We start from the raw sequence: 54313 nt of genomic DNA, 5'->3' as shown, positions 1-54313 counted from the left end.
CGCTGCGCCATGATCGCGTTCAGCCGTTCGCCGGTTGTGTCGGTCGAGCCGTCATTGACGTAGACGATCTCGTAAGCCCAGCGCCCGTCGAGCGCGGCCGCGATCTCGGCGATCAGCGGCGCGATATTGTCGGCCTCGTTGCGCACAGGCACGACGATGGAAACGGCGACCGGCGTCTGGTCGGAAGCAGGCAAATCGGCACTCGTGGTTGGTGTTGGCAGGGGCTGGAACCCGCCCGATCCGGCCATCGGGCGACCGCTTTTATGGGGCGAAGGCGTTCGCCGCAACCCTTTTGAGGTGCCCTTCCGACGGTCCTGACAGCGCCAGCACGGTACCATCGCGATCAATGGCGAAACCAAGGCGGCGGGCCGCGAACCAGTAGCGCACGGCCATAGCGCCGATCACGCCGACCAGCGCGCCGGCCACCACGTCGCTCGGATGATGGGCCAGCAGCACGAGCCGCGTCGCGATGATGATCAGCGCATAGACCAGCATCGCGACCCGTGCACGTGGCCATACTGCTGACACGGCGAAGGCCAGCGCGAATGCCGTGATCGAATGTCCCGACGGAAAGCTCGAATAGGCCTCGGAGCCGGCGAAATGCTGGAAGTTGAAAGCATTGGCCTTGCCGCCGACGAACGGCCGCCCGCGGCCGACGATCCACTTGAGCACTTCCCCCATCGCCACCGACAGCATGACCGACAGGAACAGGTATTGCAGCCTCGTACCTAAGCCGAGCAGAGTCGCGCGCGGCACACCGCGCAGCGCGGGCGACGCCAACGCGACCGCAACCAGCAGCAGGCCGAGCGCGCTCAGCACATACTCGTCCTTGCCGAAATCGGTGAGTATCTTCACCCACCAGAGACCCGGCGTGCCGCGTGGCGGCATCAGACTGATCTCGGCGACATCGACCGCATACATCAGCGTGATGATCACGGCGCCAACGACGACGACGAGCAAAAGTGCGTGGCGCGCGGAGCGTCGTGCCGCCTCGGCCCGGCGCGAATGCGACGGGGCACGCACGAGCTGGGCGAAGGATAGCCAGACCAGCGTCAGCAATCGTCCGAAATAATTGGCGGATTCCGCGGTGGCTGGCGGCGCCGGCATGTCACTCCGTCCCTTCGGAACGGAAGATCGCGATTGAAACGGCCTTGCCCTGCGAGATGTTGTAGCCGTCGATCCGCACCGGCGCGTTGTAGCGCAGGCCGATCGCCTCGGCGCGTTGCACGAAGGCGCGCTCGGAGCGTTGTTCGACCAGAGCGAAGCGGCAGGAGCCCTGCCCCAGGAAATCCGCAGCGCCCGATCCGTCGGTAAGCAGCGTCGAGGTATCGGTCATGAACACGAGGCTCGGCTCATGGAAGCCGGCGGCCGCCGCCTTCGGGCCGACGCAGGTCACGTTGCGCAACGCGCGCGCGACCTCCTGGCTCGGAAACACGGTGGTGAGCCGCGGCAGCACCACGCCATAGGTGGCGCCTGCCATCAGCGCCGCGGCGATCACCGCATTGAGCAGCGAGCGCTCCGCGCGGCTGTCCTCGAACATCCACCACGCGATCAGGCCGAACACCATCGCCACGGCGAACAACGGCCAGGCCGGAAACACCGGCTGATGGATTGCCTTGATGGCGCCGACGATCACGAGCACCGCGCCGAACGCGGGGATGGCGAACCACCAGGCGGCACCACGCAATAGCCAGGGGGAACGCGACAGCACACGCCGCTCCAGCGCGCCAACGGTCAGGATCGCGATCGCCGGATAGAGCGGCAGGACGTAATGCGGCAGCTTGGTCAGCACCGCCTCGAACACGATCCAGGACGGGATCAGCCAGGCCAGCAGGAACTGCGCGCCCGGCTCGCGCCGCGCGCGCCAGACCGCCGGCGCCGCCAGGCCCGCGAGCGGCGCGCCGGGCCAGAACGTGATCCAGAACAGCAGCAGATAGAGCCCGGGCGGCGCGCCGTGCGACTCCTGTGCGCCGAGCTTGCTCAGCATGTCGCCGCCGACCGAGTCGGCAAAGAAGGTTTCGCCGGCGCGCAGGAAGATCAGCACGAACCATGGCAGCACCAGCACCAGGGTCCACATCAGGCCCCAGACCGGGCGCATGCGCCAGAACCAGGCCGCCGAGCGATCGAGGATCGCAAGCCCAGCCATGGCAAGGCCGACGAACATCAGGATCAGAGGGCCCTTGATCAGGATGCCGACCGCCAGCGCCGTCCAAAAGATCGCAGGCGGGGCCCATGATGGATGCGCCGGATCCTCGCCGCGTTGCCAGGACAGATACACCCGCGCCATCGCGCCCATCGCCGCGGTGACTGTCAGAAGCAGCATGGCGTCGGTCTTGGCGAGCCGCGCTTCGACGCCAAGCAGCACACAGCTCGCCATCATCAAGGCAGCCAGCACCGCCCCCTGTCGAGTCACGAAGGCGAGTGCCGTCCAATAGGTCAGTAAAACGGCGCCGATGGCGCCGATCAGGGACGGCAGGCGGTAGACCCAGATGCGGACCTGGGCGCGCGGCACCCCGAGCGAGGAGATCGTCTTCAGCGCCGCCGCCTGCATCCAGTAGATGCCGACCGGTTTCTTGTAGCGGACGTCGTCCTGGAAGCGGATGTCGACGAAGTCGCCGCTCTCGACCATCTGCTTGGTCGCCTGGGCAAAGCGAACCTCATCGCGGTCGATCGGCGGGATGGTGAAGAAGCCCGGCAGGAACAGCACCAAGCAGGTCAGCGTCAGAAACAGGATCGAACGCCATTGGCTGGCCGTCGCGAACTCAAACGCCATGAACAGCCTGCGGCTCGAATGCGCAGGTTTTACAGACTGTTGCCCTGCTCCGAAGCGCCGGGGTTGGAGGCTATCCACCATGGGTTTCGCATACGATGAAACCGCAGCGCAAACAACCGTGCTGTTCCGCTTTCCAACCCTGCCGCTCCGCTTTCCCGCGCGATCATTGCACGCGGATCACAACGGTATCCGCTGCCCCCGTGGCGTCGATCACGGTGAGCCGCGCGAAGCCCGGCCCGGGCGGGTCGATCAGGCGCTGGCGCCGGCTGTCGATGTCCCCGGCTGAGACACCGTTCACGAGTACGGTCAGCGGAAGCACCCCGCCGGCGACCTTGACCGGCATGGCCGCATGACCGCCCTCGGATTGATCGACGTCGATCCGTGAGCCGTTCAGCGGAAACTGGATGTGTGGCGCCTGGTCGTTGCCGCTGCGGACCAGTTCGCCGAGCGGCCGGAACCGGCGCAGCGGCGGCGGCAGTTTTGCGTTGGAGGCGACCAGCACGCCGCGCGGCGGCTTCGGCAACACCGCCGGCATCTTGCCGGTGCGCGCAAAGGCGTCGAACAGGATGGGCGCCGCCGCCGTGCGCCCAACCAGCCCCGGCACTGGCGCGCCATCCGGGCGGCCGACCCAGACGCCGATGGTGATGCGGCCGTCGAAGCCGACCGACCAAGCATCGCGATAGCCATAGCTGGTGCCGGTCTTGAACGCGATCCGGTTATGCACGCCGTTCTCCGGCGGCGGCGTGCCGAGCAGGACGTTGCCGACCTGCCAGGCCGCCGCCTGGTCCATCAGCCGCATCGTGTCGCGGCTGTCATTCGCCTGCATGATCTCGCGCAGCGGCTTGGTCGCACCGAGCCGCGCCAAACCGGAATAGAGCTGGGCGAGATCCTGCAGCGTGATGCCGACGCCGCCGAGGCCCATCGCAAGGCCCGGTGCCTCGTCCTTCGGCAGCACGAGGTTGGTGCCGGCCTGCTTCAGCCGCGACGACAGCCGGCTCGCGCCGACCCGGTCGAGCAGCGCGATCGCCGGCACGTTCAGCGACAATTGCAGCGCCCTGCGGATCGGCACGGTGCCCTGGAACGTCATGTCGAAATTTTCCGGCGCGTAAGTGCCGAACCGGATCGGCCGATCCTCGATCAAACTGTCGGGATGAACAAAGCCGTCCTCGAAGGCGAGGCCGTAGATGAACGGCTTCAGCGTCGAGCCCGGCGAGCGCACCGCGCGCGTCATGTCGACCTGCCCGGCGCGCCGCTCGTCGAAATAATCCGCCGAGCCGACGCGTGCGAGCACGTCACCCGTCTCATCGTCGACCACGACGATCGCAACCGAGACATCGGGCCCCTGCGCGATGGCGCGGTCGCGCGCCAGCACCTCCAGGTTCCGTTGTAGCGCGGCGTCCAGTGTCAGCTTGATGACCGGCGCATCCTTCATCGTCGCGATCGCCTGATCGGATGAATGCGGCGCCAGGATCGGAATCTGCTTGCGCAGCTTCGGCACTGGCGTGGCCCGGGCCTGCGCGGAGTCGTCCTTCGACACCACGCCGTCCTCGACCATCCGTTCGAGCACGCGGTCGCGCGCGGCATGGGCCGCTTCCGGATAACGATCGAGCCGCCGCCGCTCCGGCGATTGCGGCAGCGCCACCAGCAGCGCGGCTTCGGCGAGCGAGAGCCGCTTCGGCTCCTTGCCGAAATAGGCGATCGAGGCGGCGCGCACGCCCTCGAGATTGCCGCCGAACGGCGCCAGCGCAAGGTAGAGGTCGAGGATCTGGTCCTTCGAAAGCTGCCGCTCCAGTTCAACCGCGCGCACCATCTGCCGCAGTTTTGCGTAGACCGAGCGCTGGTGCCGCGGCTCGATCAGCCGCGCGAGCTGCATCGTGATCGTCGAACCGCCGGAGACGATATGGCCGCGAGTGAGCAGCTGGAAACCGGCGCGCGACAGCGCCAGCGGATCGATGCCATGATGCGCGTAGAAGCGCTTGTCCTCATAGGCGAACAGCAGCTTCAGATAGCCGGGATCCACTGCTGTCTTCGCATCCACCGGCAGCCGCCAGCGTCCATCCGCCATCGCATAGGCGCGCAACAGTTTTCCGTTGCGGTCGATGACCGTGGTCGAGACCTGCTGCGCCTGCGCAAGTGGCAGCGGACCGAGCGACACGACCCAGGCGGCGAAGGCGCCGGCTGTAACCAGCGTCGCGACGGCACAGATCGCCAGGATTGGCCTGAGCCCTTGCCAGCGCGATCCGCGTACCGGTGCTGTCGTCAACGTTCCACTCATTTCGCCGGCTTCACCTCGACCGCACCGGTGCCGCTGCGGCCGTAGCGCGAGGGGTTGTACATGTCCTCGACATAGGCCTGCGGCAGCACGTATTTGCCCGGCGACACCGCGCGCACGACATAGGCGACGGTGAACACCGACTTGTCGTTGGCGCCCCGGTCGATCGCCGCAGTGAAGCGGTCATCGCGGAACTCGGTGTTCTTGGGCTCGACACCATCCTCGATCCACTCGAGCGTGCCGGAATCGCCCGACGACACCAGGTTCGGGTTGTCGATCTCGAGCCCTGCCGGCAGATAGTCGGCCACCATGATGTGACCGAATTCGGGTTTGGCTTCCGTCACCTTCAAGACAACCGCGAACCGGTCATTCTGTTTCGCCTTGCTGACGTCGGCCGGCTTGCCGTCGAGCGTGAAGTAGCTGCGCTCGATCTTGAAGCCGTTGGAGGCCGCGGGTTCCGGTGTCACCGGCGAGCCCGACACCGAGATCACCGCCTGCACCGGCGTATCGCCGGTATTGGTGATCTTGAGCGGCTGGCCCGTCATCTCCTCGGCCTTGTAGCTGCGATAGACCGCGGTCTTGACCGGCTGGCCGTTGATGTCGAGCGCCATTGTCTCCCTGGCGAGCGCGCGTGCCGCCAGCACCATCCACGCATTCTCCTGCGTCGAGGTGTAGGGCGACAGCCCCCGCGCCGCTTCGACCCGCAGCACGGCTTGCGTCAGCGTCGTGCGCGGCGCATTGCCCTCGCCTGCGAGCGAAACCAGCGCCGCCGCATCGCGCAGCGCCGAGCCGTAATCGACCCGGCCGAACTCGATCACCGGTTTGGGGTTCAGCGCGTCGAGCGCGGCACCATAGACCCGCTCCGCCCTCGCCTTGTCGCCGACCAGCGCCAGCGCCGCGGCAAGCTGCGCCTTCGAGATCGGCGTCGCCAGATTGTTCAGCTTGGTGTCGGCAAGGTAACGCAGGTCGCCGATCGGCGCCGCACCGTTGCGCGCGAGCACGTAGAGGCCGTAGGCCAGATCGCGGCCGCCGTCCTTCTCCGGCTCGTTGGCATTGACCACCGAGTTCCTGACGCGGTCGAGTGCGTTCTTGAACAGCACGTCCGGCACCGCAAAGCCCTTTTCGCGGGCCCGGGTCAGGAAGTCGGTGACGTAGGCGTCGAGCCAGGCGTCGTCGCCGCCCGCCGACCACAGGCCGAACGAACCGTTCGATCCCTGCCGTGCAAGGAGCCGCTCGATCGCGTCGCGGATGCGCTGGTCGACCGCGGTGTCCATCGCAAGATGAGCGCCGGCGGCGAGATCGTTGACATAGAGCAGCGGCAGCGCGCGGCTCGTGATCTGCTCGGAGCAGCCATAGGGGTAGCGGTCGAGCGCCTTCAGGATGCTCGCGGCATCGAGCGCGGTCGACAGGCTCGCCGAGACCGAGACGCTGCCGGTGCCCGGCACCAGATCGGAGAACATGTCTGAGGTCAGCGTCAGGCTCTCGCCCTTCGCCAGCGTGCGGATCGAGCGGCGCGCCAGCACCTGGGTCGCCGGCTTGACGTCGAGCGCATAATGCCGCGCCAGCGTCATCCCGTTCGGCCCTGATATGTCGACGTCGAAATCGGCACGACCCGCGCCGCCGGCTTCGAGGCCGAGCGACAGCGAGGTGCGCTGCTTGGCGGCGAGCTTCACCGTCGTGGTCGGATTGCCCGAAGCCTTGATCGGGCCGCTCGCCTTGACGCTGACGGCATAATCGCCGGCGGCGCCTTCGACATTGTCGATATCCATGCTGATGGTGCCCTTGTCACCGGTCAGCAGGAAGCGCGGCAAGGTCGCCGTCACCACCACGGGATCGCGCACGATGACATCAACATTGGCGCGGCCGAGCTTGGTGGCGCTCCACGCCACCGCCATCACCCGCGCGGTGCCGGCGAATTCGGGGATGTCGAAGCTCACCTCGGCGGTGCCGTCGGGGCCGACCGTGACGATGCCGGAATAGAGCGCCAGCGGCTTCTGCGTGGGCGGCGAGCCCTGCAGCTCGGCACCGGCGGCGTCACCGCCGCTGCGGATCTGGCCGGTTGTGCCCTGCATGCCGTCGATCAGCTGGCCATAGAGGTCACGGATCTCGGCGGTCAGGCGGCGCTGGCCGAGATAATAGTCATCCGGCGCGGGCGGCTTGTAGTTGGTCAAATTGAGGATGCCGACATCGACCGCGGCCAGCACCACCTTGGCATCTTCGCCAGGATTGAGCCCGCCGAGCTTGACCGGGATCTTCAGCGCCGTGCCCGGCCGCACCAATGCGGGCGGCGAAAGCTCGACGGCCAGTGTGCGTGTCTTCTTGTCGATGCCGAACCATTTCAGCCCGATCGCGCGACCGGGCATGCGTCCAGCGGTGGCATCGAGCGGACGGCGCAGCGTCGTCATGACATAAGCACCAGTACCCCAGTCCTTGCCGACCGGAAGCTTGACCTGCTGGGTGCCCTCCTTGACGTCGACGCTTTGGGTCGTCAGCAGGCGGTCGCCCAGCACGTAGACCGTGAGCTTGCCGGCCGTGCGGGCGTTGACCGACACCGTCATGGTGTCGCCGGATTGGTATTCCGGCTTGTCAATCGAGGTTTCGAGCAGGTCTGGCGTGTCGGCACTGCCGTCGGAATACCAGCCGACATCGAACTGCACCGAGGTCACCGGACCGTCGGCATCGGTCGATTTCACATCGAGCCGGTAGCGGCCGGGCTGCGGCTGGAAGGTCAGGCGCATCGGCTTGTCGACGGCGAGATTGACGTCGCCGTCGGAAACGCGGCGAGTCGATTTGACCGGCTCATACTGCCAGGACGAATTCTGCCGGTACCATTGGTAACGCGACTCCAGCTTCAACAGCTCGTAGCGCAGCCCGTTGCGCGGCAGCTGCTTGCCGTCGGGCGCGACGAACACGACGTCGAACTCGGCCTTGTCGCCCTCGGCCACACTCTTGTCGCCGAACAGCGGCTTGACGCCGATCAGCGAGGCCGCAGGCGCCACGGGCAGCACGATCTTGCGCTCGACCGAACGGCCTCCGGTCTCCGCCATACGGATGAAGATCTGGGCCTCCTGCGGCCGCGTCGAGGCCGGGACCTTGTCGAGCTTGACTGGGAAGCTCGCCGCGCCGTTGGCATCGGCCTCCGGCAGGTCCTCGATCGGGGTCCGCTCGTTGCTCGCGGTCTGCTCGTCGTCGACGCCGAATTGGTAGCCGGCGTAGCCGGGCCGGCCGGCCGCCGCGGGCGCAACCAGCATGTCACCTTCGAGCTGCAGGCCCGAGGCCGGCGCGCCATAGAGGAAGTGGCCGGAAACCTGAAGTTCCACTGGAACTTCAACTTTGATCACCTTCTCTTTGCTGGTTAGGTCGAATTCGATCCGCTCGGGGATATAGTCCTCGACCATGAAGGTGGTCTCGCCGACCGACGAGCCCTTGGGATCGGTAAAGACGCGCGCCCGCCAGGTGCCCCTAGGCACCGCAGAGTTGAGCGCCACCGCCAGCATGCGGCCGCCGGCGCCCTGGTCGGGCAGCACGGTGCGGCGGAATTCGACGCCGTCGGGCCGCTCGATCACCATGGTCAGCGGCGTCCCGGTCAGGGCGTTGCCCTGTCCATCGCGCAGCAGCGCGGTCAAATAGACGGTCTCGTTGGAACGGTAGACACCGCGCTCGGCGTAGACGAAGGCGTCCGCGCCGGCCGGGATTGCCCGGCCCGCGACGCCGCGGTCCGTCAGGTCGAAGGCGTTCGTCTTCAGGCTCAGGAAGGCGTAGTCGGCCTTCTCGCCCGTTACCGTCAGCAGTGCCGGTGACAATCCGCCCTCGCCGCGCGCCAGCCCCTGCTCGAACAGCACATGACCCGCTGCATCGGTCTTGCGCGTGGCCAGGATCTCGTTGTTGCGGGCGACCAGCTTTACCTCGGCATTAGCAACCGCTTCGGTGGAGGCCAGCGAGTTGACGAAGACGTGGATACCGTCGTTGCCGGAGAACGCCGACAGGCCCATGTCGGAGACGATGAACCATTGCGTCGCCAGCGTGCCGTCGTCGTCGCTGCCCGGCCCCTTGGCCGCGGCGGTCATGACGTAGACACCCGGCTGCAGGTCGCCGAGCGCCTGGTCGACCGGAAATGCGGTGACGACGTCCTGGTTCAGCGTGGTGGCGGTGGCGAGCTCGCCGGACCACACCTTCACGCCGCGCTGGTCGCCGAGATCGGAGAGCTGATAGCGGCTCAGCGTGCTCTGGAAGTCGCTGTCGATCACGGTGTTGATCAAGTTGCGGTCGCCGATCCGGAACACGTTGACCGTGACCGCCGGCGTGTTGACACTGACCACCGGGATACCGCGCTGGCCGGTCCGCGGCAGCACATAGGCGCGCCCGGTGAACCGCACGAACGGCTTGCGGTCGCGGACATAGATGTTGAACTCGGCCGATTTCGGCAGGGTCTCCTTGACGGTCGACGGCAGGCCGGCGCGCAGATTGATGTTGTAGCGTTCGCCGTGCTTCAGCCCGTCGACGCAGAGCTGCTGGCCTTCCGCCGACAGAGCCGGCTTGTCGGTGCCGGCCAATGCGAGATACGGCGCGAAGTCGACGCGCTTGGCGAGTTCCTCGGAGAACTGGAAGCAGGCCCGCGGCGAGGCCGCGTCGGAATCGACGGTATAATCGAGCAGCCGGAAGCCGTGCTCGTCGCGCATCTTCTCATATTGGCCCCGCACATCGGCGACCTCGCGCAGATCCAGCGACAGCCGCAGCGCATCGAGCGCCGGACGCCACAGCTTGCGCTCCGCGAGCGCCTTGCCGAGCACGGCCAACGAATCGGCCTCCTCGCCCGCATTGCCGGCGCGCTGATAGGCGATGTAGGCGGCGGTGGAGGCGCGCTCCATCAGGAAGGTCTGTTCGCTGGAGCTGGCCGATCGGATCTGGAAGACGGTTTTGGCAAGCCGCAGCCAGTTGGCGCCGTCCTCGGGCGCGGTTGCCGCGATCTGGCCGAGGATCGTGAGACCGCCGCGGAAATCATTGCGCTTGAAGGCAGCGTCCGCATCGGTGCGCAAGGTCGCGGCCGACTTGTTGACCGCGCCTGCCTCGCTCTTGATCTGGGCCTCCAGCTTGATCGCGGAATCGGCGAGATCGTCGCGCTTAAAGGCCTTGTCCGCAGCCTGGGCGCTCACCAGGCCGAGCGCCAGCGTGGCGCAAAGTGCGGCCGCACGAACCAATCCGATCATGATGGAGCTCCTGGACGCCCCGCGGTCGACCGCCGCGTTGGGGTTAAAAAATGCGCGAAAAGGTGACGGAGTGAAGGCGCTGACATGAATGGACGAAAACGTCGCAGATTGCATTGCCGACATTCCTTCGACCGGCCCCGGCGGCAGCATGATGCCGACTCGGCGGGCTGGTCAGGCCACTGCAGGACGGGACCCCTGCTCGCCTTTGTCGTCTGACCACAAAAATCGGTTCGGACGGACTTGGCGGAAAGGCGGATTTTTCATATTGCGGGTGCTACAAGGCGGCCACGGTCCCGTAGCTCAACTGGATAGAGTAGCGGATTTCTACTCCGCGGGTTGCAGGTTCGAATCCTGCCGGGATCGCCAGTTTTCAGCGCCCGAAATTCCTTAGATTTCAAAGGCCTTTAGCTGGCTTGCAACGCAAAGCAAATTCACGCTTTGCGTAGAACAGATGCCGATCAATGCAGCTGTTTGTCGCCGAATGCTGCACCAAATCCCCGGACCTATTCCGCACAGCGAATCGATTGTTTGATATTGAACGACCCAATGACAAAAAGGCTCATTTGCTGAGGAGCTTGAAAAAACCTTTCGAGAAGGAGTGAAGCGGGTCGGAACGGCGCTCGAGTTTGGCGCGCAGGACCGCGCCCTCCCAGCCGATCCAGAAGAATTCAGCAAGCCAATCGCAATCGTGGCTGGAAGAGATCGCCCCCATGGTTTGAGCAGACCTCAAGCACTTGGCTGTGCGCTGCTGCCAGTCGATGAACACAGCGAATAGTTGCTGACGAAAAGATTGCGGAAGTGCGCCCATCTCCTGGCCAAGATTGCCGACCAAACAGCCGCGCGTATAACGGAAGCGCTTCATGGCAAACGCAGCATCGTCGGTAAAACCCCTGAGCCTCTCCAGCGGGGGGTGTTGCTCGTTCAGGAAGAAGCTGTCGAGCTTCCGCGAAAAATAGGCAGCGTAGCTGTCGATCAGTTCCGCTCCAAATGCTTCCTTGCTCGGAAAGTAGTGGTAGAACGAACCCTTTGGCACGTCGACGCTACGCAAAACTTCCTCGATTCCCGTCGCGGAATAGCCCTTCTCCGTCAGCATGACGACGCCTGCACGGACCAGCGCGTCACGGGTCGCGCTAAAGCCGGCAAGTTCTTTCGGCGGGCGCCCACGACGGCGAAGAGGCAACGTCTTGCTCATAAAAAGTCAAATAGACCGGTCGTCTAAGAGAAGCAAGCGCCAGGCGGGAGATCCGTTTTAGCCCCGAAAACGGACATCTTCGCCCGCTCAGGTTCGAAAGTGCCGCTAACAATCGTCATACTCGTCGAGATTGCGCACGTGATCCGGGCGTCCCTCAGCGTGGCGCGTCATTCGCGGGGGCGGGCGCGAAGAGTTTGCTCGACGCGGCTTCCTGAACGATCACCGCCGCATCTTCCGGCAGCACGAAGCCTCGCCTCACAAGGTCCAGCGCGGCGATCCGGATCCGGTTCACATAATCGTCGCGGCCGTGATAGCGCTCCTCGATCGACGGGCGGGCGTCGCCGGTGCGTTCCCGCTCGGCTTTCGTCGCTGCGAACGGGGAGAAGGTCCCAATCAGCATGCAGGTGAATGTCTGCGGCGCGTTCTGTCCGCCATTGGTGCCGGTCGGCACGGCGACATCCGGCATCCGCACTCCGCCGAGCGCGTTGCCGTCCTGATCGCGCTTCGGCACCTGGATCACGGCAGCGGAAAGCGCGGTCGGTGCGCGCAGCGCGGGCGGATCGCCGCTCACGGTATCGAGCGGCATCAGTTCGCTGGCGGGCGGCTCGGCGTTGCGGCTCACCCAGTCATCGAGATGCAGCAACAAGGCCCGCGACAAGGGAGCCCAATCGAGACGGCCGGGCGATTGCGTGCACGTGGGCGCCTTTAGAACCACCACATGCGAGCCGCCGGCGACATCGTACATCCGCACATTGGCGGGGAGCGGCTGGTCCGCGGTACCGGACGCGCCGGTGCGACCGAGCGAAGCGCGCAGCGAGTAGTAATCCGTGGTCGAGTTGACCAGCATCATCTTCGGCGGCACCTCGCCGCGCGCCGCGACCTTGGCGGTGATCTCGCCGATCGTGAGCGGCCCGTCGTTCACGCCGGGAAAGTCCGGATTGGCGAAGGTGGGAGCTCCCTCGCCGCTCGACATTGGTCCAAGGCCGGTCTGCAGGATCGGAAGAAGACCAGCAGCCGAGACGAACACATGCATGCCGTCGAATACGCGCCGGTTGCCCACCATGTTGAAGCCGTTCAAGAGAAAGGTCTTCAGGAAGCGTCCGTCCTGGGATTTGCCGCTCGCGAGCACGCGGCTGATAGCGCCCTTGAGCGGGTTCGGCGTTCCTCCGGCGTCAGTGGCTGCGTGCGCGAGGAAATCCGCGGCATCGCGCACGATCGCAAAGCCTACCCCCTCGACGTAGCGCGTCTTGCCGTCGCTGTCGGCGAACGAAGGTAGCTCCGCGCCCTGTCCGAGCTCCCAATGCACCTCGGCGATCGCAAAACCGTGGTCCTGAAGAAAGCCGGTGCCCTGCTCCAGCGTGCCGGAGAGAAACGGCGCGTCGCGCGGCGAATTGTAGAGCGCCTCGGCGTAGACGCGACCGCGGTTGGGCACATCCACCAGCAATGCGCCGTTGCCGGCGCGCAGAGCCGCCGGCATCATGAGAATGATCTTTGCCGCGTAGTCGACGCGCCCGCGTTCATTGCGCGCCGCCTTCTCGAGGCCAGGAATGGCCTCTTGCGGCGCCAGGTCGCCATGGATCATGCCCTGCCAGATCACATAGTCGCCGGTGCGAAACGTGCCGTACGGCTGTTTCGACGTGAATTCGATTTTGGTGATTTCCGCAGTTGCAGATCGCGTCACAGCGATGAGGCCGAGCAGGCAGAGCAGAAACGACATGATGGGCCTGTTCAGGTGCAACATTGGAATCCTCCCGGCTTGATCGCCATGACGTTTTTGGTGTTGCGGTGCCCAGATATCGTCACTAGGAGCCATCATGGAAACGGACATAATGGACCGGCAATTTCTCACCGGTCCATCGCCTCTGGCGCAGAGCTTCTCACTCCATCCAATAGTCGATGTCGGTCTGATTGGCATTGACGCCGGCCTTCGGCTCGGACGGCCCATGGCTGCTAATGATGCCACGAATCCTGGCGAGGCTACCTGTGCCTCCCGTAATGACGCCCGATGTCATGTTTGTAAGCTTGCCGTCTCCACTGCTTTGGGCGACCAGAGATGTCCTGACAAAAAACTTGTCGCCATTCTCCAGTATCCAGACGTTGTAGATGAGGGCCGGACCATTGTTATCGATGTAGTCCGACATGCCGCGCGTCCACTGCTCTTTCAACCTCGACCCGTTGATGAGGGGGGCATCGTTCCCATAGATCCGCCGGATTTCGAAGAGCCGAGCTTGATGTCCCGGAATATCGCCAACATCGATGACATGTTGTTGGATGTATGTCGTCTGAGTTGCCGGGGTATCATAGCTGACATGGTGCTTCTGCTGGGCCACGGCCACCGGAGCGGTCAGAGCCATTGCGAGAGCGATCGTCATTCCAAGCGCGATCTTGCGAACCATACGTGACCTCTCATGTTGGAAACCAGCCAACCGCGAAGGAGTCGGCGGACGTTGTTTATTGGAGATGTCTCGATCAATCCGTCAGCGCTCGCCAGCGACCGAACTCCGCCAAAGTCGAGATCATTGCATTTAACCGAGACCCATTAAATTAGACCGGTCGTCTAATACTTGGCTGCGAGCGACTTCGCTATTCACTCTTTATTGACGACGCTTTGTCGGGACACGTTTCCTGCCGCGAAGGCAGCGTCTCGATGCCCGACGTCAACGACGAAGGCGAGCGCCACGCGCGGATCAGGTATCAGGACGTCTACGGCACCTGACCTGCGGACGCGCGAGCTGCAGCAAGAGCGACGCGCCGCGAGCGTGACCGGGCATGGGCAGCGCACCTGGCGCGGCAGCTCAATGCCGATTGCGAGGAGGAGATCGCGCGGCGGCACGGCGCCCGATCCCCGGAAAAATCACCGGGCCGCACGGACGATGCGCGCTAACGATTGGAGGTGTCGCGACAATCGCCGCGGCGCCCGGGTTACTCCGCGGGTTGCAGGTTCGAATCCCGCCGGGATCGCCACCCCACTCCCCTTCGATGAAGCCATTTTCCGGACGCCGCGAAGCCGGCCGGAAACAAACCCGGTCTAGCGTCCCGCCATTGCACCAAAAGGGGATTCGGTCATGTGGGATTTCATCAACGAATTGTATCGGGATTTCTGCCTGGCTCGCCTGCAGGAGATGCGGAAGCTGGAGCATCATATCTGAACGGGCGCCGAGCATGGACAACGATCAGCCCCTGGCCGGCGCCATCCTGACGGCGATGGTGATTGCCGCGATGGTCTGGGTCGCGATCGGACCGCCACCGGGGCACAAGAGGGTCAGCAGCCAACCCCAGACTGTCGCGCGACGCTAACGCCCGTATGAATACGGGTTACTCGAACCTCGACGCCAGTCTCGCAGACAGAACATGACTGGGATTGCGGGCCCAGATTGAAACAGGGCGCCGTCGGGACAATTCATTTCGAGCCCGGCGGCGTAGTTTCGTTGGCCGCCCCAATTCTAAGGATCCTTTAACCACGAGCGAAGGCCGCACGCGAGAGCGTGGACCGATTGCGCTTCCGTCCACGTTGTACAGCGCCATGCGTACAAAGGGTCATTGGATCATCGTTGCGGTGTGTAGCGTGGCCGTTCTCGCCACGCCCGTCGCAACCGCGGAGGCACAACAGGTGCAGGCCGGAACGCTCGCCTGTCGTGGCGGCCCCGATACCGGTTTCACCCTGGGCCCGGTGACCAATCTCGATTGCGTGCTGCAGGCCGATAGCGCACCGGACGGTCACTACGTCGCAGCCATTCCCAACCTTGGCATTTTCATCGGCGACGAGGAGGTCGCGCTGACCTGGAAGGTGATGGCGCCAGTGCCGTGGCTCGGGCTCGACCAACTCGCCGGCAGCTACACCCACGAAAGCGGCGCGCGCGACAATGTCCTCACCGGCGGCACGACTACGCCGATCACGCTGCATCCGTTGAACGAGGATGCGTTCTCGAGTCCGCCGGTCAAAATCGAGAGCCTGGAAATTCGGCCGATGGATCGCTGATCCTGATCGAAGCCGCGTACCTGCCGCCGAAACGCACAACGCCGCCCGCTTGAAATGTGTGCGGACGGCGTTGCTCTAGCCCCAGGAAGGTGATGCAAAATCCTGACAGCTCCAAGCTTGCACGTCTTGTGCCAACGATCATGGCCCATATGGGCCATTTGGCTGGAGAGAAACGAAGGTAGGTTAAGCACCGAGGCATCGGTGACGGTGCCTCACGACCAAAGTGTCAACTTGGCCTCAGTGTGTCCCACGCGCTGAGGCCTTTCTTTTTCTGATGTTCACGATCTGCTCTGAAATCGCGTCTTGTTCCTTATCAATCAGCGCACGCAACGTTTCCGTAGTTCTCCGTGCGTGAACAAAGTTCCGACGGCGCCTGAGATGCCGAACGTATTCTGTTCGTCACGTTGCAGGTTCCGATTCTCGCGATCTTGCGCGGCGTGCTTCGTGATTTGTTAATCCGGAATTGCTTCCTTGAAGAGATTGTCAGCGCTCTCATTGTACGTCGATATTTGGGGTCGATATGGAAGACTCCGTCCAGATCCGTTGCACACGCTGCAAGAACGTCTTTCGTGATCGCGCCAAGCGGCTGCAGAACGGTTACTCGCGCCAGTGCCCGAGCTGCGAGATCGTCCTCTTCTTCGACGAAGACTCGCATGATTCAAACATCAAGCGAGCGATGCGAACCGCGCGGCGCGCACGGAAGGAACTGCGTGAGAGCGAGGGCGTGAGCGCGAGAAGGGCCGCGGGCGTGCCCCGGCAATACAGCGGGCGCTCGGCATCGAACGCTCGGGGAACCGAGGACGACGGCGCCGATTGAGCTTGGCTCCGGGGAGTTGCCGCACTATCCGCCTCGGCCGGCATTTTCCGACGCGCGGTCGAGCCATTGCCGCGTCGATTCGTCACTCCAGCCGGGAACGGCGAAGCGCCCAGACGGCGGCGCATCCGCGGGCGCACGAACAGTTGCGGGTTGGCGTGCGTGGGAGTGACGCCGTGTTGCGGCGTTCGCAGACACGCACAGGATGACCAACAGGCCAAGTGCCAAGACACAACGCATCGCATTTGCTCCTGACGACCATTGCGACCGCGCCGAGAGAACGATCACCTCGCCCGTTTGCTCGGCCGGTGCGCCATTCCCATATAGACCCCGCCGGCCTTCAATTCTTCCAGCATCTGGTCGATCCGCTTGCGCCTGGTGGCAGCCCGCACGCTGCGTTCGATCCAGTGCAGATAGTCGTTGCGTTGATACGGCGGGCGCTCCTTGAACGCCTGCATCAGGCCGCTCGCGTCGAGCTCGCGACGGATCCCCGCCGGCATCGTCGCGCGCGGTCGTTTCAGCATCACGCCTTCTGCTCGTGCGGAGCTGCAACCTGGCCCCGCGGGCGCTCCGCCTCCGGTACCAACCATTCGGTGACGAAGTGGTCGGAGGCATGGATGTCGACCTGCAGGAGGCGGCCCGGCCCGGGATTGATGAAGGTGTGGGCCGCATGCGCCGGCGCCACCACGACCGAGCCGGCGGAAGCCTCGACCTCCCTGCCCTCGATCGTGAAACGTGCGCGCCCCTCGAGCACGATGAAGGTTTCGGCATAGGGATGGCGGTGCAAGGCCGGTCCCGGCCCGGGCGGCATGTCGACGACGATCACCGAGGTCTCGGATCCGGTGGTCCGTCCCTCGATCTCGCTGGCAGCGCCAAGCTGCCAGACCCTTGCTGCATCGATCACGTCGCCTCCGATGGCCGGATCAGGACCGCCGCTTTGCCTCGACGTAGCGCTTGAAATTATCCAGGATCGCCTGCCAGCCGCCGCGCTGCTGCTCGACCGAATGGGTGTCCTCGCCGTCGAAGGAGACCTCCACCTTGACGCCGTCCGCCTCAGGAGCGAACGCAACCTGCGCGGTGCGGTCGCCGAACGAATATTCGAGCAGGCGGGGCGCCTCGACCTTGGTATAGGTGCCGGCGAAATCGAACCCCATGCTGCCGTCCTTGGCTTCCATCCGCGACGAGAACGCGCCGCCGGCGCGCAGGTCCACCGCCGCAGCAGTGGTGTGCCAATCGTCGGACGCTGCATTCCACTGCTTGATGTCCTCGGGCGTGGTGTAGGCGCGCCAGACATCTGCGATCGGCGCGACAACGATCGTTTCGACGGCAATCCTCATATGCGTTCCTTCGTCGTTCCTTGAATGAAGCGGATGGGTGCATGGCGCCCGACCCATACGCCACTCTACTAGGGCTATTCGCCGTGATCCACAAATCGCTCCGCCGGAAGACAGCGCCTGCCCGGGCCGCCGCGACCATGAGGAGAGCGACGACGCGGTGCAACGAACCAGATGGTGTGTGGCCGGTACAAGAATTTCGTCAGGAATGACCGTGTATGGAAGACGGGTCCAACGGCCGGAGAGGACGACATGCGGAACCTGAATACTGTGCTGAGCAAGCTGAACGACCGCCTGCTGCGGCTGGAGGGCGAGCTGTTCGTGCTGCGATCGATCGCTCGCGCCGCCCTTACCTCCGGCGACGAGTCCGCGGTCCGCACCCGCAAACTGCTCGAGGGCGCCAAGCTCGCGCTGGCAGACGAAGCCGAACGGCCGCTGGACGCCGCGACCGGAAAATACGTTGCGGCCGCGATCGCCATGGTCGAAGAGCTGCTTGAAAACCCCCGCGAGGCAGCGCCGCTGTTCAGGGTGATCGATGGCGGCAAGCGGGACGAATAGACCGCGGTCGGGAATTCGGACCCGGCCTAGCTCGCGCCCTGCACGGCGCTGTCATACGCCTCGATCGTGACTTTCGCCCTGACCGCAACGTCCGCGGCCGACATGCCCGGCTTGTAGAGGCTGCTGCCGAGACCGAAGGCGCGAATGCCCGCCTTCACATACTCCACGAAATTCTGATCCGAGACGCCGCCGACGGCGGCGAGCATCACATCCGGCGGCAGCACGGCGCGGATCGCCGAAATGCCGGACGCGCCGAGCACGCTTGCCGGAAAGAATTTCAGGCTCGAGGCGCCCGCGCGTGCGGCGAGCAGCGCTTCCGTCGGCGAGAACACGCCGGGCATCGTGATCATCGCGTGGTGCCGGGCGCGCGCCAGCACGTCGACATCGACGTTCGGCGACACCATCAGGCGCCCGCCGACGCCATGGAGACGATCCACATCTGCTGCGGTCAGCACCGTGCCGGCGCCGATCAGGACGTCGGCCGGCGCCCGCTTCGCCGCGATCTCGATCGAACGGAAAGGCTCGGGAGAGTTCAGCGGAATCTCGATCGCGGTCATGCCGGCCTCGAGCAGCGCGCTCACAATGCCCAAAGCCTCATCCGGCTTGACACCGCGCAGGATCGCGACCAGCGGACGCTTCATCGGCGGAAACGGAATGCTCATGCGTTGATCCCTCAATGGTTCCAGATCGCCGCCGCGGCACCGGCGAGGCCGCGGCGAACCGCCTCCTCCGCATCCATTACGTGGAGCTGAATCGAAAGGCTTTCGAGCGCGATCTGATAGAGCCGTTGCAGGCGGCCCGATGCGATCAGCGTCACCGGCGTTGCTCGCTCCCGCTCCGCAAGACCGGCCGCCAGCTCGGCACCGATCAACGTGCCGGAGATCGTCTCACGGCCCGCCTGCGCGCTGCCGCCGAACAACAACTGCCGGGATCGCACCCGAAACAGCAAATTGGCGGATAGCGCCGGCGCGGCGAACGCGTCGGCGACGGCCAAGCGAAACGCATCGGCATCAACTGCCTCGTCCGCGCCGGCGACGGCGTGCGACAGGATGGTGTCGCGCGCAACCACGCTGAACAACTCGCCGGTCATGAAGGTCGCAAAGCGCGCGACCGTTCCACCGCGCAGGCGCACCCATTTGGAATGGGTTCCCGGCATGCAAACGAGGGCCTCACCCGACGCATCCAGACCGAGCGCGCCGAGCAACTGGGTTTCCTCGCCACGCATCACGTCCGGGGCCGCGGCATCGCGCTGCGCAATCCCGGGCAGGATGCGGATATCACGCGGCTGCCCGCTGACCACGACGGCACCCTTGAGTATCTCGGAGAGATGCGCCGGCGTGTCGACATAGCCGGCCTCGACCCAGGCCTGCCGCGCCCCCGCCATGCCGCAGATCACGACTGGTAGATTGGCCGCCGCGCCCAGCGCGTCGAGATGCGATTGCAGCACGGACGCGAAGCCGGCCCTCGCGGCCACCGTCATGCCCTCGTCACTGCGCCGTTCGCCGAACACCTCGCCGCCGGCGCTCATCAGCCAGAGCCGGAAGCTGCTGGTGCCCCAATCGACCGCGACATAGGAAGGCCCGCTCATCGCGCTCTGTTCCACGCTCTGGGTTTCCGGCGCTGCGATGGCGCCGCTGACCAGACGCGATAACGGCGTTCATCACGCCGCGCAAGGCGCGGCAATATCGCGAGGCTACGCGATCCACGCGAGCGAGCGTACGGCCGCTTAGCCCGGTTCGCGTCAGTGAATGCGCGATCGATTACCGCGCGCCCTTCAGCGTGCACGAGGTCGTGCAGGTCGTGACGTTGCCGTGGTCACACTTGATGCAGGCGTTGACGCACTGATCCATGACCTTGGGATTGTACTGGCTATAAAGATTGGCCGCGCAGCTGTTGGTCGATCCCGTGACCTCGGGGTCGGACCAGCAACCGGACAGTAAAAATGCTGCGGCACTCAAAATGGCGACCTTGCGCATAAGGCCTCCTGCCACGCTCTATCGATGTAAACCCTGCAAGTAACCTTGATAGGTTAGGTTAAATTCCGGTTTCAATTGCGACCTTACCTGGAAGCAGTATTGCTTATCCACCGGACATTTCCCCAAGGTCCGGGCCCACACCGGCAAGGCCGTCAGGCGTCCCCGCCTGGCGGCTTTGTTGCCCAGCAGTGCACAAGGATACCAACAAGATGGCCCGAAAGCCGCGGTGGTCGTTCAAGGAGGACCGACGACTGATGGAATTGGCGCGCTCCTCCAAGTCGCTGGAGGAGGTCGTGAAGGCGACCGGCCGTTCGCCGGAGCGAATCAAGAAGATGGCGATGCGCCTTGGCCTCTCCATCAAGCCGCGCGGCGCCACCAAGAAATAATTTGAAATGCGGCCGCGGGCGAAGCCCGGCCGGAGCGCTCTCGCGCGAAGTGGGCCGCCGTCAGCCTGAAGACGATACCTCAGAAACCAGAAATCTAGGGTTCCGGCGGACAATCGTCCTTGGCCCGCACCGGGATCGCCTTGACCTCGCCCTCGGTCTTGACCTCGCGCTCAGCCTTGGCCTCTTGCTCATCCTCGCCGGCCCGCGTGCAGGTGGTCAGCACGAAAGCCACCCGGCTGCACTGCCACGCCGGCCCGAGTGCGGCGCTGGACACCGGCTCTGGCGACGCCAGCGTCAGGGATAGATACGCTACCAAAACGGCACCCGCCGCGGCTGCGGCAGCCAGTGCCGCGCCCGTTCCGGACCACAGCTTGGACATCATGGCCTAGGTTCCCGCCGATCTCTGGGGGTCGAGGCAGCCCGCCTGTCCGCGTGTGACCGGAATCACAACCGGGACCAAACAGTTCAGCCCGAATCTTTGGGCTTGATGTGGGAGCTATATTGCACTGCCGCAAGGCAGGGTCAGCGCGCCGGCTCGATCACATTACAGTTGGTCCTGCCCGACATCAGGCAGTCCTGCATCTTGCTCGCCGCCGTGAGGTCATGCGCAAGCCAGAGACCGACCGCGAGCATGACCACCGCGACCAGCAGTCCGATCAGCGCCCCGCGGCGATTGCCTCCGTCTTCGGATTCGCTCATGGCCGCTTCGGTTCCCTGTTGCCATCGCCCGCATCATGACCTTTTGCACGGTTGCGTGCGATCAATTCTGCAACAGTCGCACAACGAAATGCGCGCCGGCAGCGATCGGCGATGCAATTCCGTTGCGGGCTCGCGCGACTCGCGAAAAACTGCTCGCTGAAGTGGAGCGCGTGTGCGGGGCGTGCCGGTGAGCGAACACGAAGCGAATTACGATTATCAGCGTTACAGGCAGCTGCTCTCGGAGGCTGTCGACGAGACCAGCAGACTGCGGCTGATCAGCCTCCTGATCACCGAAAAGGCGCGCGACAGGCTGGAAGCCCAGCGCGCCTCGGACCGCAGCGCGATGACCGCCGAGACGGTCGCCAAGGTCCTGGGCACAAAGCTCTCGGGCAACGGCTGGCGCGAGCAGTTTCAGCGCGGCTAGGCGTGTCGGCAGGTTCGGTGACCAACCACTCACCACGCCGGCCGCCAGCCGGGCGCAACCACTGCCGTCGGCCGCTTGCTCTCCGCTCATATCTCCTTTGCTCCACAGCCCCCCGTTCGCCACTGGCCTTTTCGCCGCCATTCACTTATTGAACGCCGAACCGAACCCCATCCATCAACGAACAGAAAGCAGCAGGCTTCCTCTATGAGTGGCTTCAAGGAACCGGGTTTTGCCGACCGCCAGAAAGCGGCCCTGCAGGCGCGGCAAAACCTCCTCAACAAGTTTCGTACCCAGCCGGGCGCTGACGATCCGACCGTGAAGGCACGGGCCGAGGAGCGCGCGGCGATCGCCGAACGCCGCGCCAAGGCCAGGGAATCCCGTGAGATCGAGAGGGCCGAGCGGAAGCGCCGCGAGGAAGAGGCCGCCGCAGCCGAGGCCGCCCGGATCGCGCGGGAGAAGGAAGAGGAAACCGAAAGACTGGCTGCGCTCGAGGCCGAGCAAAAGGCCAAGCGCGACGCGCGCTACGCGGCGCGCAAGGAGCGCGGCAAGAAGAAGCGCTGAGGCGCAATCAGGCCCGCCACGACGGCGGGCCTGTGAAGGATGAGCGGTGGCGGCGGTCAGTTCTTCTTCATGCCGTCGTCTTTCTTCATCATCGCGCCGCCGTCCTTCTTCATGGCGTCGTCCTTCTTCATCATGCCATCGTCCTTCTTTATGGCATCCTTGGACATCGTGCCTTCCTTCTTCATCGCGTCGTCCTTGCCCATCTTGTCCTGAGCGAAGGCGGCGGGTGCCAGCGCAAGGCTGAAGGAGAGCAGCGCGGCGGAAAGGCCGAGGCGGGTCTTGGTGGTCATGATGAGTGATCCCTTGTGTGGTCAAATGTGAGCGCGACGACTTGCCGCTCTCTCCTCGACGCACTTGCGCCGCCGGTTGTTACCTTCAATAACGATTTCTTGAAGCATGCCGCCGCGTACGCCCGTCGCTCATCACGCGAGGCCCGAACGACGACGCTGCGTCAGCGCAGTGTGCGCCGCAGCAACGGCAAGACTTGAACGGCAAGACTTGAATGACAAGAGTTGCGACCTCGTGTCGGCCCGCACTATCAGGGCGCCTCGAACTATCAGACTAGAGAAGTTTCACGCGAAGACCGGCTAAACTAAAGCTCCGCGCCGGCCTAACAGCCACCCAAGAAGCTCTTCAGGGAAAGAACCATGCTCACACGCCGCCACGTCCTCGCTTCCGCCCTCGCCGCGCCCGCCGTCCTGCGGATGGGTGTCGGGACCGCGCATGCCGCGACCACGCTGAAGATCTCGCATCAGTTCCCCGGCGGCACCATCGACAAGGGCGACTTCCGCGACAGGCTGTGCCGGATGTTCGCGGCCGAGGTCGCCAAGCGCTCGGGCGGCGACCTCACCGCCGAGATCTATCCGAACTCCTCGCTGATCAAGACCAACGCGCAGTTCTCGGCGATGCGCAAGGGCGCGCTCGATCTCAGCCTCTATCCGATGCCCTACGCCGGCGGCGAGTTGCCGGAGACCAATATCGGCCTGATGCCGGGCCTTGTCACGACCTACGACCAGGGCCTGCGCTGGAAGAAGGAGCCTGTCGGCAAGGCGCTGAGCGACTTCCTCGCCGACAAGGGCATTCTGCTGATCTCCTGGGTCTGGCAGGCCGGCGGCGTCGCGAGCCGCTCCAAGGCGATCGTGGCGCCCGAAGACGCCAAGGGCCTCAAGGTGCGCGGCGGCTCGCGCGAGATGGACATGGTGTTGCAGACCGCCGGCGCCGCCGTGCTGTCGGTGCCCTCCAACGAGATCTACGCCGCGATGCAGACCGGCGCCTGCGATGCCGGCATCACCTCCTCCACCAGCCTGATCTCGTTCCGCCTCGAGGAAGTCGCGAAGTCGCTGACCTCGGGCGCCGGCGCGTCCTACTGGTTCATGCTGGAGCCGCTGATGATGTCGAAGGCGATCTTCGACAAGCTGCCGAAGAACCAGCAGGACATCATCCTTGCCGTCGGCGCCGAGCTCGAGGCCTTCGGCCGCAAGGGTGCGCAGGACGACGACGTCGAGGTCACCAAGGTCTATGAGAAGGCCGGCGCCAAGGTCAGCGCGCTCGATGCCGCTATTGTCGGCAAGTGGCGCGACATCGCGCGCGATACCGCCTGGAAGGACTACGGCGCCAAGACAGCGACGGCCGCCAATTTGCTGAAACTCGCAAGCGACGTCGCCGCATGATCCATGGTCCGGTCCCGGATCAAGGTGAAAGCGCAAGCATAGCCGCGGGCAATACCGCCGTGGCGATGCTCGCGCGTGCGCTGTCCGTCTGCAACAATATCATCGTGGCGTTCGCCGCACTTGCCTTGATCGCGGCCTGCGTGATCCTGAGCTACAGCGTGCTCGGCCGCGCCGTGTTCCACAGCCCGAACTACTGGCAGGACGAGGCCGCCGTGTTCCTGCTGGTCGGCGCCACCTTCATGTCCTCGGCCTATGTGCAGAGCCAGCGCGGTCACGTCAGCATCGAGGCGTTCGTCGGCCTGCTCTCGGCGCGCGCCAACAGCATCAGGCTGTGGCTGGTCGATGTCGCGAGCTTCGCGTTCTGCACCTTCTTCGCCTGGAAGTCCTGGACCCTGGCGCACGAGGCCTATGTCGACGGCCAGGTGTCCAACTCGATGTGGTCGCCACCGCTCGCGATCCCCTACGGGCTGATGGCGCTCGGCATGACGCTGCTCTGCGTGCAGCTGCTCCTGCAAATCCTCATTCCGCTGACCGGTGGCGCGCGCCGATGACCGTGTTTGGTATTGGCATCTCCTATGGGCTTGCCACCCTTTTCGCGATGTTCTCCGGCATGCCGATCGCATTCGCGCTCGGTGCGGTCGCCGTCGTGTTCATGGCGATCTACATGCCGGCGGCCTCGCTCGATACGGTGACCCAGAACGTCTACGAGGAGATGGCCTCGATCACGCTGCTGTCGATCCCGCTGTTCATTCTGAAGGGTGCGGCGATCGGCAAATCGCGCGCCGGCCAGGACCTCTACTCGGCGCTGCACGCCTGGCTGCACCGCGTGCCCGGCGGCCTCGGCGTTGCCAACGTGTTCGCCTGCGCTCTGTTCGCGGCGATGGCCGGCTCCTCGCCCGCGACCTGCTCGGCGATCGGCTCGGCCGGCATCCCCGAGATGCGCAAGCGCGGCTATTCCGGCGGCTTTGCAGCGGGGATCATCGCCGCCGGCGGCACGCTCGGCATCCTGCTGCCGCCCTCGATCACGATGATCCTGTTCGCCGTTGCGGCCGAAAAATCGCTCGGACGGCTGTTTCTCGCCGGCATCGGCCCCGGACTGCTGCTGGTGTCGCTGTTCGGCGTCTACGCCGTGTTCCGCTTCCGCAAGGAATACGCCATGGCCAAGGCCGCCTATGACGCGACCGGCAAGGATGCGGCGATCCTGCAGCGCGACGAGTTCACCATGGCCGAACGCTTCAGCGCGCTGCCGCGCGTGATCCCGTTCGTGCTGCTCTTGACCGGCGTGATGATCGCGCTCTATGGCGGCTACGCCACGCCGTCGGAAACCGCCGGCCTCGGCGGCCTGCTGGCGCTCGGCCTGATTGCCGTGATCTACAGCGTGTGGAAACCGAGCGACCTGTCGCCGATCCTGAAATCGACCATCCGTGAATCCACGATGCTGATGCTGATCATCGGCATGTCGCTGCTCTATTCCTATGTGATGAGCTATTTGCACATCTCGCAGTCGGCAGCGGAGGCGATCGTCGCGATGCATCTGCCGCGCTGGGAGCTGTTGTTTGCGATCCTCGTGATGGTGATCGTGCTCGGCTTCTTCCTGCCGCCGGTCTCGATCATCCTGATGACCGCGCCGATCATCCTGCCGCCGCTGCGTGCCGCCGAGTTCGACATCATCTGGTTCGGCGTCGTCATGACCATCGTGATGGAGATGGGCCTGATCCACCCGCCGGTCGGCCTCAACATCTTCGTCATCCGCAACGTCGCACCCGACATCCCGCTGAGCGAGGTGATCTGGGGCACGCTGCCGTTCGTGCTGCTGATGATGTTCGCCGTGCTGATGCTGTGCTTCTTCCCGGAGATCTCGACCGGGCTGCCCAATCTGGTGATGGGGCCGGACGGCGGGCGCTAGAGCGGTTGCCTGAACTATCGCGTCAACAGGAGCTTCAGGCCGCCTCCTGCTCCCGTGCCGCCAGGGCCTGCTCGATCCGGCGAACCAGCAGCGCCGTCGGACGTCCCTCGCGCTGCAGACGGCGGAGCTCATTCCATAGCCTGATGATTTCGCGGTCGCGCTCGGCGTCCATGGCGGCATTCTCCGGGAGCCCCTGCATTATGAACGAAACAAGAACAAAACTCAAGTCCCAGGATGCCGTCGCTGGCGCTGGAACCCAGACGACACAACGCAACTGGCGCCGTCAGGGATAGCCGTCACCCGGTGTCTCGACCTCGACCACATCGATCCGCGATACCGATTTGCCCTTCCGCAGCTCCTCGTAGGACGTCTCCGCGCTCAGGCAGAACAGCGTCCTGCGGTCCGCGCCGCCGAGTGTACAGGCGAGCGCGCGGCGGCCGGGGACCGCGATGCGCGCACGCTCCACACCATCGCGATCGATCCGGACAAACGCGTCTTCGGTGAACGACGCGACCCAGACTGCGCCGTCGCCATCGAGGCAGATGCCGTCGGGTTCATTGACGCGACCGAACCGCCCGCGAAGGCTCAAGCCGCCGTCCGGCGCGATGTGGTAATCGGCGAGACCGGCACCATCCATCTCCGCGACGACGAGCCGGCGATGATCGGAGGAGACGGCAATGCCGTTGGGAAAGCGCAAGCCGTCGGCGACGACGCGGGCGCCGCCGTCGGGCGTCACCAGGATGATGCGGCCGACGGCGCCGCGGCCCTCCGGCGGCGGCAGATTGAAGCCGAGATCGCCGACATAGGCCCGCCCCTGCCCGTCGACGATCATGTCGTCGATCGTGCCGGTCGCAATCCCGGAGAGATCGGCATACAGCGACAGCGCTCCGCCGGAGAACCGCAGCAGCCGTTTTTTGAACATCGTCAGCACGACGATGTCGCCATCAGGCAGCACGCCGAGACCGCACGGCGTGTCGTCGGTCACCACCGCATGCTCCTGACGGTCGCCTGACGGGCTGATGCTGAGCAGCGTCCGCGCCATGCAGTCGACGAACCAGAGCCGCCCGCGACGCCAGCGCGGGCCCTCGAAATAGCGGCCGCCATCCAGGATGGTTTTGAGTTGATCTGACATCAGAGTGCCCCGCTGCCGCACGTTTCAACGAGGATATATCGCCGCTGGAACCGGTCAAACTGGACCCTCAGCTCCCACAAATGCCCGCCAAATGCTGGGTTCCCGTGGGTTCCACACGCATTATGCCTTATTTTGTCGTGTTTTCCCTGTTGAGTTGCGCCGGCATTAACACTCGAGAATCGAGGGTAGTGATAATCTGCGGCGATTGTGCTGCCGTATGACGCGTTCTGTTTGTGCCTCGTGGTTTCTCAGGGGGGACCAGGGAATGAACCGGTGCCTACGTCCGCTGGCGTGTTTCGCCACCGCCGCCGCGCTTGCGCTGCTTCCCGTTCAGGCAGCCGCAAAACCACATCACCAGCACCAGGCCAAGAGCGGCCACGGGGACAAGAAGGCGCATGGCGCCAAGGCCGGCATCAAGGCCGGCACGAAGGCTGCGCGCGAAAACGCCTCCGGCAAGCGCCGGCACGCCAGGCACGGCGCCGACAAACACAAATCCGCGAAGGCCAAATCCGCTCCGTCCAAATCGGCTGAGACCTCGAAGGCGTCCGAGCCTGAGAAGCCGGCCGGGCCGCAGCTGTCGGGCGATCTCGCCGCGGTCAGGGACGCGATCACCGCGGCGCGCCGGGGCAAGACCAACGACGCCACCGATCTCCAGGCAAAGATCTCCGATCCCGTCGGGCGCAAGCTCGTCGAGTGGTATCTGCTGCGCCACTCCGAGTCGAATGCGCCGTTCAGCCGCTATGCGGCGTTCGTCACGGCCAACCCGGACTGGCCAAGCGTCACGCTGTTGCGCAAACGGGCTGAAGCGCGGATCTGGCAGGAGCGCAGCGATCCGGCCACAGTGCACGCTTTCACGCTCGACCAGCCGATCAGCGCCAAGGGCAAGTTCGCGCTCGCACGCACGCTGCTCGCCGAAGGCGATCGCGACGGCGCCACGCGGCTGGTGCGCGAGGCCTGGCGCTCGGAAGAACTGCTGGACCGAACCGAGAGCGACGCCTACGACGCGTTCAAGGACCTGCTGACGCGCGACGACCACCGCGCGCGCATGGACAAGCGGATCGGCGCCAAGGATCTCGCCGGCGCGCGGCGCGCGGCACAGCACCTCGGCAGCGACGAGCTGGCGATCGTGAAGGCTTGCGGCGCGGTCCGCGGGCAATCCAGCAAGGCGGAGGACACGCTCAACGACGTGCCGGCGGACGCCCGTAGCGACCTTGGCTACACGCTGTGCCGCATCCAGTGGCTGCTCGCGAAGAACCGGATCGACGATGCGGCACGCGTGACGATTGCGGCGGCGCCCGAGACGATGGCGCAGCAGGACACCGACCAGTGGTGGCGCGAGCGCCGCGTCCTCGCACGCAAGCTGCTCGACCAGGGCGAGTACCAGGCGGCCTATGACGTCATCCGCGCCGCGGCGGCGCCGGACAATCCGTATTACCGCTCCGACATGCACTTTATGCGCGGCTGGATCGCGCTGCGCTATCTCGACGATGCCAGGACCGCGGCGGCGCATTTCGCACGGATCGACGAAGGCCAGACCAACCCGACCGTGCTGGCGCGCGCCGCCTATTGGCGCGGCCGCGCCGCCGAGGCGCTGGGCAACAGCGTGGCGATGCGGGCCGACTACCAGGCCGCGGCGCGCTACCCGACCGCCTATTATGGCCAGCTCGCGCTCGCCAGGCTCGGCCGTGACGGCATCGAGCTGCGCGCGCCCTCGCCGGCGGCCAGCGCCGGCAGCATGGCGGCCGACGAGCGCGTGCGTGCCGCCGACATGCTCTACGCGATCGGCGAGCCCGATATCGTGCTTTATTTCGCCGCCGACCTTGCCGAGGAAAGCGCAGATGTCGGGATGCTCGAGGCGCTCGGCGAACTCACCGGCCGCCATAACGATGCCCGCGCCATGCTGCAGATCGGCAAGATCGCGCTGGCGCGGGGCTTTGCCTTCGACCATTACGCCTTCCCGGTCATCGGCATTCCCAAGCACACCCCGATCGCTCCGGATATCGGGCGCAGCATGACCTACTCGATCGCGCGCACCGAAAGCGCGTTCGATCAGCGCGACAAGTCGGCGGCCAACGCTGTCGGCCTGATGCAGGTGACGCCCGAGGCCGGACGCGACACCGCCAAGCGCTTCGGCGTCGGCTATGACTGGAGCCGGATGGTTTCCGATCCGGTCTACAACACCCAGATGGGCGCCGCCGAACTGAGCGCGCTGCTGGCGGAATATCGCGGCTGCCACATCATGACCTTTGCCGGCTACAACGCCGGCCGCGGCCGCGTCCGCGACTGGATCAAGGCCTATGGCGACCCGCGTGATCCCAAGGTCGATCCGGTCGACTGGGTGGAGCGGATTCCGATCTCGGAGACGCGCAACTACGTCCAGCGCGTGATGGAGAATTTCGCGGTCTATCAGGCGCGGTTCGAGGACGCAGGTACGGCGTTGGCGGCAAAGAGCGGCGAGCGCGTCGTGACCCAGGAGAGCAACGCGGCGCCGGCGCAGACAATGCCGTCGCAATAATGCTGCGTCGTCCCGGCCTTCGCCGGGGCGACGTGGAGGGACCCGCCCTCACTCCACCTTCACGTTGGCGGCCTTGATCATCGGCCACCATTTTGCGATCTCCGCCTTCTGCCAGGCGCCGAGTGCGTCCGGCTTGAGCTGGTCCTTTGGCGGCATCTGCAAGCCGAGATTGTCGAGCTGCTTCTTCACGGCAGGATCGTTCATCGCCTGGATCGCCGCGACGTTGAGCTTGTCCACGATCTCCTTCGGCGTGCCCTTCGGCACCCACAGGCCGGACCACAGCGTCATGTGGAAGCCCGGCAGGCCGGCCTCATCGACCGTCGGGACCTCAGCCGCGTTCGCGACCCGCTTGGAATCGGTGACCGCATAGGCGCGGATGTTGCCGGCGCGGACCTGGTTGATCGAGTTCGACGTCTGGTCGACGATGATATCGATCTGGCCGGCGACGAGGTCGTTCAGCGCCGGCCCGGTGCCGCGATACGGCACGTATTGCAGCTTGATGCCGGAGACGTTCTCGAAATACAGCCCGGCGATGTGGCTGCCGCTGCCGGCACCCGCAGTGCCCGCGGTCGGCGGCGCCGGCCGCGTCTTCAGCCACTCCAACAGCTCCTTCAGCGACTTCGCCGGCACGGCGTTCTTGCTGACGATGATCATCGGATTGCTCGGCAGCAGCACCACCGGCTCGAGATCATCGACGAGATCGTAGCCGAGCTTGTAGATCGCGCCGTTCGCGACATGGGTGCCGAGATGGCCGAACGAGACGGTGTAGCCGTCGGGCGCCGCGCGCACCGCGCGGCCGACGCCGAGCGAGCCGCCCGCTCCGGTCACGTTCTCGATCAGAACCACCTCGCCGAGCGACTGCTTCATGCGCTCGGCGAGGATGCGCGCCATCGCATCCGACGGACCGCCGGCGGCGAACGGCACGACGATGGTGATCGGGTGCGCGGGCCAGGTTTCCGCACGCGCAAAACCCGCAAGTGCCAGCATCGCCAACACAGTCACAATTGCTCTACGCATCATTCCCACCTCTTCAAAGATTTCTGGCCGTCATTGCGAGGAGCGAAGCGACGAAGTAATCCATGCTTCAGCGCAAGTGGTGCAATGGATTGCTTCGCTACGCTCGCAATGACGACGCAGTAGCAGCGTCAGAACTGCGAAAAATCGATCGGCTTGTGCCTGTCGAGCGCGCGGGTCACCGGCGGCAGAGGGTATTTCAGGCCGCTGGCGCAATTGAACAGCATCACGCGGTCGGCCTTGGTGACGCGGCCGTCGGCAAGGCTCTGCTTGTAGGCGGCATAGGTCGCAGCCCCCTCGGGGCACAGCAACAGCCCCTCCTCGCGCGCGACCTCGTCGAGGGCGGCGGTGATCTTGTCGTCATCGACCGCGATCGCAAATCCCTTGCTCTCGCGCACCGCGCGCAAGATGAGAAAGTCGCCGACCGCCTGCGGCACGCGGATGCCGGAGGCGATGGTGTGAGCGTCCTCCCAGCGCACCGCATGCTCGGTGCCGGCCTCATAGGCGCGCACCATCGGCGCGCAGCCGGAGGCCTGCACCGCGACCATCCGTGGGCGCTTCGAACCGATGAAACCGATCTTCTCGAGCTCGTCGAACGCTTTCCACATGCCGATCAGGCCAGTGCCGCCACCGGTCGGATAGAAGATCACGTCGGGCACGTCCCAGCCGAGCTGCTCGGCGAGCTCGAGGCCCATCGTCTTCTTGCCCTCGATCCGGTACGGCTCCTTCAGGGTCGAGGTATCGAACCAGCCGACCTTGGCCTTGCCCTCGCCGACGATCTTGCCGCAATCGTCGATGTAGCCGTTGACGCGATAGACGGTGGCGCCCTGCAGCTCGATCTCGCTGACATTCACCTCCGGCGTATCCGCCGGGCAGAAGATCGTGGTCTTGATCCCGCAGGAAGTCGCGTAGGCCGCGAGCGCCGCGCCGGCATTGCCGTTGGTCGGCATCGCCATGTGCTTGATGCCGAGCGCCTTGCCCATCGACACCGCCATCACAAGGCCGCGCGCCTTGAACGAGCCGGTCGGTAGCCGCCCCTCGTCCTTGACGATGATCTCGCCGCCGCCGAGCCGTGTGGAAAGCTTCGGCAGCCGGATCAGCGGCGTCGTGACCTCGCCGAGGCTGACGATGTCCTTGCACTTGCGCACCGGCAGCAGCTCGCGGTAGCGCCACAGGTCGGCGGGGCGCTCGGCCAGCGCGTCCTTGGTCAGCGCCTTCTTCACCCCGGCGAGATCGTAGCGCACCAGCAGCGGCTTGCCGGCCTTCGAGAGGTTGTGCACCTGATCGGCCGCATAATGATCGCCCTCCATCGCGCATTCGAGATGGGTCACGAAGGTCGGACGTTCGATGGTGAGGTTGTCGTTGTCTTTCACGAGATGTGCTCTTTCTTGTTCTTGGGTTCACTCATATCAGACCCGTCGCCCTGAGGTGGCCGCTTCTAAGCGGCCCTCGAAGGGCGACGAGCCCTGCTGCTTGGTCTCGGCCGAGCACCCTTCGAGGCTCGCTGCGCGAGCACCTCAGGATGACGGGACTGCTATGGGTACGCGGCCTTCCGTGTTTCACACGTTAGATATTCAACACCCGCCCGTAGGCGTCGAGCACGGCTTCCTTCATCATTTCAGACAGGGTCGGATGCGGGAACACGGTGTGCATCAGTTCCTCTTCCGTGGTCTCCAGATTCATCGCCACGACATAGCCCTGGATCAGCTCGGTGACCTCGGCGCCGATCATGTGCGCGCCGAGCAGCTGGCCGGTCTTCTTGTCGAACACCACCTTGACGAGACCCTGGTCCTCGCCGAGCGCAATCGCCTTGCCGTTGCCGACAAACGGGAAACGGCCGACGCGGATCTCGCGGCCGCCTTCCTTGGCCTTGGCTTCGGTGAGGCCGACGGAGGCGACCTGCGGGTTGCAGTAGGTGCAGCCCGGGATCAGCAGCTTGTCCATCGGATGCGGATGCAGGCCCTTGATCGCCTCGATGCAGATCACGCCCTCATGCTCGGCCTTGTGCGCGAGCATCGGCGGTCCCGCGACGTCGCCGATCGCGTAGATGCCGGGGACGTTGGTCTTGCCGAGACCGTCGATCACGATGCAGCCGCGGTCGGTTTTGACGCCGAGCTTCTCCAGCCCGAGATTCTCGATGTTGCCGACCACGCCGACCGCCGAGATCACGCGCTCGAACTCCTTGGTCTGCTGCTGGCCCTTGCCGTCGTCGATGGTCGCGACCACGCTGTCGGCCTTCTTCTCCAGCTTCGTGACCTTTGTCGAGGACATGATCTTGATGCCCATCTTCTCGAACCGCTTCCGCGCCAGCCCCGCGATCTCGGCGTCCTCGACCGGCAGGATCTGCGGCAGCACCTCGACCACGGTGACGTCAGAGCCCATGGTGTGGAAGAACGAGGCGAACTCGATGCCGATCGCGCCCGAGCCGACCACCAGCAGCGACTTCGGCATCCGCTCCGGCACCATCGCCTCGAAGTAGGTCCAGATCAGCTTCTTGTCGGGCTCGAGCCCGGGCAGCACGCGCGGCCGCGCGCCGGTTGCGACGATGATGTGCTTGGCCTGATAGGTGCCCTCGCCGCTCGCGCCCTTCGGCGCCTCGACCGCCGATTTCTTCACCGTGATCTTGCCGGGCGCGTCGATCGTGGCATCGCCCCAGATCACCGTGACCTTGTTCTTCTTCATCAGGAAGCCGACGCCGTCATTGAGGCGCTTCGAGACCCCGCGCGAGCGCTGCACCACGGCCTTCGGATCGAACGAGACATTATCCGCCGACAGCCCGTAATCCTTGGCGTGCTGCATGTAGTGGTAGATCTCGGCGGAGCGCAGCAGCGCTTTAGTCGGGATGCAGCCCCAGTTCAGGCAGATGCCGCCGAGATAGGATTTCTCAACGATCGCGGTCTTGAAGCCGAGCTGCGCGGCGCGGATCGCGGTCACGTAGCCGCCGGGGCCGGAGCCGATGATGATGACGTCAAAGGATGTATCGGCCATGGCGGCTCCCGTTCAACTCAATGTGTGGCGCCGCGCCCGCGGCTTCTTGCGATCAACGACCTGACCAGCCATTCGAGCCCGGTCACCAGAGCCATGATGGCCAGAGCCGTCAGCACGATGGGCTGGGCGATGTTCCGCGCCAGCTGTTCGCCGGCGAAGAACGCGGAGTGCAGAAAATCCAACCCGACCGGATTGAACACCAGTGCGGCCGACAGCAGCAGCGAGATCCAGGGCCAGCGCGTGCGAGCCGTGCCGGCCATCTATCTGTACTCCTGCCATACCGCACCGAGGAACACGGTCCACGCCAGCGCCAGCACGGCGGCGCCGATCAGCATGACCCTGAACTGGATCGTCGAAATCAGGTCGCGGTTGACTGCGACGAGCAACGCGACGGCGATGGCGGCGAGCAGGACGTACGGACCGTAGATCGCGTACATGGCGGATGCCCGTCACACCATCATCATCACGGGGTTTTCAATCAGCTGCTTGAAGGCGCCGATCAGCTCGGCGCCGAGCGCGCCGTCGATCGCGCGGTGATCGCACGACAACGTCACGCTCATCATGTTGGCGATCTCGATCTTGCCGCCGCGCACCACCGGGCGTTCCTCCGAGGTGCCGACCGCGAGGATCGAGGCATGCGGCGGGTTGATCACGGCGGTGAAGTGGTTGATGCCGTACATGCCGAGGTTCGACACCGCGGTGGTGCCGCCCTGGTATTCTTCCGGCTTCAGCTTGCGGGCGCGGGCGCGCGCGGCAAAATCCTTCATCTCGTTGGAGATGGTCGAGAGCGTCTTGGTCTCGGCCTTGCGGATGATCGGCGTGATCAGGCCGCCCGGCATCGCCACCGCGACGCCGACGTCGGAATGCTTGTGCTTGAGCATGCCGCCCTCGGTCCAGCTGACGTTGCAGTTCGGGATCTTCTGCAGCGCGACCGCCATTGCCTTGATGACGAAGTCGTTGACCGAGATCTTGTAGAGCGGCTTCTTCTCCTTGTCCTTCGGCGCAGCCGCGTTGATCTCCTCGCGCGCGGCGAGCAGCTTGCCGATGTCGCAGTCGATCGTGAGGTAGAAGTGCGGAACGTTCTGCACCGAGGCGGTGAGACGCTGTGCGATGGTGCGGCGCATGCCGTCATGCGGCACGACCTCGTAGGAGCCCGGCTCGAACAGCGCGAGAATCTGCTTGTCGGACATCGACGGCGCGATGCTCGGCCCCGCGGCAGCGGGCGCAGCCGCCGGCGCCTTCAGGCCCTTGCCGGACTTGGCGTCGTCGACGTCGCGCGCGATGACGCGGCCGTGCGGACCGGTGCCGGTGATGCGTCCGAGATCGATGCCGGCTTCCTTCGCCAGACGGCGCGCCAGCGGTGAGGAGAACACGCGGGCGTGGCCATTGGCCTGCACGGCCGGTGCAGCAGCCTGCGGCGCCGCTGCGGGAGCAGCAGCCGGCTTGGGCGCGGGCGCGGCCGCCGGTGCGGGAGCCGCGGCAGGCGCGGCCTGGGCGGCAGGCTTCGGGGCCTCGGCAGGCTTGGCGGCCGGTGCGGCGCCTGCTCCGGCGCTGGCTGCCGCCTTCACATCCTCGCCGTCACCGGCCATCACGGCGATGACGTCGTTGACCGGCACGTCCTGCGTGCCTTCGGGCACCAGGATCTTCGCGATCGTGCCTTCGTCGACCGCTTCGACTTCCATCGTCGCCTTGTCGGTCTCGATCTCCGCGATCACGTCGCCGGACTTGACCTTGTCGCCCTCTTTCTTGAGCCACTTGGCGAGGTTGCCCTTTTCCATCGTCGGCGACAGCGCGGGCATAAGAATATTGATCGGCATTGTCAGTGACCTTGTTGCGACCGCGGTTTGGTTTGGCCCATGTCGGTCGGCCGGGCGATTTCGGCTTCGAACATCTCGACGATGCGCGCGAGCGCCTCGTCTTCAGTGAACTCGCTCTCGCGCGAATAGGCGCGGGCAGCGTGGCGGGCGATGTCGACGAGCATCAGCCCCCACATGTCCGGCTCCTCGAAGGCGCGCTGGAACGCGATCGACAGGCCGCCGTCGACGACAAAGGCGCGCAGCACCTCGACGGCGTCGTCGCGGCCCATCACATCAGGCGGCAGCGGCTGCTCCTTGGGACCGGCCATCGGCGTTACCGGTACGACACGGCCTTGGCGGCCGCGACCACCTCGGCGACGGACGGCAGAGCGAGCTTTTCGAGGTTCGCGGCATAGGGCATCGGCACGTCCTTGCCCGAGACGCGCGCGACCGGCGCATCGAGATAGTCGAAGGCATGCTCCATGATGCGCGAGGCGACCTCGGAGCCGACGCCGCTCTGCTGCCAGCCCTCCTCCACCGTGACCGCGCGGCCGGTCTTCTTCACCGAGTTGATGATGGTCTCGGTGTCCATCGGACGGATGGTGCGGAGATCGATCACTTCGGCCTCGATGCCTTCCTTGGCGAGTTCATCGGCCGCCTTCAGCGCGTAGGACATGCCCATCGCCCAGGAGACGATGGTGACGTCCTTGCCGGCGCGCGCAATCCGCGCCTTGCCGATCGGCACCACGAAATCGGGCAGCTTCGGCACCTCGCCGGTGTGGCCGTACAGCATCTCGTTCTCGAGGAAGACGACCGGATTGGGATCGCGGATCGCGGCCTTGAGCAGGCCCTTGTAGTCGGCGGCCGAGTACGGCGCGATCACCTTGAGGCCCGGGATCTGCGAGTACCAGGCGGCGTAGTCCTGGCTGTGCTGGGCGGCGACGCGCGCGGCGGCACCGTTCGGGCCGCGGAACACGATCGAGCATCCCATCTGGCCGCCGGACATATACAGCGTCTTGGCGGCGGAGTTGATGATCTGGTCGATCGCCTGCATCGCGAAATTCCAGGTCATGAATTCGACGATCGGCTTCAAGCCCGCCATCGCCGCGCCGACGCCGACGCCGGCGAAGCCGTGCTCGGTGATCGGCGTGTCGATCACGCGCCGGGCGCCGAATTCCTGCAACAGGCCCTGCGTCACCTTGTAGGCGCCCTGATATTCCGCGACCTCCTCGCCCATGATGAAGACGTCGCCGTCGCGCCGCATCTCCTCGGCCATCGCATCGCGCAGCGCCTCGCGAATGGTCTGGGTGACCATCTCGGTGCCCGCCGGAATTTCCGTGTCGGGCAATGCTTCGCTGACCGGCGCGGCCGGCGCCTTCGCCGCGGGCTGCGGCGCTTCCGCCTTTGCATCCCCCTTGGCTTCCGCAGCAGGAGCCTCCGCGGCCTTCGGCTGCGGCGCCGGTGCGGCAGGCGCCTTGGCGAGATCGGCGGCGCTTTCGCCGTCGGCCAGGATGGTCGCGATCGGCGTGTTCACCGCGACATCGGCGGTGCCTTCCGGAATCAGGATCTTGCCGAGCGTGCCCTCGTCGGTCGCCTCGACCTCCATCGTCGCCTTGTCGGTCTCGATCTCGGCGATGACGTCACCGGACTTGATGGTCTCGCCTTCTTTTTTCAGCCATTTGGCGAGGTTGCCCTTCTCCATGGTGGGCGACAGCGCAGGCATGAGCACTTGAATGGGCATATCAGCTCCCGAAATCGGTCTTGAGATTCTTCTGCGCGGGTGGGATCAGCGGTAGATGTCGGTGTAGAGCTCGGACGGATCGGGCTCCGGATCGTGCTGCGCGAAGTCGGCGGCTTCGTTGACGATCTCGCGCACCCCGGCGTCGATCGCCTTCAGGTCCTGCTCGCTCACGCCTGCCGCCAGCAGACGGTTGCGCACCTGCTCGATCGGGTCCTGGTCGTGGCGAACCTTCTCGACTTCCTCTCGGGTGCGGTACTTCGCCGGATCGGACATCGAATGGCCGCGGTAACGGTAGGTCTGCATCTCCAGAATGATCGGACCGTTGCCGCCGCGGCACCATGCCACGGCCTCATCGGCGGCGGCCTTGACTGCGCGCACGTCCATGCCGTCGACCTGCTTGCCGGGAATGTTGAACGAGACGCCGCGCTTGGAGAAATCCTGCTGCGCCGAGGCGCGCGACACCGCGGTGCCCATCGCATAGCGATTGTTCTCGATGACGTAGATCACCGGCAGCTTCCACAGCTCCGCCATGTTGAAGCTTTCGTAGACCTGGCCCTGGTTGGCCGCGCCGTCGCCGAAATAGGTCACGCTGACGTTATCGTTGCCGCGATAGCGGTTGGCGAACGCAAGGCCGGTGCCGAGCGACACCTGCGCGCCCACGATTCCGTGACCGCCGTAGAAATGCTTCTCCTTGCTGAACATGTGCATGGAGCCGCCCTTGCCGTGGGAATAGCCGCCGCGGCGTCCGGTCAGTTCCGCCATCACGCCCTTGGCTTCCATGTCGCAAGCCAGCATGTGCCCGTGGTCGCGGTAGCCCGTTATGACCTCGTCGCCCTGCTTCAATGCCATCTGCATGCCGACCACGACGGCTTCCTGGCCGATATAGAGATGGCAGAAGCCGCCGATCGCACCCATGCCGTAGAGCTGACCGGCCTTCTCCTCGAAGCGCCGGATCAGGAGCATGTCCCGCAGTGCCTTGAGCTCCTGCTCCCTGGAGAATTCGGGAGGAGAGCCGGCCGTCTCGTGCCCTGATTCTTTTGCGACGGTTTTCTTGGGTGCAGCCATGGCAATTCCGGGTGAGAGAAGTCGAAGAACCCTCTCTAACCCAACTCAAATCGCCTTGAAAGGATTGCGTTCGCCCGATGGAATTTTGCTATGCCGCACTGCAGCGCGGCGCGACACTTTTGTGATAGTGCGCGAACGTTTTTGAAATTTGCGAACGCGTCAGTTCGACTTGTTGACCCGAACGAGATCGCGGGGGTTGGCGTAGTCGAGTTGGAAGCGCGCACGCTCGTCCAGCATGTCGGGATCGACCCGGTCCGACCGCAGCAGTGACACCCGCTGCTCGCCCTCGGCCCGTTCCTTCTTCAAGCGCGCCAGCTCCGAGGTTAGCGCGATGATTTCCTGGTCGAGCTCCTGCCGCGCGTTCAGACCGTATTTGCCGGTGTAGGCGTTGACGCCGAAATAGCCGACCATCAACGCCGCCAGTGTGTATAGGGCGAGCCCGGTCAGAATCGATTTGAGGCGTGTGCGCGAAACCATGGCCGCGAAGATGCGGCCATGGGGTTAACGAACGCTAAACTTACTTAGCCGTTCTGCTTCGCGACGAAGGCCGCGAAGGCGTCGAGGTACTGCTGCAACACCGTCTTGAGCGACTCCTTGGTCAGTTCGCCCTTGTCGTCGAAGGCATCGCCGATGCCGTTGAGATAGGTTTCCGGCTGACCGAGGATCGGGCCGGAAATGCCCGGCAGGATGTTCTGCAGGTGCTTCGCCGCGCTGACGCCGCCGAGCGGGCCCGGCGAGTTGGAGATGATGCCGACCGGCTTGCCGATGAAGGAGCTCTTGCCATAGGGCCGCGAGGCGACGTCGATCGCGTTCTTCAGCACGCCCGGGACCGAGCGATTGTATTCGGGAGTCACAAACAGCACGCCGTTCGACTTCTGCAGCTTCTCGCGGAAGGCGAGCCAGTCGGCCGGCGGCGCCGCCTCGAGGTCCTGGTTGAAGAAGGAAATGCCCTCGAGGGTCGTCACATCGATCTTCAGCGAGGCCGGCGCGAGCTTGGCCAGCGCATTGGCGATCTTGAGCGAGAAGCTCTGCTTGCGGATGCTGCCGACGATGGCGACGATGTTATAGGCCATTGCAAATTCCCCTCGGGTTGCGCGTAAGACTGGTGCACATCACCTACCGGCACGCCCAGAAAGATGCAAGTGCATGGATCGCTCAATTCCGGAAACGCAGCGTTCGCGAATCTTGGACCAACGGCCCTGAGGCCCCGCGGCTCAAGCGCCGTCAGCTCGCCGCCGGACAATGCCATTCCGCCCGAAAGCTGCGCCGGGCGCAACCGGCGGCAAATTGTCGACACGTTCCTCGCAACATATTGTACCGGTTCCACGCAGCATCGAGCCGACCGAAGAGCAGCTGATGGCAGAGCGCAAGATCCGGGTTGCAATCCTGTTCGGCGGGCGATCGGCCGAACACGACGTTTCGCGGGCGTCAGCCGCGAACGTGCTTCGTTCGCTCGACCCGGATCGCTATGACGCCACGGCGATCGGCATCACCCGCGATGGCCGCTGGCTCGTCACCGATGCGGGAAACGGCGCCGGCACGGGAAGCGGCGCGCTGATCATTCCGGACAACGCACCGCAACTCGCTCTGCTGCCGGGCGGACAGGGCCGTGTCGTGGTGCTTCAGGGACCGGCGGCGGGGCCCGCGGAATTGCCGGCGTTCGACGTCGTCTTCCCGGTGCTGCATGGACCGAACGGCGAGGACGGCACGGTGCAGGGTGCGCTGGAATTGTCCGATGTCGCCTATGTCGGCTCGCGCGTGATGGGCTCAGCGGCCGGCATGGACAAGGACATAGCCAAGCGCTTGATGCGCGAGGCGGGATTGCCGATCGTCCCCTTTGTCGCGATGTCGAGCGCGGCGCCCATCAGCTATGACGACGCGGTCAGCGCCCTGGGGTCGCAGGAGGTCTTCGTCAAGCCGGCCAACATGGGATCATCGGTCGGCGTGTCGAAGGCGCGCACCGCAGAGGAGTTCGAGGCTGGTTGCAGACTGGCGTTTCGCTTCGACAGCAAGATCCTGATCGAGCGCGGTGTCGCACCGATCCGCGAGGTCGAGTGCTCCGTGCTCGAGGATGCCGAGGGCCGCATCCGTGCCTCCCAGCTTGGCGAGATCGTTCCGTCCGACAGACACGGCTTCTATTCTTACGACGCCAAGTATCTCGATGCGGATGGCGCGCTGCTGCAAGTGCCGGCCGACGTGCCGGCTGCCGTCGCCGAAACCATCAGGGAGCTCGCCATCAAGACATTCCGCGTGCTCGGTTGCGAAGGCATGGCGCGGATCGACTTCTTCCTGCACGGCGAGCAGGCGTTCGTGAACGAGGCGAACACCCTGCCCGGCTTCACCAACATCAGCATGTATCCACGACTGTGGGAGGCCAGCGGCCTGCCGCAATCCGAGCTGATGGATGTCCTGATCGGCCACGCCCTGGAGCGCCACAAGCGCTCCAGGAAGCTGGCATTCGAGCGCGAGTAGAGCGTTACGAGCGAAGTGGGTACCGGTTCGCGTGAAGAAAACGCGTCAAAACAAGAAGCAAGAGCGTCGGTTCTGATCCAACAGAACCGAAGCTCTTGACGAGGCTGCGTTACGCGCCCTTGTTCGGGTTGATCAGGAATTTCTCACCGGTGGCGCGCTTGCCGTAGACCGCGATGTTGTCGAGCTGCAGGGTCTCCTGCAGCGACACCACCTTGGTGTAATGGCTGGCGAAGGTCGTCTTCAGCTCGGCGACCACGCGCTGGCGCAGCTTGTTGCCGGCCTCCGGACCGATCTTCATCAGGAACGGGAACAGCAGCCAGCCGCCGATGCCCCAGGCCATGCCGAAGCCGCGCGGCAGCTCGATGTCGCGGGTATCGAGGCCGCCATAGACGTAGACCTGCTTGTGCACGTTCGAGCCGTAGCGGCTGTAGACCTTGGCGGTCTTGTTGATCGCGGTCTCCATCGCGACCAGGATCTGGCCCGCGAGCTTGCCGCCGCCGATCGCATCGAAAGCGATGGTCGCGCCGGTCTCGACCAGCGCGCCGGTGAGCTTGTCCATGAAATCGGACGCACTGGAATCGACGACATGCTTGGCGCCGATCTTGTCCAGGATGTAGGCCTGCTCCCTGTTGCGCACGATGTTGACGAGGCCGATGCCGTCCTTGAGGCAGATCTTGTTGAGCATCTGGCCGAGGTTCGACGCTGCCGCGGTGTGCACCAGCGCCTTGTGCCCCTCGCGCCGCATCGTCTCGGTCATGCCGAGCGCCGTCAGCGGATTGACGAAGCAGGACGCGCCTTCCGCCGGCGTGGTGCCGTCGGGCAGCGGCAGGCATTCGCCGACGCGGAGCGTGCGGTATTGCGCATACATCGCGCCGCCGATCATCGCGACCGTGCGGCCCATCAGCGCTTTCGCAGCGTCCGACGAGCCGGTCCTGATCACGACGCCGGCGCCTTCATTGCCGACCGGCATCGACTCGTCGAGCCGCGCGGCAAGGCCAGGCAATGCCGCTTCCGGCACGCGCGCGGTCACCACGGGCAATTCCTTGCTGCCGGTGACCTTGGCCGCCGCCATGTTGGCCGGGCCGATCAGGAGCCCGAGGTCGGACGGATTGATCGGGCTGGCCTCGACCCGGACCACGACCTCGTCGGGACCGGGCTCGGGGGTCGGGACATTGACCAGCGATATCTCCAGTTCGCCATCCTTCTTGAGCAGCGAACGCAGCTGCAGACCGCTCTTGCCGTCACTCATCCCGACCTCCCTTTTTTGCGTTTGTTCAGTCCCGATCAGTTGGGGCGTTAGGCCAGCGCCTTCAAGGCCGCCCTGCCCGCGTATTTCGCCTGGGTGCCGAGCTGCTGCTCGATGCGCAGCAGCTGGTTGTACTTGGCGGTGCGGTCGGAACGCGCCAGCGAGCCGGTCTTGATCTGCCCGCAATTGGTGGCTACCGCGAGATCGGCGATCGTGGAGTCCTCGGTCTCGCCGGAGCGATGCGACATCACGGCGGTGTAGCCGGCCTTGTAGGCCATCTCGATCGCCGCGAGCGTCTCGGTCAGCGTGCCGATCTGGTTGACCTTGACCAGGATCGAATTGCCGCGGCCGTTCTTGATGCCGTCGGCAAGCCGCGTGACGTTGGTGACGAACAAATCGTCGCCGACCAGCTGGCACTTGTTGCCGATCGCGTCCGTCAATTCCTTCCAGCCGTCCATGTCGTCTTCCGACATGCCGTCCTCGATGGTGACGATCGGATAACGGCCGACGAGGTCGGCGAGATACTTCACCTGCTCCGAACGCGAGCGGGTTTTGTTCTCGCCGCCATAAACGTAGGCGCCTTCCTTGAAGAATTCGGTGGAGGCGCAGTCGAGGCCGAGCACGACGTCGTCGCCCGCCTTGTAGCCGGCCTTGCCGATCGCGTTCATGACGAACTCAAGCGCAGCGTCGGCCGACGGCAGGTTCGGCGCAAAACCGCCCTCGTCGCCGACATTGGTGTTGTGGCCGGCTTTCTTCAGCTCGCCGCGCAACGTGTGGAAGATCTCCGAGCCGCAGCGCAGCGCTTCGGCGAACGACGTGGCGCCGACCGGCAGGATCATGAACTCCTGGAAGTCGATCGGGTTGTCGGCATGCACGCCGCCATTGATGATGTTCATCATCGGCACCGGCAGCGTCCGCGCCGAGGTGCCGCCGACATAACGATACAGCGGCATGTCGAAGGATTCGGCTGCGGCCTTGGCGCAGGCCAGCGAGACCCCGAGGATGGCGTTGGCCCCGAGCCGGCTCTTGTTCGGCGTGCCGTCGAGTTCGATCATGATCTGGTCGATCGCGACCTGCTCCTCGACCGCCTGGTCGCTGAGCGCCTCGAAGATCTCGCCATTGACGGCGGCGACCGCCTTTTCCACGCCCTTGCCGAGATAACGCGACTTGTCGCCATCGCGCAGTTCGACCGCCTCATGGGCGCCGGTGGAGGCGCCGGACGGCACCGCCGCGCGGCCGATCGACCCATCTTCCAGCACCACATCGACCTCGACCGTGGGATTGCCGCGGCTGTCCAGGATTTCGCGGCCGATGATGTCGACGATGTCAGTCATGAGAACCTCTTGTGGCAGTCAGGGGGGGACGGATGGCGGTGCTTCTAGCGCAATGCATCGAGGGGGAAAAGGCCGGGTGACGAGCCCCCCGGCATTGGCTATGAGAGCGCCACGGAGACCCCGAATGGCGAAGAAATCCAGCAAATCAACGACCTCCCCCGGCCTGCAACTCGGCCGTGCGGTGGAATGGCCCGACGCGCCGGAAAAGGCGCAACTCGACCGTGTGCCCAATCCGCAGGCTGGTACCGATTATCTGGTACGCTTCACGGTGCCGGAATTCACCTCGATCTGCCCGGTGACGGGCCAACCGGATTTCGCGCATCTGGTGATCGACTACGTTCCGGGCCGCTGGCTGTTGGAATCCAAATCGCTGAAGCTGTTCGCCGCGAGCTTCCGCAACCACGGCGCATTCCATGAGGATTGCACCGTCATGATCGGCAAGCGGATATCAGACGAGATCAAGCCGAAATGGCTGCGCATCGGCGGCTACTGGTATCCGCGCGGCGGCATCCCGATCGACGTGTTCTTCCAGACCGGCCGGCTGCCGAAGGGCCTCTGGGTTCCCGACCAGGGCGTCGCGACGTATCGCGGGCGGGGGTAGGACGGGCACCCTTCAGTTCGCCACGTCTACTGCCCCTCGAAAGCGGCGCAGAAGCCGACATGCATGTCGGCCTTGGGCCAGGAACTGACATGGCGCCCCCTTCGATGTATGATATGTTCGATAATGGCTGCGCCAATGTGGTCGAAGCGACCACGATCGACGACGGTCGGCACGCTCGTTGTAGGCGGCACGTAAGCTGGCCGGCCATGAGCAATCATTTGAAGAAGTCAGGCTTAGTCAGCAGACGCGGGAATTGTCGTGAGTGGAGTAGTTCAGCACGGCGAATAGTTTACTCGTATTGATGGAGGCAGATTTGGGTAGAATGTTTGTGGATTGCCGAGAATACCCAAGTGAGATGAACTGCACGATCGCGATTTCAGCTGATACTCAAAAGGAACTTTTGGAAGCGGCGGTGCAACACGCTGTCGCGGTGCATGGCCATCACGATAGCCCGGAATTGCGCCATGAATTGGCGAAGATGATAAAGGCCCAGTAGGCCGGCCAATCGATCTGTGACCGCCGCGAAGCGGCAGTGAACGCATACGCTTTCAACTTGCGCGCCCCACGTAAGCGCGCTTCCTCTAGCGTCTCAGTGCTTTGGGAGAAGACGGTGACCGCTTTCAATGCTGTGCGTTTTCGAGTGAAGCCGGGGCGCGATCAGGAATTCCTGGACGCTCACAAGATAATTGGAGCAACCTGGCCGGGTCTATTGCATGCCAACATTATTAAAACCGGTGACCGCTCCTACTGCATCATCGCCGAGTGGCAAAATATGGACGCGTGCATCGAGGCGCGGCCAGCCATGATTGCCACGCTCAATTCTTTTCGCGACACGCTCGAAGATCTCGGCAACGGTCTCGGCGTGACCGATCCGGCTGCGGGGCCGGTCGTCTTATCTTTGAAATAAGTTGTGGGAGTCCGCGGACCGAGATGACCTGGGATCGCTAGGGCTCGACATCCGGCCGCGCGGCGGCGTCCGCAGGTCGCGTCTGCTTCAGGAATCTCGCACAGATAAATCCGAGCACGACCATCACAGCGGCGGCGGAGACCAGCGTCGCGGTCTTGCCGGCGTGTTGCAGGCCGAAGCCATATGCGATCGGGCCGACGGTCTGACCCATGAAGAAGAAGAACGAGTGCAGCGACAGTGCGGTGGCGCGCGCCTCGACCGATAGCTCGCTGGCGAACACCTGCAGGCAGCCGTGGATCATGTAGAAGCCGAGGCCCATCACCAGGAGGCCCGCCATCTGCAGCTTCCAGTGCGGCCCGAAGGCGACGCCGACGAGTTGAATGCCGACCAGCGTCGCGCCGACGATCATCATACCCCTCACCCCGATCAACGGCAGCAGGCGCGCCACCGTCAGCGTGTAGAGCAATCCGCCGATCGCAAAGCCCGCGATCACGATGCCGGCGATCGAGAGCGACGTCTCGCCGAGTTCGAACAGAAACGAGGCGATGAAAGGAAACAGCCCGAGCACGCAGCAGCCTTCGATGAAGACCGCCGAATAGCAGATCCGCGCGTTCGGATTGGTGAAGATGGTGCGATAGCCGTGGCGAAGCGCCTTCAGGCTGGTGCGCGGCGGACGGTTCAACGCGGCGCCGCGGAAACCCGCCGCAACTGCAACTGCTACGATGATCACGAGGCCGCCAAGCACCGCGAGCACGCCGCGCCAGCCGAGGAAGTCGCCGATCAGGCCGGAGGCCGTGGCGCCGAGCAGATTGCCGGTCATCGAGCCCGCGAGCGTTCGCCCGATCGCAAGCTGCCGCTTGTCGGGGCCGACCAGATCGCTGGTCAGCGACAGCGCCACCGGAAACACGCCGCCCGAGCCGATGCCGGCGAGGATGCGGGTCACGAACAGCATCGGGAACGAGGTCGACAGCGCGCCGAGAATACTGGCGACGCCGAGCAGTCCGAGGCAGATCGTCATCAGACGCGCCTTGCCGAACAGATCGGCGGCGGCGCCGATCGCCGGCTGGATGATTGCGAAGGTGAAAGCGAATACCGCGGCAAAGCTCGCTGCGGTCGCGATGCTGACACCGAAATCCTCGGCGACATGCGGCAGCACCGGATCGAGCGCGCGCACCGACAGGCTCGCCGCGAATGTCGCCAGCGTGATGACGTTGAGAACCGGCGGCATGCCGCTCTTTGCGGTCATGTCGTCGTCACCCCGTCAGGCTGCCGTCTTGGCGAGCGCGTCGAACTGCATCAGCCGCTTGACGAGGGATTCGAAATCGCGGAGCGGCACCATGTTGGGGCCATCCGACGGCGCGTGATCCGGATCGGGATGGGTCTCGATGAAGACGCCGGCGACGCCGACCGCGACCGCCGCGCGCGCCAGCACCGGCACGAATTCGCGTTCGCCGCCCGACGAAGTCCCCTTGCCGCCCGGCTGCTGCACCGAATGGGTGGCGTCGAAGATCACGGGCGCGCCAGTGGTGCGCGACAGGATCGGCAGCGCGCGCATGTCCGACACCAGCGTGTTGTAGCCGAACGATGCGCCGCGCTCGGTGACCAGCACATTGGCATTGCCGGCACCGGTGATCTTGCTGACCACGTTGGTCATGTCCCATGGCGCCAGGAACTGGCCCTTCTTGACGTTGACGACCTTGCCGGTCGCAGCCGCAGCCAGCAGGAGGTCGGTCTGCCGGCACAGGAAGGCCGGGATCTGCAGCACGTCGACCGCCTGCGCCGCCTCAGCGCACTGGTCGGGTTCATGCACGTCGGTCAGCACCGGCAGCCCGAGCGAACTGCGAATCTCGGCGAAGATCGGCAGCGCCTGCTTCAGCCCGATGCCGCGCGCGGCCGACGCGCTGGTGCGGTTCGCCTTGTCGAATGAGGTCTTGTACACCAGGCCGATCTTGAGCCTAGCCGCGATCTCCTTCAGCGCGGACGCAACTTCGAGCGCGTGTTCGCGGCTCTCGAGCTGGCAGGGACCAGCGATGATCGAGATGGGCAAGGCATTGCCGAATTTGGCCGATCCGACGGCAACGATCGGCGCGGCGGCGGCCGCGGAAACCTGATTGGTCAAAATGCTGCATCCTTTTGCCGGCGACCATGCAATCCCGCGGGGGATGGATCAAGCCATCCCGCACGATGAGGGGGTTGCGCTGACGCCGTGGGTGCGCCGTGCTATCACAATCCTGCCCCAACCGCCCCTATAGACTGGCGCGGAACGGATTCCCAATGAGGAATGAAATGCGCATTTCGGCCGTGATCGGAGCTGTCGTCGCCTTCTCGGCGATGTCGGGGCTGGCTTGTGGCCAGACCAGCAGCCAGCCCGGGGTCGTCACCGGCGGCGCCGCCGGCGTCACCGTCAACGGCAAGCCGGCCGCGCGCAGCGGCGACACCACCAGCAATGGCGGCGCGCTGGTCGAGGGCGTGCCCAACGTCCTGATCAACGGCAAGCCGGCCGTGGTGATGGGCGACCGCACGCATTGCGGCGGCAAGACGACCTCAGGCAGCCACGGCGTCTTCATCAACGGCAAGCCGATGGTGACCCAGGGCGATCAGACCTCGGGCTGCCCGCAATAACTGCCCGGTGACCGGGCGCGACGAGGCCTCGTCATCGCGCCCCGATCGCTACCGCATCACTTGACCGCTGAGAACGACGTCGGCACCAACAGCTGGTTGACGATGTTGAGAACGATCTGGCCGTCCTCCTCGGTCTTGGCGCGCGCGGTGATCCATTCCGGATCGGTCGTGAACGCGGTCCATTTCTTCTCGCGCTCGGCGAGCGATTCCCAGGCCAGCAGATAGGTCAGTTCCTGGTTGGATTCGCCGACCAGCGTCGTGAAGAAGCCGGCCTGCCTGATACCGTGCTTGTCCCAGAGCTTCAGCGTAATGGTCTCGAAGCGCTTGAGCAGCGCCGGCAGCCGGCCCGGCAGGCAGCGATAGACGCGGGTCTCGTAGATCATTGGCAGTCCTCCCAGATCCAGTTGTACGGGCGGTTATAGCCAGCGGGTTCCAGACTGTCTTGAGGGGGCGACGACATGGCACCCCTGCTGGTCGGAAGCGGCCATTTCCGCAATGTTGTTGCAATGTTACTTGCCCAAAGCATGTCCCCGGAAAGGTGCGAAGCGGCTTTCCGAAATGGGGCATGCTCAAGCAAGTGGCTAAGGCGCGCCTCATAGCGCTTTAGCACCGGCCGTACGGGATCTGGACCCAAAAGCACATGCGGATACTGCTGGTTGAAGACGAGGCCGAAATGGCGGCGGCGCTGGCGCAGGCGCTGAAGGGCTACGACATGGTCGTCGATCATGTGCCGACCCTTGCCGAGGCCGAGGAAGCTATTTCCGCCGATGTGCACGGCGCCGTCCTGCTCGACCGCCAGCTTCCCGACGGCGACGGCCTCACGCTGATCCCGAAGCTGCGCGCCAAGGCCGCCGGCGTTCCGATCATCGTGCTGACGGCGCGCGGCGACCTCGCCGACCGCATCACCGGCCTCGACAGCGGCGCCGACGACTATCTGGCCAAGCCGTTCGCAGTCGAGGAGCTGTTGGCGCGGCTGCGCGCCGTGCTGCGCCGTCCCGCCGGCGTGCAGTTCGAGATCATCAAGGCCGGCCGCATAGCGTTCGATTGCAGCCATCGCGAGGCCAGCGTCAATGGCCGCCCGTTCGAGCTGCCGCGGCGCGAGCTGCTGGTGCTGGAGACGCTGCTGCGCCGGATGGGCCGCACCGTGCTGCGCGGGACGCTCGAGGAAGCCGTCTACAATTTCGAGGAAGAGATTCAGTCGAACGCGCTCGACGCTCACGTCTCGCGGCTACGGCGCAAGCTTGCCGACTCCGATGCCGGCGTCGAAATCCACAGCATCCGGGGCGTAGGCTACCTGCTGAAGCAGGTATCATGAGCGAACCCGCCGATCACTATTGCCTGCACTCGCAACTGAGCTGGCGCCTGGTTGCACTGCAGGCTGCCCTGCTGACCGGCCTCGTGCTCACGGTGCTTGGCGCACTGTGGGCCTCGGGCTTCCTGCTGGTCAATCGGGATGAAGATCGCGTCATCGACGTCGTGCAATCGGCCGTCGCGCGCAACGCGCAGGGCGAACTCATGCTGCGTCCGACCGACGATCTCAACAAGCTGCGCGCCGAGATTCCCGATCTCTGGTTCGCCGTGCGGGACCGCGACGGACACACGCTCTCCGAAGGCGACGTGCCGGCCGATTTCGCGCGGATCGGCAATGCCCTCGATCATATCAGCCAGGCGCGGCTCGGTTACCAGATGCTGGAGGACAGCCCCGGCAAACCGGCGGCGCGGCTGAAGCGCGTCAACACGGATGCCGGAAACGTCCAGATTCTCACCGCGACGCAAGGCCGGATGACCGGAACCAAGGCGCTCTTGGTAATGGCGGCGACGTGCCTGGGCTCTACCCTGCCCGGCCTGTTGCTGATGGCGTGCGCCACCTTCATCGCGACGCCGATGGTGGTGCGGCGCGCGTTTGCCGGCATCGAGTCCGCGTCTGACGAGGCCCGCCGGATCGACTTCCGCCAACGCGGCAGCCGGCTGTCGGCTGACCATTTGCCGCTCGAAGTCGCGCCGCTGGTGAGCGCCGTCAACGACGCGCTGAAACGGCTCGACGACGGCTATTCGCACCATCAGCGTTTCGTCGCGGATGCCGCGCACGAACTGCGCACGCCGATCGCGATCCTCAACACGCGGCTGGAGTCGCTGCCGCCGGGACCGGAGAAGACCCACCTGCTCGAAGACTCGGCGCGGCTTGCGACGCTCGCCGAGCAGCTGCTCGACATCCAGCGCTTCGATCAGTGTCGCAATCCGTTCGGCCGCGTCGATCTCGTCGCGGTGGCGCGCAGCGTCGCCGCCGACCTCGCGCCGCTCGCGATCGCAGCCGGTTACGAATTGTCGCTTGAGACCGCAACTAATCGGGTCGAGACGCTGGGCGACCGCGCCGCGCTGGAGCGCGCGCTGACCAATCTCGTGCAGAACGCCATCCAGCATGGCGGCCGCCGCGGCACCATCACCATCCATGTCGGCAGCGCCGCGACGGTCGACGTGTCAGACGAAGGCGACGGCATTCCGAAGGACGAGCGCACACGGATCTTCGATCCATTCTACCGGCTCGCGCCGCTCGATCGCGGCGCCGGCCTTGGACTCAACATGGTGCGCGAGATCGCAAGGTTGCATGGCGGTCACGTCTCCGTGCTCGACGGACCGAAGGGCGGCGCGAGCTTCCGTCTCACGTTACCGCCGGCACCATTCGCATCGTAACACACGCAACATCGCGCAATGTTGTCGCAATGCAGACCCCGCAAAGAAGAGATCGCGCCGCGCAATCGAGTCGCGGCGCTGCGACACTTTGCTGGGAATCCCAATGGCACATGATCTCCTGTCTTTCTTCACGGCGTGGATGGCGGCCCCCGGCCGCGTCGGCGCCATCGCGCCCTCGGGCACAGCGCTCTCCGAACTGATCACGCGCGACATCAGCGCCAACACCGGTCCGGTGCTGGAGCTCGGTCCTGGAACGGGCGCCTTCACCTATCAGCTGCTGAAGCGCGGCGTGCGCCAGCAGGATCTCACGCTGATCGAATACGGTTCGGATTTCATGCGGCTGCTGCAGCTCCGCTTTCCCGGCGCGCGCGTGCTGTGGATGGACGCTGCGCGGCTGGCTTCGGAGCGGCTGTACGAGGGCGCGCCGGTCGGCGCCGTGGTCAGTGGACTGCCGCTGCTCAACATGTCGCCGCGCAAGGTGATCTCGATCGTCAGCGGCGCCTTCAGCTACATGCGTCCCGGCGGCGCATTCTATCAATTCACCTACGGCATGCGCTGCCCGATACCGCGGCCGATCCTCGACCGGCTCGGCCTGCGCGCCACGCTGGTCGATCGCGCCATCCTCAACGTGCCGCCCGCCGCGGTCTACCGGCTGACGCGACGCCCGCAATACAAGCTGATCACGCGCGACGTCACTCCCGCGGCCGATGCAGGTGTCTCACCGATCAAGAAGGAAAGCCGGGCCAGCGAGGACTGCGCCGTCGTGTAACGGCGCAGGCGATGGCGGCTTACATCAGCCGGCTCTGCTTCGCTGCCGCCTCGATGAACGATGCGAACAGCGGATGCGGCTCGAAGGGCCGCGACTTCAGCTCGGGGTGGAACTGGACGCCGATGAACCAGGGATGGTCCTCGTATTCGACGATCTCGGGCAGCACGCCGTCGGGTGACATGCCGGAGAAACGCAGGCCGTGCTGCTCGAGGCGATCCTTGTAGGCGGTGTTGACCTCATAGCGGTGGCGGTGCCGCTCGGAGATCTCGGTCGCGCCACCATAGACCTGCGAGACGCGGCTGCCGCGGTTCAGCGCCGCGGGATAGGCGCCGAGCCGCATGGTGCCGCCGAGGTCGCCGCTCTGCGAGCGCTTCTCGAGCTCGTTGCCGCGCAGCCATTCGGTCATCAGGCCGACCAGCGGCTCCTTGGTCGGGCCGAACTCGGTCGAGTTGGCCTCCTCGATGCCGACCAGATTGCGCGCCGCCTCGATCACGGCCATCTGCATGCCGAAGCAGATGCCGAAATACGGCACGTCGCGCTCGCGCGCGAACTGCGCCGCGCGGATCTTGCCTTCGGCGCCGCGCTGGCCGAAGCCACCGGGCACCAGGATGCCGTTGACGTGCTCGAGGAACGGCGCCGGGTCCTCGTTCTCGAACACCTCGCTCTCGATCCAGTCGAGATTGACCTTCACCTTGTTGGCGATGCCGCCGTGCGAGAGCGCCTCGATCAGCGATTTGTAGGCGTCCTTCATCCCGGTGTACTTGCCGACGATCGCGATCGTCACCGCGCCTTCCGGGTTGCGGACGCGCTCGTTGATCACGTTCCAGCTCTGCAGCGCCGGCGGAATCTTCGCCGTGATGCCGAACGCGGCCAGCACCTCGTCGTCGAGGCCGGCGGCGTGATAGGCCTCCGGTACGGCGTAGATGTTGTCGACGTCGCGCGCCTCGATCACGGCGCTCTCGCGCACGTTACAGAACAGGCCAAGCTTGCGCCGTTCTTCCTTGGGGATTTCGCGGTCGGTGCGGCACAGCAGGATGTCCGGCTGGATGCCGATCGAACGCAGCTCCTTGACCGAATGCTGCGTCGGCTTTGTCTTGAGTTCGCCGGCACTTGGAATGTACGGCAAAAGCGTCAGGTGAATGTAGACGGCGTGCTCACGCGGCAGCTCGTTCTTGAGCTGGCGGATCGCCTCGAAGAACGGCAGGCCCTCGATGTCACCGACGGTGCCGCCGATCTCCACCAGCACGAAATCGTACTCGTCGTTGCCCGACAGCACGAATTCCTTGATCGCGTTGGTGACGTGCGGGACCACCTGGATGGTGGCGCCGAGATAATCGCCGCGGCGCTCCTTGGTGATGATGTCCTGGTAGATCCGCCCGGTCGTGATGTTGTCGGCCTTGGTGGCCGGACGACCGGTGAAACGCTCGTAATGGCCGAGATCGAGATCGGTCTCGGCGCCGTCGTCGGTCACGAACACTTCGCCGTGCTGATACGGCGACATCGTTCCGGGATCGAGGTTGAGATAGGGATCGAGCTTGCGAAGGCGGACTTTGTAGCCCCTAGCCTGCAGCAAAGCGCCGAGCGCCGCTGAAGCCAGACCCTTGCCGAGCGAGGAGACCACGCCGCCGGTGATGAATATGTACCGCGCCATGGGACTTTACCTTTAAGCCGCTTCCTGCGATTCGCAAAACGAATCGGCTGTTCCCGGCAAACAAATCACCGGGCTGTGGGTTACGTTAAACTGAGAGCGATTTCAGAGCATTAATGGGGGTTTCGGATGCAGGATGCCAGCGCTGCATCCTGCATGGCGCCCCTGCTTTATTGCGACCGTGGTGCCTGCGGGCCGCTCGGAGCCTGCTGCCCCTGCTGCTCGTCGGTCTTCTTCAGCGAATCGAGGATGCCGCCGGAGGTCGGAGGCGTCAGCGGCGTGCCGCCGGCCGGCTGGGTCTGCGCCGGTGCGCCGGTGCCGATGATCGAGCTCGGCTTGCGGTCGTAGCCGGCATACCAGGACAGGAACAGGCTGGTGAGGAAGAAGCCGGCCGCAAGGATCGCGGTGGTTCGCGACAACAGATTCGCGGTGCCGCGGCTCGACATGAAGCCGGCGCCGCCGCCCATGCCAAGGCCGCCGCCTTCGGATTTCTGCAAGAGCACTGCGCCGATCATGACGGCGACGATCATGAGATGGATAATGATAACGACAGTCTGCATCGCAAGCCTTCCGTCACAAGCCGCCAAGCGGCCAGACAAACGGCGCTATCGGCTTTGCGGTTTTTCGTGAAGTCGCGCCCTGTTACACGATTGGACCGGGCATTGTCACCCCCGAGATAGTCGCAATGGCCGACATCTCAAGCGGTGCCGTTGGCATCAGTCCGAGGCTTGATCGGAACCGGAATTTCTATTATAATAGACATATGGATACTTTGATAGACGATCTGAGCCAGCGCCTGGCGCAGCGGATCCGGCTGGAGCGCGACGGCCGGGGCTGGTCACTGGCCGAGCTTGCCGACCGCTCCGGCGTCTCGAAGGCGACGATCAGCAAGATCGAGCGCGTCGAGGTCAGCCCGACCGCAGTCGTGCTGGTGCGACTCGCGTCGGCCTTCGACCTCACCCTGGCCGGGCTGATGTTGCGCGCCGAAGGCCAGGGCGAGCGGCTATCGCGCGCCGCCACCCAGCCGGTCTGGAGCGATCCGGAAACCGGCTATCTGCGCCGGCAGGTGTTCAGCCGTCCCGATCATCCGGTCGAGCTAGTGCGGGTGGACATGCCGCCGAAGCAATCCGTGACCCTGCCCGCTTCGTCCTACGCCCATATCCGCCAGCTGGTCTGGGTGCTGAGCGGCAGCCTCGTCATCACCGAAGGCGGCGCACGCCATGCGCTCGCGAGCGGCGATTGCCTCGGCTTCGGGCCGCCCGCTGAGACCACCTTCGCCAACGAAACCAACGCCGGCTGCACCTACGTGGTCGCCCTGGCCCGGAGCTGATGCATGTCGCCGTTTTCCATCAAGCCGCTCGAGGACGGGCCAGCGATTCGCCGCGCGCTCAGCGAGCTGTTGATTGAGACCGTCGCCAGCGGTGGCTCCGTCAGCTTCATGCATCCGCTGGCGCCGGATGACGCCGAGGCGTTCTGGCGGGATTCGCTCGCCGCCGCCGCGCGCGGGGAAAGAGTCGTGCTCGGCGCGTTCGACGGCGACAGCCTGATCGGCACCGTGACGCTGCTGTTGAAGCTGCCGCCGAACCAGCCGCACCGCGCGGAGATCGCCAAGATGATGACGCGCGTGAGCCACCGCAACCGCGGCGCGGCGACCGCATTGCTGCGCGCCGCCGAGCAACTGGCGATCGCGCACGGCCGCACGCTGCTGGTGCTCGACACCGCCGTCGACGACGGCGCCGCGCCGCTTTACGAGAAGCAGGGCTTTCGGCTCAGCGGCATCATCCCGGACTACGCGCTAAAGCCGCATGGCGGCCTCACCGGGACGATGATCTATTGGAAGAAGATCAGCGGGGCTGCGGCCGCCTAATAGAGGTGCCCTCGGCCGACTGCCAATCCCGTCATCCTGAGGTGCGAGCGGAGCGAGCCTCGAAGGATGCACGGCCACCAGCCGGGCCGTCGATCCTTCGAGACGCCGCTACGCGGCTCCTCAGCGACTGTGTTCTTCGTCAAGCGGGTTGCCA

General features: G+C 65.1%; 57 protein-coding genes, 1 tRNA gene and 1 pseudogene (1 of these 59 cut by a window edge). 22 read left to right on the top strand and 37 right to left on the bottom strand.

Annotation, left to right across the window (positions count from 1 at the left end; genetic code table 11):
• The 5 genes from BraRD5C2_RS01640 to BraRD5C2_RS01620 form a co-directional block, all read right to left on the bottom strand.
• A protein-coding gene (locus BraRD5C2_RS01640; protein ID WP_223966395.1) for a glycosyltransferase family 2 protein crosses the window boundary here: on the bottom strand, window positions 1-194 show its start. The gene continues 583 nt to the left of window position 1, outside the view; the window shows 194 of its 777 coding nt (coding positions 1-194); the start codon lies at window positions 192-194; its stop codon lies off the left edge, out of view.
• Window positions 195-261: 67 nt separating this feature from the next.
• Window positions 262-1107, bottom strand: coding sequence for a phosphatase PAP2 family protein (locus tag BraRD5C2_RS01635; RefSeq protein ID WP_223966394.1), 846 nt, complete (start codon window positions 1105-1107; stop codon window positions 262-264).
• 1 nt (window position 1108) lies between these two features.
• A complete protein-coding gene (locus tag BraRD5C2_RS01630) occupies window positions 1109-2854 on the bottom strand; it encodes an ArnT family glycosyltransferase (protein ID WP_223966392.1) in 1746 nt (581 codons plus the stop codon).
• 82 nt (window positions 2855-2936) lie between these two features.
• Window positions 2937-5048, bottom strand: coding sequence for a penicillin-binding protein 1C (gene pbpC / locus BraRD5C2_RS01625; RefSeq protein WP_223966391.1), 2112 nt, complete (start codon window positions 5046-5048; stop codon window positions 2937-2939).
• Window positions 5045-10252 carry an alpha-2-macroglobulin family protein gene (locus tag BraRD5C2_RS01620; RefSeq protein WP_223966389.1) on the bottom strand — a complete coding sequence of 1736 codons (5208 nt, stop codon included), beginning with the start codon at window positions 10250-10252 and terminating at the stop codon, window positions 5045-5047. The genes pbpC and BraRD5C2_RS01620 overlap by 4 nt, the downstream gene beginning before the upstream one ends.
• Window positions 10253-10541: 289 nt before the next feature.
• Here BraRD5C2_RS01620 and BraRD5C2_RS01615 point away from each other — a divergent pair.
• Window positions 10542-10618: transfer RNA gene (locus tag BraRD5C2_RS01615), tRNA-Arg, on the top strand.
• Window positions 10619-10811: 193 nt separating this feature from the next.
• Here the strand turns inward: BraRD5C2_RS01615 and acuR are convergent.
• The 3 genes from acuR to BraRD5C2_RS01600 form a co-directional block, all read right to left on the bottom strand.
• Entirely contained in the window at window positions 10812-11444 is a 633-nt protein-coding gene (acuR, locus tag BraRD5C2_RS01610) for an acrylate utilization transcriptional regulator AcuR (protein ID WP_223966387.1), read from the bottom strand.
• A 154-nt stretch (window positions 11445-11598) separates the two neighbouring features.
• Window positions 11599-13389, bottom strand: a complete 1791-nt coding sequence (locus BraRD5C2_RS01605) for an alpha/beta hydrolase domain-containing protein (RefSeq protein WP_223966385.1) — start codon at window positions 13387-13389, stop codon at window positions 11599-11601.
• Window positions 13322-13840, bottom strand: a complete 519-nt coding sequence (locus BraRD5C2_RS01600) for a hypothetical protein (RefSeq protein ID WP_223966383.1) — start codon at window positions 13838-13840, stop codon at window positions 13322-13324. The genes BraRD5C2_RS01605 and BraRD5C2_RS01600 overlap by 68 nt, the downstream gene beginning before the upstream one ends.
• A 766-nt stretch (window positions 13841-14606) precedes the next feature.
• Between BraRD5C2_RS01600 and BraRD5C2_RS39340 the strand changes: the two genes are divergently transcribed.
• The 3 genes from BraRD5C2_RS39340 (at window position 14607) to BraRD5C2_RS01585 (ending at window position 16240) form a co-directional block, all read left to right on the top strand.
• Window positions 14607-14741 (top strand): hypothetical protein, encoded by a 135-nt coding sequence (locus tag BraRD5C2_RS39340; protein ID WP_263009966.1) that lies wholly within the window; start codon window positions 14607-14609, stop codon window positions 14739-14741.
• Window positions 14742-15009: 268 nt separating this feature from the next.
• Window positions 15010-15423 carry a DUF992 domain-containing protein gene (locus BraRD5C2_RS01590; RefSeq protein WP_223966380.1) on the top strand — a complete coding sequence of 138 codons (414 nt, stop codon included), beginning with the start codon at window positions 15010-15012 and terminating at the stop codon, window positions 15421-15423.
• Between the two features lie 520 nt (window positions 15424-15943).
• Window positions 15944-16240: a Zn-ribbon domain-containing protein gene (locus tag BraRD5C2_RS01585; RefSeq protein ID WP_223966378.1), complete on the top strand. Its 297-nt coding sequence runs from the start codon at window positions 15944-15946 to the stop codon at window positions 16238-16240.
• Window positions 16241-16521: 281 nt separating this feature from the next.
• Here BraRD5C2_RS01585 and BraRD5C2_RS01580 read toward each other — a convergent pair whose 3' ends face one another.
• The 3 genes from BraRD5C2_RS01580 to BraRD5C2_RS01570 are packed head-to-tail and all read right to left on the bottom strand — an operon-like array spanning window position 16522 to window position 17574.
• Complete coding sequence (locus BraRD5C2_RS01580) at window positions 16522-16761, bottom strand: YdeI/OmpD-associated family protein (protein WP_308444383.1); 240 nt, start codon at window positions 16759-16761, stop codon at window positions 16522-16524.
• Window positions 16761-17141 carry a cupin domain-containing protein gene (locus tag BraRD5C2_RS01575; RefSeq protein WP_223966374.1) on the bottom strand — a complete coding sequence of 127 codons (381 nt, stop codon included), beginning with the start codon at window positions 17139-17141 and terminating at the stop codon, window positions 16761-16763. The genes BraRD5C2_RS01580 and BraRD5C2_RS01575 overlap by 1 nt, the downstream gene beginning before the upstream one ends.
• Window positions 17142-17160: 19 nt before the next feature.
• Window positions 17161-17574, bottom strand: a complete 414-nt coding sequence (locus BraRD5C2_RS01570; protein WP_223966372.1) for an SRPBCC family protein — start codon at window positions 17572-17574, stop codon at window positions 17161-17163.
• A 249-nt stretch (window positions 17575-17823) separates the two neighbouring features.
• On the opposite strand from BraRD5C2_RS01570, the gene BraRD5C2_RS01565 reads away from it, so the two are divergent.
• Window positions 17824-18129 (top strand): hypothetical protein, encoded by a 306-nt coding sequence (locus BraRD5C2_RS01565; protein WP_223966370.1) that lies wholly within the window; start codon window positions 17824-17826, stop codon window positions 18127-18129.
• Window positions 18130-18155: 26 nt separating this feature from the next.
• Here the strand turns inward: BraRD5C2_RS01565 and BraRD5C2_RS01560 are convergent, their stop codons facing one another.
• From BraRD5C2_RS01560 to BraRD5C2_RS01550, 3 genes are all read right to left on the bottom strand, one after another.
• Window positions 18156-18791: a 2-dehydro-3-deoxy-6-phosphogalactonate aldolase gene (locus BraRD5C2_RS01560; protein WP_223966369.1), complete on the bottom strand. Its 636-nt coding sequence runs from the start codon at window positions 18789-18791 to the stop codon at window positions 18156-18158.
• Window positions 18792-18802: 11 nt separating this feature from the next.
• Complete coding sequence (locus tag BraRD5C2_RS01555) at window positions 18803-19717, bottom strand: 2-dehydro-3-deoxygalactonokinase (RefSeq protein ID WP_223966368.1); 915 nt, start codon at window positions 19715-19717, stop codon at window positions 18803-18805.
• Window positions 19718-19889: 172 nt separating this feature from the next.
• Window positions 19890-20105 (bottom strand): hypothetical protein, encoded by a 216-nt coding sequence (locus tag BraRD5C2_RS01550; RefSeq protein ID WP_050402491.1) that lies wholly within the window; start codon window positions 20103-20105, stop codon window positions 19890-19892.
• Between the two features lie 209 nt (window positions 20106-20314).
• Between BraRD5C2_RS01550 and BraRD5C2_RS01545 the strand changes: the two genes are divergently transcribed.
• Window positions 20315-20491, top strand: a complete 177-nt coding sequence (locus BraRD5C2_RS01545; RefSeq protein ID WP_171947593.1) for a hypothetical protein — start codon at window positions 20315-20317, stop codon at window positions 20489-20491.
• A gap of 94 nt (window positions 20492-20585) precedes the next feature.
• Here BraRD5C2_RS01545 and BraRD5C2_RS01540 read toward each other — a convergent pair whose 3' ends face one another.
• Both BraRD5C2_RS01540 and BraRD5C2_RS01535 read right to left on the bottom strand, forming a co-directional pair.
• Window positions 20586-20873 carry a hypothetical protein gene (locus tag BraRD5C2_RS01540; RefSeq protein ID WP_223966367.1) on the bottom strand — a complete coding sequence of 96 codons (288 nt, stop codon included), beginning with the start codon at window positions 20871-20873 and terminating at the stop codon, window positions 20586-20588.
• A gap of 140 nt (window positions 20874-21013) precedes the next feature.
• Window positions 21014-21255, bottom strand: a pseudogene (locus tag BraRD5C2_RS01535) (hypothetical protein).
• Window positions 21256-21377: 122 nt separating this feature from the next.
• Between BraRD5C2_RS01535 and BraRD5C2_RS01530 the strand changes: the two are divergent.
• The gene (locus tag BraRD5C2_RS01530) at window positions 21378-21614 is read left to right on the top strand and encodes a hypothetical protein (protein WP_223966366.1); all 237 of its coding nucleotides are present in this window, start codon (window positions 21378-21380) and stop codon (window positions 21612-21614) included.
• Window positions 21615-21818: 204 nt separating this feature from the next.
• A complete protein-coding gene (locus BraRD5C2_RS01525; protein ID WP_223966365.1) occupies window positions 21819-22175 on the top strand; it encodes a DUF6481 family protein in 357 nt (118 codons plus the stop codon).
• Between the two features lie 56 nt (window positions 22176-22231).
• On the opposite strand, the gene BraRD5C2_RS01520 is transcribed toward BraRD5C2_RS01525, so the two are convergent.
• Window positions 22232-22465, bottom strand: a complete 234-nt coding sequence (locus BraRD5C2_RS01520) for a pentapeptide MXKDX repeat protein (RefSeq protein WP_223966364.1) — start codon at window positions 22463-22465, stop codon at window positions 22232-22234.
• 357 nt (window positions 22466-22822) lie between these two features.
• Between BraRD5C2_RS01520 and BraRD5C2_RS01515 the strand changes: the two genes are divergently transcribed.
• From BraRD5C2_RS01515 to BraRD5C2_RS01505, 3 genes are read left to right on the top strand one after another with little or no spacing between them, the layout of a single operon-like run.
• A complete protein-coding gene (locus BraRD5C2_RS01515) occupies window positions 22823-23845 on the top strand; it encodes a TRAP transporter substrate-binding protein (protein ID WP_223966362.1) in 1023 nt (340 codons plus the stop codon).
• Window positions 23842-24396, top strand: coding sequence for a TRAP transporter small permease (locus BraRD5C2_RS01510; RefSeq protein ID WP_223966360.1), 555 nt, complete (start codon window positions 23842-23844; stop codon window positions 24394-24396). The genes BraRD5C2_RS01515 and BraRD5C2_RS01510 overlap by 4 nt, the downstream gene beginning before the upstream one ends.
• Complete coding sequence (locus tag BraRD5C2_RS01505) at window positions 24393-25751, top strand: TRAP transporter large permease (RefSeq protein WP_223966358.1); 1359 nt, start codon at window positions 24393-24395, stop codon at window positions 25749-25751. The genes BraRD5C2_RS01510 and BraRD5C2_RS01505 overlap by 4 nt, the downstream gene beginning before the upstream one ends.
• Window positions 25752-25785: 34 nt before the next feature.
• Here the strand turns inward: BraRD5C2_RS01505 and BraRD5C2_RS01500 are convergent, their stop codons facing one another.
• Together BraRD5C2_RS01500 and BraRD5C2_RS01495 are read right to left on the bottom strand one after the other, a co-directional pair.
• The gene (locus BraRD5C2_RS01500) at window positions 25786-25923 is read right to left on the bottom strand and encodes a hypothetical protein (RefSeq protein ID WP_158231348.1); all 138 of its coding nucleotides are present in this window, start codon (window positions 25921-25923) and stop codon (window positions 25786-25788) included.
• A gap of 111 nt (window positions 25924-26034) precedes the next feature.
• On the bottom strand, window positions 26035-26883 hold the full coding sequence (locus BraRD5C2_RS01495) for an SMP-30/gluconolactonase/LRE family protein (protein WP_223966356.1): 849 nt from the start codon (window positions 26881-26883) through the stop codon (window positions 26035-26037).
• 265 nt (window positions 26884-27148) lie between these two features.
• Between BraRD5C2_RS01495 and BraRD5C2_RS01490 the strand changes: the two genes are divergently transcribed.
• Complete coding sequence (locus BraRD5C2_RS01490; protein ID WP_223966355.1) at window positions 27149-29398, top strand: lytic transglycosylase domain-containing protein; 2250 nt, start codon at window positions 27149-27151, stop codon at window positions 29396-29398.
• Window positions 29399-29446: 48 nt separating this feature from the next.
• On the opposite strand, the gene BraRD5C2_RS01485 is transcribed toward BraRD5C2_RS01490, so the two are convergent.
• From BraRD5C2_RS01485 to BraRD5C2_RS01435, 11 genes are all read right to left on the bottom strand, one after another.
• Window positions 29447-30415, bottom strand: a complete 969-nt coding sequence (locus tag BraRD5C2_RS01485) for a tripartite tricarboxylate transporter substrate binding protein BugD (protein WP_223966354.1) — start codon at window positions 30413-30415, stop codon at window positions 29447-29449.
• Window positions 30416-30543: 128 nt separating this feature from the next.
• Window positions 30544-31785, bottom strand: a complete 1242-nt coding sequence (locus tag BraRD5C2_RS01480; protein WP_223966353.1) for a threonine synthase — start codon at window positions 31783-31785, stop codon at window positions 30544-30546.
• A 193-nt stretch (window positions 31786-31978) separates the two neighbouring features.
• Window positions 31979-33400 (bottom strand): dihydrolipoyl dehydrogenase, encoded by a 1422-nt coding sequence (gene lpdA / locus BraRD5C2_RS01475; RefSeq protein ID WP_223966352.1) that lies wholly within the window; start codon window positions 33398-33400, stop codon window positions 31979-31981.
• 17 nt (window positions 33401-33417) lie between these two features.
• On the bottom strand, window positions 33418-33660 hold the full coding sequence (locus BraRD5C2_RS01470; RefSeq protein WP_223966351.1) for a hypothetical protein: 243 nt from the start codon (window positions 33658-33660) through the stop codon (window positions 33418-33420).
• Window positions 33661-33837, bottom strand: a complete 177-nt coding sequence (locus BraRD5C2_RS01465; RefSeq protein ID WP_223966350.1) for a hypothetical protein — start codon at window positions 33835-33837, stop codon at window positions 33661-33663.
• A 12-nt stretch (window positions 33838-33849) separates the two neighbouring features.
• On the bottom strand, window positions 33850-35217 hold the full coding sequence (locus BraRD5C2_RS01460) for a pyruvate dehydrogenase complex dihydrolipoamide acetyltransferase (RefSeq protein WP_223966348.1): 1368 nt from the start codon (window positions 35215-35217) through the stop codon (window positions 33850-33852).
• 2 nt (window positions 35218-35219) lie between these two features.
• Entirely contained in the window at window positions 35220-35525 is a 306-nt protein-coding gene (locus BraRD5C2_RS01455) for a DUF5076 domain-containing protein (RefSeq protein WP_097676349.1), read from the bottom strand.
• Between the two features lie 5 nt (window positions 35526-35530).
• A complete protein-coding gene (locus BraRD5C2_RS01450; RefSeq protein ID WP_223966346.1) occupies window positions 35531-36937 on the bottom strand; it encodes a pyruvate dehydrogenase complex E1 component subunit beta in 1407 nt (468 codons plus the stop codon).
• A 45-nt stretch (window positions 36938-36982) separates the two neighbouring features.
• The gene (gene pdhA, locus BraRD5C2_RS01445) at window positions 36983-38002 is read right to left on the bottom strand and encodes a pyruvate dehydrogenase (acetyl-transferring) E1 component subunit alpha (RefSeq protein WP_223966344.1); all 1020 of its coding nucleotides are present in this window, start codon (window positions 38000-38002) and stop codon (window positions 36983-36985) included.
• Between the two features lie 159 nt (window positions 38003-38161).
• Window positions 38162-38479, bottom strand: a complete 318-nt coding sequence (locus BraRD5C2_RS01440; RefSeq protein WP_223966342.1) for an FtsB family cell division protein — start codon at window positions 38477-38479, stop codon at window positions 38162-38164.
• Between the two features lie 44 nt (window positions 38480-38523).
• The gene (locus tag BraRD5C2_RS01435) at window positions 38524-39075 is read right to left on the bottom strand and encodes an NADPH-dependent FMN reductase (RefSeq protein WP_223966340.1); all 552 of its coding nucleotides are present in this window, start codon (window positions 39073-39075) and stop codon (window positions 38524-38526) included.
• Between the two features lie 283 nt (window positions 39076-39358).
• Here BraRD5C2_RS01435 and BraRD5C2_RS01430 point away from each other — a divergent pair, with 283 nt between their 5' ends.
• Window positions 39359-40474 carry a D-alanine--D-alanine ligase family protein gene (locus BraRD5C2_RS01430; RefSeq protein WP_223966338.1) on the top strand — a complete coding sequence of 372 codons (1116 nt, stop codon included), beginning with the start codon at window positions 39359-39361 and terminating at the stop codon, window positions 40472-40474.
• 109 nt (window positions 40475-40583) lie between these two features.
• Here BraRD5C2_RS01430 and BraRD5C2_RS01425 read toward each other — a convergent pair whose 3' ends face one another.
• Both BraRD5C2_RS01425 and eno read right to left on the bottom strand, forming a co-directional pair.
• Entirely contained in the window at window positions 40584-41723 is a 1140-nt protein-coding gene (locus BraRD5C2_RS01425; protein WP_223966337.1) for a zinc-binding dehydrogenase, read from the bottom strand.
• Between the two features lie 47 nt (window positions 41724-41770).
• Complete coding sequence (eno, locus tag BraRD5C2_RS01420; RefSeq protein WP_223966336.1) at window positions 41771-43054, bottom strand: phosphopyruvate hydratase; 1284 nt, start codon at window positions 43052-43054, stop codon at window positions 41771-41773.
• 124 nt (window positions 43055-43178) lie between these two features.
• Here eno and queF point away from each other — a divergent pair, with 124 nt between their 5' ends.
• From queF to BraRD5C2_RS01405, 3 genes are all read left to right on the top strand, one after another.
• A complete protein-coding gene (queF, locus tag BraRD5C2_RS01415) occupies window positions 43179-43655 on the top strand; it encodes a preQ(1) synthase (RefSeq protein ID WP_038385158.1) in 477 nt (158 codons plus the stop codon).
• 355 nt (window positions 43656-44010) lie between these two features.
• Entirely contained in the window at window positions 44011-44151 is a 141-nt protein-coding gene (locus BraRD5C2_RS01410; protein WP_463671630.1) for a DUF1059 domain-containing protein, read from the top strand.
• A 114-nt stretch (window positions 44152-44265) separates the two neighbouring features.
• A complete protein-coding gene (locus BraRD5C2_RS01405) occupies window positions 44266-44562 on the top strand; it encodes an antibiotic biosynthesis monooxygenase (RefSeq protein WP_223966334.1) in 297 nt (98 codons plus the stop codon).
• Between the two features lie 37 nt (window positions 44563-44599).
• Here BraRD5C2_RS01405 and BraRD5C2_RS01400 read toward each other — a convergent pair whose 3' ends face one another.
• The gene (locus BraRD5C2_RS01400; protein WP_223966333.1) at window positions 44600-45808 is read right to left on the bottom strand and encodes an MFS transporter; all 1209 of its coding nucleotides are present in this window, start codon (window positions 45806-45808) and stop codon (window positions 44600-44602) included.
• 15 nt (window positions 45809-45823) lie between these two features.
• On the bottom strand, window positions 45824-46681 hold the full coding sequence (gene kdsA / locus BraRD5C2_RS01395; RefSeq protein ID WP_223966332.1) for a 3-deoxy-8-phosphooctulonate synthase: 858 nt from the start codon (window positions 46679-46681) through the stop codon (window positions 45824-45826).
• 167 nt (window positions 46682-46848) lie between these two features.
• Here kdsA and BraRD5C2_RS01390 point away from each other — a divergent pair, with 167 nt between their 5' ends.
• Window positions 46849-47184 (top strand): PAAR domain-containing protein, encoded by a 336-nt coding sequence (locus BraRD5C2_RS01390; protein ID WP_223966329.1) that lies wholly within the window; start codon window positions 46849-46851, stop codon window positions 47182-47184.
• 56 nt (window positions 47185-47240) lie between these two features.
• Here the strand turns inward: BraRD5C2_RS01390 and BraRD5C2_RS01385 are convergent, their stop codons facing one another.
• Window positions 47241-47567, bottom strand: coding sequence for an NIPSNAP family protein (locus tag BraRD5C2_RS01385; protein ID WP_223966327.1), 327 nt, complete (start codon window positions 47565-47567; stop codon window positions 47241-47243).
• A gap of 257 nt (window positions 47568-47824) precedes the next feature.
• Here BraRD5C2_RS01385 and BraRD5C2_RS01380 point away from each other — a divergent pair, with 257 nt between their 5' ends.
• The 3 genes from BraRD5C2_RS01380 to BraRD5C2_RS01370 all read left to right on the top strand — a co-directional run bounded on the left by BraRD5C2_RS01380 (window position 47825) and on the right by BraRD5C2_RS01370 (window position 50644).
• The gene (locus BraRD5C2_RS01380) at window positions 47825-48499 is read left to right on the top strand and encodes a response regulator (protein ID WP_223966325.1); all 675 of its coding nucleotides are present in this window, start codon (window positions 47825-47827) and stop codon (window positions 48497-48499) included.
• Window positions 48496-49875 carry a sensor histidine kinase gene (locus BraRD5C2_RS01375; protein WP_223966323.1) on the top strand — a complete coding sequence of 460 codons (1380 nt, stop codon included), beginning with the start codon at window positions 48496-48498 and terminating at the stop codon, window positions 49873-49875. Before BraRD5C2_RS01380 ends, BraRD5C2_RS01375 begins: the two co-directional genes overlap by 4 nt.
• A 103-nt stretch (window positions 49876-49978) precedes the next feature.
• Window positions 49979-50644: a class I SAM-dependent methyltransferase gene (locus tag BraRD5C2_RS01370; RefSeq protein WP_223966321.1), complete on the top strand. Its 666-nt coding sequence runs from the start codon at window positions 49979-49981 to the stop codon at window positions 50642-50644.
• Between the two features lie 19 nt (window positions 50645-50663).
• On the opposite strand, the gene BraRD5C2_RS01365 is transcribed toward BraRD5C2_RS01370, so the two are convergent.
• Together BraRD5C2_RS01365 and secG are read right to left on the bottom strand one after the other, a co-directional pair.
• The gene (locus BraRD5C2_RS01365) at window positions 50664-52295 is read right to left on the bottom strand and encodes a CTP synthase (RefSeq protein ID WP_097676323.1); all 1632 of its coding nucleotides are present in this window, start codon (window positions 52293-52295) and stop codon (window positions 50664-50666) included.
• Window positions 52296-52462: 167 nt separating this feature from the next.
• Entirely contained in the window at window positions 52463-52852 is a 390-nt protein-coding gene (secG, locus tag BraRD5C2_RS01360) for a preprotein translocase subunit SecG (protein ID WP_223966319.1), read from the bottom strand.
• Between the two features lie 203 nt (window positions 52853-53055).
• Between secG and BraRD5C2_RS01355 the strand changes: the two genes are divergently transcribed.
• A complete protein-coding gene (locus BraRD5C2_RS01355) occupies window positions 53056-53622 on the top strand; it encodes a helix-turn-helix domain-containing protein (RefSeq protein ID WP_223966505.1) in 567 nt (188 codons plus the stop codon).
• 3 nt (window positions 53623-53625) lie between these two features.
• Window positions 53626-54159 carry a GNAT family N-acetyltransferase gene (locus tag BraRD5C2_RS01350; protein WP_223966317.1) on the top strand — a complete coding sequence of 178 codons (534 nt, stop codon included), beginning with the start codon at window positions 53626-53628 and terminating at the stop codon, window positions 54157-54159.
• The last annotated feature ends 154 nt before the right edge of the window (window positions 54160-54313 follow it).

The organism is Bradyrhizobium sp. RD5-C2, assembly GCF_019972155.1.
Classification (GTDB): Bacteria; Pseudomonadota; Alphaproteobacteria; order Rhizobiales; family Xanthobacteraceae; genus Bradyrhizobium.
The sequence above is the reverse complement of the archived record's forward strand: the minus strand, read 5'-3'. Positions and strand labels throughout refer to the sequence as shown.

Excerpts from the sequence above, each read along its gene's own strand:
- BraRD5C2_RS01450 (WP_223966346.1), bottom strand. The coding sequence starts at position 36,937 with ATGCCCATTCAAGTGCTCATGCCTGCGCTGTCGCCCACCATGGAGAAG.
- BraRD5C2_RS01545 (WP_171947593.1), top strand. The coding sequence starts at position 20,315 with ATGGCCCGAAAGCCGCGGTGGTCGTTCAAGGAGGACCGACGACTGATG.
- BraRD5C2_RS01605 (WP_223966385.1), bottom strand. The coding sequence starts at position 13,389 with ATGGGCCGTCCGAGCCGAAGGCCGGCGTCAATGCCAATCAGACCGACA.
- BraRD5C2_RS01635 (WP_223966394.1), bottom strand. The coding sequence starts at position 1,107 with ATGCCGGCGCCGCCAGCCACCGCGGAATCCGCCAATTATTTCGGACGA.
- BraRD5C2_RS01465 (WP_223966350.1), bottom strand. The coding sequence starts at position 33,837 with ATGTACGCGATCTACGGTCCGTACGTCCTGCTCGCCGCCATCGCCGTC.
- BraRD5C2_RS01470 (WP_223966351.1), bottom strand. The coding sequence starts at position 33,660 with ATGGCCGGCACGGCTCGCACGCGCTGGCCCTGGATCTCGCTGCTGCTG.
- BraRD5C2_RS01425 (WP_223966337.1), bottom strand. The coding sequence starts at position 41,723 with ATGAGTGACGGCAAGAGCGGTCTGCAGCTGCGTTCGCTGCTCAAGAAG.
- BraRD5C2_RS01585 (WP_223966378.1), top strand. The coding sequence starts at position 15,944 with ATGGAAGACTCCGTCCAGATCCGTTGCACACGCTGCAAGAACGTCTTT.
- eno (WP_223966336.1), bottom strand. The coding sequence starts at position 43,054 with ATGACTGACATCGTCGACATCATCGGCCGCGAAATCCTGGACAGCCGC.
- BraRD5C2_RS01380 (WP_223966325.1), top strand. The coding sequence starts at position 47,825 with ATGCGGATACTGCTGGTTGAAGACGAGGCCGAAATGGCGGCGGCGCTG.
- BraRD5C2_RS01435 (WP_223966340.1), bottom strand. The coding sequence starts at position 39,075 with ATGGCCTATAACATCGTCGCCATCGTCGGCAGCATCCGCAAGCAGAGC.
- BraRD5C2_RS01400 (WP_223966333.1), bottom strand. The coding sequence starts at position 45,808 with ATGACCGCAAAGAGCGGCATGCCGCCGGTTCTCAACGTCATCACGCTG.
- BraRD5C2_RS01495 (WP_223966356.1), bottom strand. The coding sequence starts at position 26,883 with ATGTCAGATCAACTCAAAACCATCCTGGATGGCGGCCGCTATTTCGAG.
- BraRD5C2_RS01550 (WP_050402491.1), bottom strand. The coding sequence starts at position 20,105 with ATGCGCAAGGTCGCCATTTTGAGTGCCGCAGCATTTTTACTGTCCGGT.
- BraRD5C2_RS01580 (WP_308444383.1), bottom strand. The coding sequence starts at position 16,761 with ATGCTGAAACGACCGCGCGCGACGATGCCGGCGGGGATCCGTCGCGAG.
- BraRD5C2_RS01430 (WP_223966338.1), top strand. The coding sequence starts at position 39,359 with ATGGCAGAGCGCAAGATCCGGGTTGCAATCCTGTTCGGCGGGCGATCG.
- BraRD5C2_RS01455 (WP_097676349.1), bottom strand. The coding sequence starts at position 35,525 with ATGGCCGGTCCCAAGGAGCAGCCGCTGCCGCCTGATGTGATGGGCCGC.
- BraRD5C2_RS01505 (WP_223966358.1), top strand. The coding sequence starts at position 24,393 with ATGACCGTGTTTGGTATTGGCATCTCCTATGGGCTTGCCACCCTTTTC.
- BraRD5C2_RS01520 (WP_223966364.1), bottom strand. The coding sequence starts at position 22,465 with ATGACCACCAAGACCCGCCTCGGCCTTTCCGCCGCGCTGCTCTCCTTC.
- BraRD5C2_RS01500 (WP_158231348.1), bottom strand. The coding sequence starts at position 25,923 with ATGGACGCCGAGCGCGACCGCGAAATCATCAGGCTATGGAATGAGCTC.
- BraRD5C2_RS01560 (WP_223966369.1), bottom strand. The coding sequence starts at position 18,791 with ATGAGCATTCCGTTTCCGCCGATGAAGCGTCCGCTGGTCGCGATCCTG.
- BraRD5C2_RS01630 (WP_223966392.1), bottom strand. The coding sequence starts at position 2,854 with ATGGTGGATAGCCTCCAACCCCGGCGCTTCGGAGCAGGGCAACAGTCT.
- BraRD5C2_RS01460 (WP_223966348.1), bottom strand. The coding sequence starts at position 35,217 with ATGCCGATCAATATTCTTATGCCCGCGCTGTCGCCGACGATGGAAAAG.
- BraRD5C2_RS01390 (WP_223966329.1), top strand. The coding sequence starts at position 46,849 with ATGCGCATTTCGGCCGTGATCGGAGCTGTCGTCGCCTTCTCGGCGATG.
- BraRD5C2_RS01350 (WP_223966317.1), top strand. The coding sequence starts at position 53,626 with ATGTCGCCGTTTTCCATCAAGCCGCTCGAGGACGGGCCAGCGATTCGC.
- BraRD5C2_RS01365 (WP_097676323.1), bottom strand. The coding sequence starts at position 52,295 with ATGGCGCGGTACATATTCATCACCGGCGGCGTGGTCTCCTCGCTCGGC.
- pbpC (WP_223966391.1), bottom strand. The coding sequence starts at position 5,048 with ATGAGTGGAACGTTGACGACAGCACCGGTACGCGGATCGCGCTGGCAA.
- BraRD5C2_RS01600 (WP_223966383.1), bottom strand. The coding sequence starts at position 13,840 with ATGGTTCGCAAGATCGCGCTTGGAATGACGATCGCTCTCGCAATGGCT.
- BraRD5C2_RS01570 (WP_223966372.1), bottom strand. The coding sequence starts at position 17,574 with ATGAGGATTGCCGTCGAAACGATCGTTGTCGCGCCGATCGCAGATGTC.
- lpdA (WP_223966352.1), bottom strand. The coding sequence starts at position 33,400 with ATGGCCGATACATCCTTTGACGTCATCATCATCGGCTCCGGCCCCGGC.
- BraRD5C2_RS01540 (WP_223966367.1), bottom strand. The coding sequence starts at position 20,873 with ATGATGTCCAAGCTGTGGTCCGGAACGGGCGCGGCACTGGCTGCCGCA.
- BraRD5C2_RS01440 (WP_223966342.1), bottom strand. The coding sequence starts at position 38,479 with ATGGTTTCGCGCACACGCCTCAAATCGATTCTGACCGGGCTCGCCCTA.
- BraRD5C2_RS01410 (WP_463671630.1), top strand. The coding sequence starts at position 44,011 with ATGAACTGCACGATCGCGATTTCAGCTGATACTCAAAAGGAACTTTTG.
- BraRD5C2_RS01485 (WP_223966354.1), bottom strand. The coding sequence starts at position 30,415 with ATGCGTAGAGCAATTGTGACTGTGTTGGCGATGCTGGCACTTGCGGGT.
- BraRD5C2_RS01385 (WP_223966327.1), bottom strand. The coding sequence starts at position 47,567 with ATGATCTACGAGACCCGCGTCTATCGCTGCCTGCCGGGCCGGCTGCCG.
- BraRD5C2_RS39340 (WP_263009966.1), top strand. The coding sequence starts at position 14,607 with ATGGACAACGATCAGCCCCTGGCCGGCGCCATCCTGACGGCGATGGTG.
- BraRD5C2_RS01490 (WP_223966355.1), top strand. The coding sequence starts at position 27,149 with ATGAACCGGTGCCTACGTCCGCTGGCGTGTTTCGCCACCGCCGCCGCG.
- BraRD5C2_RS01375 (WP_223966323.1), top strand. The coding sequence starts at position 48,496 with ATGAGCGAACCCGCCGATCACTATTGCCTGCACTCGCAACTGAGCTGG.
- queF (WP_038385158.1), top strand. The coding sequence starts at position 43,179 with ATGGCGAAGAAATCCAGCAAATCAACGACCTCCCCCGGCCTGCAACTC.
- BraRD5C2_RS01620 (WP_223966389.1), bottom strand. The coding sequence starts at position 10,252 with ATGATCGGATTGGTTCGTGCGGCCGCACTTTGCGCCACGCTGGCGCTC.
- BraRD5C2_RS01555 (WP_223966368.1), bottom strand. The coding sequence starts at position 19,717 with ATGAGCGGGCCTTCCTATGTCGCGGTCGATTGGGGCACCAGCAGCTTC.
- BraRD5C2_RS01525 (WP_223966365.1), top strand. The coding sequence starts at position 21,819 with ATGAGTGGCTTCAAGGAACCGGGTTTTGCCGACCGCCAGAAAGCGGCC.
- BraRD5C2_RS01355 (WP_223966505.1), top strand. The coding sequence starts at position 53,056 with ATGGATACTTTGATAGACGATCTGAGCCAGCGCCTGGCGCAGCGGATC.
- acuR (WP_223966387.1), bottom strand. The coding sequence starts at position 11,444 with ATGAGCAAGACGTTGCCTCTTCGCCGTCGTGGGCGCCCGCCGAAAGAA.
- secG (WP_223966319.1), bottom strand. The coding sequence starts at position 52,852 with ATGCAGACTGTCGTTATCATTATCCATCTCATGATCGTCGCCGTCATG.
- BraRD5C2_RS01515 (WP_223966362.1), top strand. The coding sequence starts at position 22,823 with ATGCTCACACGCCGCCACGTCCTCGCTTCCGCCCTCGCCGCGCCCGCC.
- BraRD5C2_RS01510 (WP_223966360.1), top strand. The coding sequence starts at position 23,842 with ATGATCCATGGTCCGGTCCCGGATCAAGGTGAAAGCGCAAGCATAGCC.
- BraRD5C2_RS01370 (WP_223966321.1), top strand. The coding sequence starts at position 49,979 with ATGGCACATGATCTCCTGTCTTTCTTCACGGCGTGGATGGCGGCCCCC.
- pdhA (WP_223966344.1), bottom strand. The coding sequence starts at position 38,002 with ATGGCTGCACCCAAGAAAACCGTCGCAAAAGAATCAGGGCACGAGACG.
- BraRD5C2_RS01565 (WP_223966370.1), top strand. The coding sequence starts at position 17,824 with ATGCGGAACCTGAATACTGTGCTGAGCAAGCTGAACGACCGCCTGCTG.